Annotated in this window: 57 protein-coding genes and 1 pseudogene (2 of these 58 running past the window's edge); 32 read left to right on the forward strand and 26 right to left on the reverse strand. The window is 70.4% G+C overall.

Annotated elements, in window-relative coordinates; translation table 11 throughout:
- Positions 1 to 635 carry the 5' portion of a zinc-binding dehydrogenase gene (locus tag ACWC2B_RS14525; RefSeq protein WP_450716797.1) on the reverse strand. Its footprint begins 331 nt before the window's first position, so only the first 635 of its 966 coding nucleotides appear in the window; its start codon is at positions 633 to 635; its stop codon lies off the left edge, out of view.
- A gap of 207 nt (positions 636 to 842) precedes the next feature.
- Positions 843 to 2051, reverse strand: coding sequence for an NAD(P)-dependent malic enzyme (locus tag ACWC2B_RS14530; RefSeq protein ID WP_114041486.1), 1209 nt, complete (start codon positions 2049 to 2051; stop codon positions 843 to 845).
- 617 nt (positions 2052 to 2668) lie between these two features.
- Between ACWC2B_RS14530 and ACWC2B_RS14535 the strand changes: the two genes are divergently transcribed.
- The 3 genes from ACWC2B_RS14535 to ACWC2B_RS14545 are packed head-to-tail and all read left to right on the forward strand — an operon-like array spanning position 2669 to position 5368.
- A complete protein-coding gene (locus ACWC2B_RS14535; protein ID WP_450716798.1) occupies positions 2669 to 3631 on the forward strand; it encodes an ABC transporter substrate-binding protein in 963 nt (320 codons plus the stop codon).
- Between the two features lie 29 nt (positions 3632 to 3660).
- Entirely contained in the window at positions 3661 to 4596 is a 936-nt protein-coding gene (locus tag ACWC2B_RS14540; protein WP_344378351.1) for an amino acid ABC transporter permease, read from the forward strand.
- Positions 4597 to 4600: 4 nt separating this feature from the next.
- The gene (locus ACWC2B_RS14545) at positions 4601 to 5368 is read left to right on the forward strand and encodes an amino acid ABC transporter ATP-binding protein (RefSeq protein WP_450716799.1); all 768 of its coding nucleotides are present in this window, start codon (positions 4601 to 4603) and stop codon (positions 5366 to 5368) included.
- A 58-nt stretch (positions 5369 to 5426) separates the two neighbouring features.
- Here the strand turns inward: ACWC2B_RS14545 and ACWC2B_RS14550 are convergent, their stop codons facing one another.
- Positions 5427 to 6116, reverse strand: a complete 690-nt coding sequence (locus tag ACWC2B_RS14550; protein WP_450716983.1) for a class I SAM-dependent methyltransferase — start codon at positions 6114 to 6116, stop codon at positions 5427 to 5429.
- Positions 6117 to 6301: 185 nt separating this feature from the next.
- Between ACWC2B_RS14550 and ACWC2B_RS14555 the strand changes: the two genes are divergently transcribed.
- A complete protein-coding gene (locus tag ACWC2B_RS14555) occupies positions 6302 to 6916 on the forward strand; it encodes a CGNR zinc finger domain-containing protein (RefSeq protein WP_450716800.1) in 615 nt (204 codons plus the stop codon).
- On the opposite strand, the gene sodX is transcribed toward ACWC2B_RS14555, so the two are convergent.
- The gene (gene sodX, locus ACWC2B_RS14560) at positions 6835 to 7260 is read right to left on the reverse strand and encodes a nickel-type superoxide dismutase maturation protease (protein WP_450716801.1); all 426 of its coding nucleotides are present in this window, start codon (positions 7258 to 7260) and stop codon (positions 6835 to 6837) included. The genes ACWC2B_RS14555 and sodX overlap by 82 nt on opposite strands.
- Before the next feature lie 175 nt (positions 7261 to 7435).
- Here sodX and sodN point away from each other — a divergent pair, with 175 nt between their 5' ends.
- Positions 7436 to 7831 carry a superoxide dismutase, Ni gene (gene sodN, locus ACWC2B_RS14565; protein ID WP_053730656.1) on the forward strand — a complete coding sequence of 132 codons (396 nt, stop codon included), beginning with the start codon at positions 7436 to 7438 and terminating at the stop codon, positions 7829 to 7831.
- A 249-nt stretch (positions 7832 to 8080) separates the two neighbouring features.
- Here the strand turns inward: sodN and ACWC2B_RS14570 are convergent, their stop codons facing one another.
- A complete protein-coding gene (locus tag ACWC2B_RS14570; RefSeq protein WP_450716802.1) occupies positions 8081 to 8656 on the reverse strand; it encodes a CGNR zinc finger domain-containing protein in 576 nt (191 codons plus the stop codon).
- Between the two features lie 103 nt (positions 8657 to 8759).
- On the opposite strand from ACWC2B_RS14570, the gene ACWC2B_RS14575 reads away from it, so the two are divergent.
- The 4 genes from ACWC2B_RS14575 (at position 8760) to ACWC2B_RS14590 (ending at position 11626) form a co-directional block, all read left to right on the forward strand.
- Positions 8760 to 9932 carry an epoxide hydrolase family protein gene (locus tag ACWC2B_RS14575; RefSeq protein WP_450716803.1) on the forward strand — a complete coding sequence of 391 codons (1173 nt, stop codon included), beginning with the start codon at positions 8760 to 8762 and terminating at the stop codon, positions 9930 to 9932.
- A 201-nt stretch (positions 9933 to 10133) separates the two neighbouring features.
- On the forward strand, positions 10134 to 10706 hold the full coding sequence (gene cpt / locus ACWC2B_RS14580; RefSeq protein WP_450716984.1) for a chloramphenicol phosphotransferase CPT: 573 nt from the start codon (positions 10134 to 10136) through the stop codon (positions 10704 to 10706).
- A 106-nt stretch (positions 10707 to 10812) separates the two neighbouring features.
- Positions 10813 to 11205: a nuclear transport factor 2 family protein gene (locus tag ACWC2B_RS14585; RefSeq protein ID WP_450716804.1), complete on the forward strand. Its 393-nt coding sequence runs from the start codon at positions 10813 to 10815 to the stop codon at positions 11203 to 11205.
- 10 nt (positions 11206 to 11215) lie between these two features.
- A complete protein-coding gene (locus ACWC2B_RS14590) occupies positions 11216 to 11626 on the forward strand; it encodes a glyoxalase/bleomycin resistance/extradiol dioxygenase family protein (protein WP_450716805.1) in 411 nt (136 codons plus the stop codon).
- Between the two features lie 96 nt (positions 11627 to 11722).
- Here the strand turns inward: ACWC2B_RS14590 and ACWC2B_RS14595 are convergent, their stop codons facing one another.
- The 4 genes from ACWC2B_RS14595 to ACWC2B_RS14610 all read right to left on the reverse strand — a co-directional run bounded on the left by ACWC2B_RS14595 (position 11723) and on the right by ACWC2B_RS14610 (position 14349).
- Positions 11723 to 12079, reverse strand: coding sequence for a GntR family transcriptional regulator (locus ACWC2B_RS14595; RefSeq protein ID WP_450716806.1), 357 nt, complete (start codon positions 12077 to 12079; stop codon positions 11723 to 11725).
- A complete protein-coding gene (locus tag ACWC2B_RS14600; protein WP_450716807.1) occupies positions 12079 to 13047 on the reverse strand; it encodes a DUF1648 domain-containing protein in 969 nt (322 codons plus the stop codon). The genes ACWC2B_RS14595 and ACWC2B_RS14600 overlap by 1 nt, the downstream gene beginning before the upstream one ends.
- Before the next feature lie 216 nt (positions 13048 to 13263).
- A complete protein-coding gene (locus ACWC2B_RS14605; protein ID WP_450716808.1) occupies positions 13264 to 13710 on the reverse strand; it encodes a DUF6304 family protein in 447 nt (148 codons plus the stop codon).
- Positions 13711 to 13767: 57 nt separating this feature from the next.
- Positions 13768 to 14349 carry a dihydrofolate reductase family protein gene (locus ACWC2B_RS14610; protein ID WP_450716809.1) on the reverse strand — a complete coding sequence of 194 codons (582 nt, stop codon included), beginning with the start codon at positions 14347 to 14349 and terminating at the stop codon, positions 13768 to 13770.
- Between the two features lie 110 nt (positions 14350 to 14459).
- Here ACWC2B_RS14610 and ACWC2B_RS14615 point away from each other — a divergent pair.
- Positions 14460 to 15008, forward strand: a pseudogene (locus ACWC2B_RS14615) (TetR/AcrR family transcriptional regulator); the annotation flags it as partial.
- A gap of 163 nt (positions 15009 to 15171) precedes the next feature.
- Here the strand turns inward: ACWC2B_RS14615 and ACWC2B_RS14620 are convergent.
- The 4 genes from ACWC2B_RS14620 to ACWC2B_RS14635 all read right to left on the reverse strand — a co-directional run bounded on the left by ACWC2B_RS14620 (position 15172) and on the right by ACWC2B_RS14635 (position 19623).
- The gene (locus ACWC2B_RS14620) at positions 15172 to 15771 is read right to left on the reverse strand and encodes a GNAT family N-acetyltransferase (protein WP_450716985.1); all 600 of its coding nucleotides are present in this window, start codon (positions 15769 to 15771) and stop codon (positions 15172 to 15174) included.
- 29 nt (positions 15772 to 15800) lie between these two features.
- On the reverse strand, positions 15801 to 17024 hold the full coding sequence (locus tag ACWC2B_RS14625) for an MFS transporter (protein WP_450716810.1): 1224 nt from the start codon (positions 17022 to 17024) through the stop codon (positions 15801 to 15803).
- Positions 17025 to 17116: 92 nt separating this feature from the next.
- Positions 17117 to 18148 (reverse strand): family 2 encapsulin nanocompartment cargo protein polyprenyl transferase, encoded by a 1032-nt coding sequence (locus ACWC2B_RS14630; protein ID WP_450716811.1) that lies wholly within the window; start codon positions 18146 to 18148, stop codon positions 17117 to 17119.
- A 77-nt stretch (positions 18149 to 18225) separates the two neighbouring features.
- Positions 18226 to 19623, reverse strand: a complete 1398-nt coding sequence (locus ACWC2B_RS14635; RefSeq protein WP_450716812.1) for a family 2B encapsulin nanocompartment shell protein — start codon at positions 19621 to 19623, stop codon at positions 18226 to 18228.
- Positions 19624 to 19873: 250 nt separating this feature from the next.
- Here ACWC2B_RS14635 and ACWC2B_RS14640 point away from each other — a divergent pair, with 250 nt between their 5' ends.
- The 4 genes from ACWC2B_RS14640 (at position 19874) to ACWC2B_RS14655 (ending at position 23332) form a co-directional block, all read left to right on the forward strand.
- Positions 19874 to 20317, forward strand: coding sequence for an RrF2 family transcriptional regulator (locus ACWC2B_RS14640; protein ID WP_450716813.1), 444 nt, complete (start codon positions 19874 to 19876; stop codon positions 20315 to 20317).
- Positions 20318 to 20423: 106 nt separating this feature from the next.
- Positions 20424 to 21662: a globin domain-containing protein gene (locus ACWC2B_RS14645; RefSeq protein ID WP_450716814.1), complete on the forward strand. Its 1239-nt coding sequence runs from the start codon at positions 20424 to 20426 to the stop codon at positions 21660 to 21662.
- A gap of 121 nt (positions 21663 to 21783) precedes the next feature.
- A complete protein-coding gene (locus ACWC2B_RS14650; protein ID WP_450716815.1) occupies positions 21784 to 22374 on the forward strand; it encodes an N-acetylmuramoyl-L-alanine amidase in 591 nt (196 codons plus the stop codon).
- A 76-nt stretch (positions 22375 to 22450) separates the two neighbouring features.
- A complete protein-coding gene (locus tag ACWC2B_RS14655) occupies positions 22451 to 23332 on the forward strand; it encodes a 1-aminocyclopropane-1-carboxylate deaminase/D-cysteine desulfhydrase (protein WP_450716816.1) in 882 nt (293 codons plus the stop codon).
- 87 nt (positions 23333 to 23419) lie between these two features.
- Here ACWC2B_RS14655 and ACWC2B_RS14660 read toward each other — a convergent pair whose 3' ends face one another.
- Entirely contained in the window at positions 23420 to 25018 is a 1599-nt protein-coding gene (locus ACWC2B_RS14660) for a Na+/H+ antiporter (protein WP_450716817.1), read from the reverse strand.
- Between the two features lie 57 nt (positions 25019 to 25075).
- Between ACWC2B_RS14660 and ACWC2B_RS14665 the strand changes: the two genes are divergently transcribed.
- The 3 genes from ACWC2B_RS14665 (at position 25076) to ACWC2B_RS14675 (ending at position 26986) form a co-directional block, all read left to right on the forward strand.
- Complete coding sequence (locus ACWC2B_RS14665) at positions 25076 to 25336, forward strand: UBP-type zinc finger domain-containing protein (RefSeq protein ID WP_053729846.1); 261 nt, start codon at positions 25076 to 25078, stop codon at positions 25334 to 25336.
- Between the two features lie 289 nt (positions 25337 to 25625).
- Complete coding sequence (locus tag ACWC2B_RS14670; RefSeq protein ID WP_053729847.1) at positions 25626 to 26039, forward strand: ATP-binding protein; 414 nt, start codon at positions 25626 to 25628, stop codon at positions 26037 to 26039.
- Positions 26036 to 26986 carry an RNA polymerase sigma factor SigF gene (locus ACWC2B_RS14675; RefSeq protein ID WP_450716818.1) on the forward strand — a complete coding sequence of 317 codons (951 nt, stop codon included), beginning with the start codon at positions 26036 to 26038 and terminating at the stop codon, positions 26984 to 26986. The genes ACWC2B_RS14670 and ACWC2B_RS14675 overlap by 4 nt, the downstream gene beginning before the upstream one ends.
- A gap of 38 nt (positions 26987 to 27024) precedes the next feature.
- Here ACWC2B_RS14675 and ACWC2B_RS14680 read toward each other — a convergent pair whose 3' ends face one another.
- A complete protein-coding gene (locus ACWC2B_RS14680; RefSeq protein ID WP_450716819.1) occupies positions 27025 to 27459 on the reverse strand; it encodes a hypothetical protein in 435 nt (144 codons plus the stop codon).
- A gap of 94 nt (positions 27460 to 27553) precedes the next feature.
- Here ACWC2B_RS14680 and ACWC2B_RS14685 point away from each other — a divergent pair, with 94 nt between their 5' ends.
- Positions 27554 to 28519, forward strand: a complete 966-nt coding sequence (locus ACWC2B_RS14685; protein WP_450716820.1) for a diacylglycerol/lipid kinase family protein — start codon at positions 27554 to 27556, stop codon at positions 28517 to 28519.
- 318 nt (positions 28520 to 28837) lie between these two features.
- A complete protein-coding gene (locus tag ACWC2B_RS14690) occupies positions 28838 to 29095 on the forward strand; it encodes a WhiB family transcriptional regulator (protein ID WP_004937597.1) in 258 nt (85 codons plus the stop codon).
- Positions 29096 to 29254: 159 nt separating this feature from the next.
- Here the strand turns inward: ACWC2B_RS14690 and ACWC2B_RS14695 are convergent, their stop codons facing one another.
- On the reverse strand, positions 29255 to 30721 hold the full coding sequence (locus tag ACWC2B_RS14695) for a sensor histidine kinase (RefSeq protein WP_450716986.1): 1467 nt from the start codon (positions 30719 to 30721) through the stop codon (positions 29255 to 29257).
- 288 nt (positions 30722 to 31009) lie between these two features.
- Entirely contained in the window at positions 31010 to 31237 is a 228-nt protein-coding gene (locus tag ACWC2B_RS14700) for a hypothetical protein (protein ID WP_450716997.1), read from the reverse strand.
- A 167-nt stretch (positions 31238 to 31404) separates the two neighbouring features.
- Between ACWC2B_RS14700 and nagB the strand changes: the two genes are divergently transcribed.
- Positions 31405 to 32190 (forward strand): glucosamine-6-phosphate deaminase, encoded by a 786-nt coding sequence (nagB, locus tag ACWC2B_RS14705; RefSeq protein ID WP_450716821.1) that lies wholly within the window; start codon positions 31405 to 31407, stop codon positions 32188 to 32190.
- A 436-nt stretch (positions 32191 to 32626) separates the two neighbouring features.
- Here the strand turns inward: nagB and ACWC2B_RS14710 are convergent, their stop codons facing one another.
- The 9 genes from ACWC2B_RS14710 to ACWC2B_RS14750 form a co-directional block, all read right to left on the reverse strand.
- Positions 32627 to 33796, reverse strand: a complete 1170-nt coding sequence (locus ACWC2B_RS14710) for an MFS transporter (RefSeq protein ID WP_450716822.1) — start codon at positions 33794 to 33796, stop codon at positions 32627 to 32629.
- A 6-nt stretch (positions 33797 to 33802) separates the two neighbouring features.
- Entirely contained in the window at positions 33803 to 34321 is a 519-nt protein-coding gene (locus ACWC2B_RS14715) for a GNAT family N-acetyltransferase (protein ID WP_450716823.1), read from the reverse strand.
- Entirely contained in the window at positions 34322 to 35494 is a 1173-nt protein-coding gene (locus ACWC2B_RS14720; protein WP_450716824.1) for a type III PLP-dependent enzyme, read from the reverse strand.
- A complete protein-coding gene (locus ACWC2B_RS14725; RefSeq protein ID WP_450716825.1) occupies positions 35487 to 36806 on the reverse strand; it encodes a DUF6271 family protein in 1320 nt (439 codons plus the stop codon). Before ACWC2B_RS14725 ends, ACWC2B_RS14720 begins: the two co-directional genes overlap by 8 nt.
- Positions 36788 to 37858, reverse strand: a complete 1071-nt coding sequence (locus tag ACWC2B_RS14730; protein ID WP_450716826.1) for a phytanoyl-CoA dioxygenase family protein — start codon at positions 37856 to 37858, stop codon at positions 36788 to 36790. The genes ACWC2B_RS14725 and ACWC2B_RS14730 overlap by 19 nt, the downstream gene beginning before the upstream one ends.
- Positions 37859 to 38647: 789 nt before the next feature.
- A complete protein-coding gene (locus tag ACWC2B_RS14735; RefSeq protein ID WP_450716827.1) occupies positions 38648 to 40165 on the reverse strand; it encodes a glycoside hydrolase family 3 protein in 1518 nt (505 codons plus the stop codon).
- Positions 40166 to 40174: 9 nt separating this feature from the next.
- Entirely contained in the window at positions 40175 to 41029 is an 855-nt protein-coding gene (locus tag ACWC2B_RS14740; protein ID WP_450716828.1) for a carbohydrate ABC transporter permease, read from the reverse strand.
- Between the two features lie 2 nt (positions 41030 to 41031).
- Entirely contained in the window at positions 41032 to 42030 is a 999-nt protein-coding gene (locus ACWC2B_RS14745; RefSeq protein ID WP_450716829.1) for a carbohydrate ABC transporter permease, read from the reverse strand.
- 75 nt (positions 42031 to 42105) lie between these two features.
- On the reverse strand, positions 42106 to 43386 hold the full coding sequence (locus ACWC2B_RS14750; RefSeq protein WP_450716830.1) for an extracellular solute-binding protein: 1281 nt from the start codon (positions 43384 to 43386) through the stop codon (positions 42106 to 42108).
- Positions 43387 to 43867: 481 nt separating this feature from the next.
- On the opposite strand from ACWC2B_RS14750, the gene ACWC2B_RS14755 reads away from it, so the two are divergent.
- The 12 genes from ACWC2B_RS14755 to ACWC2B_RS14810 form a co-directional block, all read left to right on the forward strand.
- Positions 43868 to 44632, forward strand: coding sequence for a GntR family transcriptional regulator (locus tag ACWC2B_RS14755; RefSeq protein WP_450716987.1), 765 nt, complete (start codon positions 43868 to 43870; stop codon positions 44630 to 44632).
- 301 nt (positions 44633 to 44933) lie between these two features.
- A complete protein-coding gene (locus tag ACWC2B_RS14760) occupies positions 44934 to 45116 on the forward strand; it encodes a hypothetical protein (RefSeq protein ID WP_450716831.1) in 183 nt (60 codons plus the stop codon).
- A gap of 75 nt (positions 45117 to 45191) precedes the next feature.
- Entirely contained in the window at positions 45192 to 45401 is a 210-nt protein-coding gene (locus ACWC2B_RS14765; protein WP_450716832.1) for a hypothetical protein, read from the forward strand.
- A 63-nt stretch (positions 45402 to 45464) separates the two neighbouring features.
- Positions 45465 to 46484, forward strand: coding sequence for a glycosyltransferase family 2 protein (locus ACWC2B_RS14770; RefSeq protein ID WP_450716833.1), 1020 nt, complete (start codon positions 45465 to 45467; stop codon positions 46482 to 46484).
- A 79-nt stretch (positions 46485 to 46563) separates the two neighbouring features.
- Positions 46564 to 47523, forward strand: a complete 960-nt coding sequence (locus ACWC2B_RS14775) for a UbiA prenyltransferase family protein (protein WP_450716834.1) — start codon at positions 46564 to 46566, stop codon at positions 47521 to 47523.
- Complete coding sequence (locus ACWC2B_RS14780) at positions 47520 to 48470, forward strand: lysylphosphatidylglycerol synthase domain-containing protein (protein ID WP_450716835.1); 951 nt, start codon at positions 47520 to 47522, stop codon at positions 48468 to 48470. Before ACWC2B_RS14775 ends, ACWC2B_RS14780 begins: the two co-directional genes overlap by 4 nt.
- A gap of 29 nt (positions 48471 to 48499) precedes the next feature.
- On the forward strand, positions 48500 to 49930 hold the full coding sequence (locus tag ACWC2B_RS14785) for an aspartate aminotransferase family protein (protein ID WP_450716836.1): 1431 nt from the start codon (positions 48500 to 48502) through the stop codon (positions 49928 to 49930).
- Entirely contained in the window at positions 49924 to 50970 is a 1047-nt protein-coding gene (locus ACWC2B_RS14790; RefSeq protein ID WP_450716837.1) for an NAD-dependent epimerase/dehydratase family protein, read from the forward strand. Before ACWC2B_RS14785 ends, ACWC2B_RS14790 begins: the two co-directional genes overlap by 7 nt.
- A gap of 21 nt (positions 50971 to 50991) precedes the next feature.
- A complete protein-coding gene (locus ACWC2B_RS14795) occupies positions 50992 to 52062 on the forward strand; it encodes a glycosyltransferase family 2 protein (protein ID WP_450716838.1) in 1071 nt (356 codons plus the stop codon).
- The gene (locus ACWC2B_RS14800; RefSeq protein WP_450716839.1) at positions 52055 to 53209 is read left to right on the forward strand and encodes an endonuclease/exonuclease/phosphatase family protein; all 1155 of its coding nucleotides are present in this window, start codon (positions 52055 to 52057) and stop codon (positions 53207 to 53209) included. The genes ACWC2B_RS14795 and ACWC2B_RS14800 overlap by 8 nt, the downstream gene beginning before the upstream one ends.
- Positions 53210 to 53217: 8 nt before the next feature.
- Complete coding sequence (locus ACWC2B_RS14805) at positions 53218 to 54225, forward strand: endonuclease/exonuclease/phosphatase family protein (protein ID WP_450716840.1); 1008 nt, start codon at positions 53218 to 53220, stop codon at positions 54223 to 54225.
- Positions 54225 to 55094, forward strand: partial view of an aldo/keto reductase gene (locus ACWC2B_RS14810; protein ID WP_450716841.1) — the 5' portion only. The gene runs 111 nt beyond the window's last position; 870 of the gene's 981 nt are visible here — the first part of the coding sequence; it begins with the start codon at positions 54225 to 54227; the stop codon falls past the right edge of the window. The genes ACWC2B_RS14805 and ACWC2B_RS14810 overlap by 1 nt, the downstream gene beginning before the upstream one ends.

The following is a 55094-nucleotide window of genomic DNA, read 5'->3' on the forward strand; positions in this document are numbered from 1 at the left end:
CGCTGCGGCAGCCGCGCACCGGGTTCGTACGCCTCGACGGCGCCCAGTTCCACGGCCCGCCTGCGCTTGGCCTCGTCGCGGCTGGTGGCGAAGACCCGCAGGCCGGCCGCCTTGCCGAGCACGATCGCGGCGGTGGCGACGCCGCCTCCCGCACCCTGCACCAGGACCGAATCCCCAGGCCGCACCCCGGCGTTGGTGAACAGCATCCGGTACGCCGTCAGCCAGGCGGTCGGCATGCAGGCCGCCTCCGCGAAGCTCAGTTCCTTCGGCTTCGGCAGTACGTTCCAGGTGGGGACGGCGACCTGCTCGGCGAAGGTGCCCTGGTACTTCTCGGTGAGGATCGAGCGGCCCTCGGTGGGGCCGACGCCGTGGCCGGTCTGGCCGATCACCGAGTGCAGGACGACCTCGTTGCCGTCCTGGTCGACCCCGGCCGCGTCGCAGCCGAGGATCATCGGCAGCTTGTCCTCGGTGAGTCCGACCCCGCGCAGCGACCAGACGTCGTGGTGGTTGAGGGAGGCGGCCCGTACGTCGACGAGCGTCCAGCCGGGGCGTACCTCGGGGGCCGGCCGCTCCCCCAACTCAAGGCCGCTGAGCGGCTGGTCACGGTCGATGCGGGCGGCGTAGGCGGCGAACATGGCCCTGACCCTAGAGCGCGCGGCCCGGCCGCCGGAACCTCCCACGGCTGTGACGCCTCGCACGCCGGGAAGGGCGACGAAAAAGCCGTGCCGGGCTCCCCCGAAGGAGAGCCCGGCACGGCTCGCGCAAGAACGGATCCCGGTACGGCTCGCGTACGAACGGATCCCGGTACGGCTCGCGTACGAACGGATCCCGGACCGGACGGACTACCGGCGCGCCACGCCCTCGGCGCGGGCGGCCGCCGCCACCGCCGCCGTGACGGCCGGGGCGACCCGCTCGTCGAACGGGGACGGGATGACGTAGTCGGCGGCGAGCTGGTCGCCCACGACGTCGGCCAGCGCGTTCGCCGCGGCGATCTTCATGCCCTCGGTGATCCGGGAGGCCCGGACCTGGAGGGCGCCCGCGAAGATGCCGGGGAAGGCGAGGACGTTGTTGATCTGGTTCGGGTAGTCCGAGCGGCCGGTGGCCACGACCGACGCGTACTTGTGCGCGATGTCGGGGTGCACCTCGGGGTTCGGGTTGGCCATCGCGAAGACGAAGGCGCCCGGCGCCATGGAGGCGACCGCGGGCTCGGGGACCGTACCGCCGGAGACGCCGATGAAGACGTCGGCGCCGGCCAGCGCGGTCTCCAGGGAGCCGGTCAGGCCCGCCTTGTTGGTGAGCTCGGCGAGCTCGCGCTTGACGTCCGTCAGGTCGGTCCGGTCGCTGCTGACGATGCCCTTGCGGTCCGCGACCGCCACATCGCCGAGGCCCGCTTCGAGGAGGAACTTGGCGATGGCGACACCGGCCGCACCGGCCCCGGAGATCACCGCGCGCAGGTCGCCGAGGGTGCGTCCGGTGAGCTTCGCGGCGTTGCGCAGGGCGGCCAGGGTGACGACGGCCGTGCCGTGCTGGTCGTCGTGGAAGACCGGGATGTCCAGGGCCTCCTGCAGCCGGCGCTCGATCTCGAAGCAGCGCGGGGCGGAGATGTCCTCCAGGTTCACCCCACCGAAGGACGGGGCCAGCCGGACGACGGTCTCGATGATCTCGTCCGTGTCGGTGGTCGCGAGCGCGATCGGAACCGCGTCGACGCCGCCGAACTGCTTGAAGAGGATCGCCTTGCCCTCCATCACGGGGAGGGAGGCCTCCGGACCGATGTCACCGAGCCCGAGCACCGCCGTACCGTCCGTCACGACGGCGACCACCTGAGACTTCCAGGTGTAGTCGTGGACCAGCTCCGGGTTCTCCGCGATCGCGCTGCACACCTTGGCGACGCCCGGCGTGTACGCGAGGGACAGGTCGTCCTTGTCACGGATCGGCACGGTGGCCTGGACGGCCATCTTGCCGCCCCGGTGGAGCGCGAAGGCCGGGTCGAAGGGCTCGTCAGAACCCTCCGTGCTGCTGTCGCTGCGAGGATTGACGATCTCCGCTGCCATTGTGTTTACCCCTTAAGTCTTCATCAGTTGAGGGTGGCCACTCCTTGTTGAGGAGGGGTGGGCGGACCCGCGTACGTGCCCCACGGAGGGCGGTTGGCCCGCCTCGCGGGGAGGAGGTACGTACGCGCGGGCGCGCCGCACACGCGCCCTGAGCCCCGGATGAGGGGTGTAAGGATCCTTCTTACCGGACATTGACGTCCGCCGACGAGTCCATATTGGCCCAGCGTCGACGCCCGGTCGCAAGCGGTCTCCGTACCGTGACACGACTCTTGGTGTGATGTCACGACAAGTCGTGTACGCGGCCTGAAACATGTCCACAACGCGAGATGAACCGGAGATTCTCCGGTCCCCGCGGACACTTCCCGCACATGGTCCGGCCCGGTGGGCCTTGGTGTTCCGGCTTGTTGGGGTTCGGGGGGTGACCCGTTATCCGATTTTGACATGGCTGCGACCCTGATTTCCGGGGTCCGAATGGCAAGATGCGACTTCACACGCGGTTCACACCGCGGTCGCGACACCCGAGGATGCGTGCACGACCACCGCCCAGGACCTGTGCGTCGTCGTTTCGTACGCACTCCATGGCCACTCCACTCAACATCTGCCGGAGGAACCCGACCATGACCGCAAGCAACACCCGCCGTACGACCGCCTCCAAGTCCCGGATTGCCGCGGTCGGCGCGATCGCGGTCGCGGGCGCCCTGCTGGTCACCGGCTGCGGTGACCAGACGAAGAAGGGCTCGGCCCCCGAGTCCTCTGGCGGGGCCTCGAAGTCCGCGCCCCTCTTCTCCAAGCTGCCCGCGAACATCCAGAAGGCCGGCGTCATCAAGGTCGGGACCGACGCCACCTACGCCCCCATGGAGTTCAAGCAGGGCGAGAAGATCGTCGGCATCGACCCCGACATCGCCGACGCCCTCGGCAAGCAGCTCGGCGTGAAGTTCGAGTTCACCAGCGGCACCTTCGACACCCTGCTCGGCGCGCTGCCGACCGGCCGCTACGACGCGGTCATGTCCTCGGTGAGCGACACCAAGGCCCGCCAGCAGGGCCTTGACAAGGACGGCAAGAAGACCGGTACGGGCGTCGACTTCGTCGACTACTACACGGCCAGCACCGGCATCCTGGTCAAGAAGGGCAACCCGGAGGGCATCAAGTCCACCGACGACCTGTGCGGCAAGAAGATCGCCGTGCAGCGCGGTACGACGTACGAGCAGGCCGCCAAGGACCTCGCCGCCAAGTGCGAGAAGGACGGCAAGGGCAAGCTCGACTTCGAGCCCTACGCCACCGACGCCGAGGCGCAGACCCGCGTCAAGGCCGGCGGCGCGGTGGCGGACCTCAACGACTCCCCCGTCGCCGCGTACATCGCGAAGACCGCGGGCGGCGGCGCCGACTTCGAGGCGGTCGCCAACAAGTCGGACGCGGGCCCCTTCGGCATCGCGGTGGACAAGAAGAACACGCAGCTGCGTGACGCCCTCTCGGCCGCGCTGGACGCGATCATCGCGGACGGCACGTACAAGACGGCGATCGACAAGTGGGGCGGCGCGCAGGGCGCCGTCACCAAGGCAGCCATCAACGGCGGCTCCTGACCCCCGCGCACCACTGAAGGGCAGTCGCTGTGACTGACAAGCTCGACAAGACCCCCTCCGGTCCGGCGGACGCCGCCCCGGAGCAGGTCCCGCCGGACATCATCCGTGCCATCCCCGTACGCCACTACGGCCGCTGGATCAGCGCCGTGGTCGTCGTCGCCGTGCTCGGCGCGCTCGGGTACGCGTTCGCCCAGGGCAATGTGCGCTGGGCCACCGTCACGGACAAGCTGTTCGACTCCAGCATCCTGACCGGCCTGTGGCACACCGTGCTCATCAGCGTCGTCTCCATGGCCGTGGGCCTGGCGCTCGGTGTGCTGTTCGCCGTGATGCGGCTCTCGAAGAACCCGGTGACCAGTTCGGTCGCCTGGCTGTACATCTGGTTCTTCCGGGGCACCCCGGTCTACGTACAGCTCCTGATCTGGTTCAACCTGGCGCTGATCTTCCCGATCCTGAACCTCGGGTTCTACAAGGACTACATGACCGCGGTCATGACTCCGTTCCTCGCCGCCCTGCTCGGCCTCGGCCTGAACGAGGGCGCGTACATGGCGGAGATCGTCCGGGCCGGCATCCAGTCGGTGGACGAGGGCCAGACCGAGGCCTCGCACGCGCTCGGCATGACCCAGATGCAGACCATGCGCCGCGTCGTACTCCCCCAGTCGATGCGGGTGATCATCCCGCCGACGGGCAACGAGTTCATCAACATGCTCAAGACCTCGTCGCTCGTCGTCGCCGTCCAGTACCAGGACCTGCTGCGCAGTGCCCAGGACGTCGCCGCGACCTCGTTCGCGGTGATGGAGATGCTCTTCGTCGCCTCGATCTGGTACCTGGCTCTGACCAGCGTGTTCAGCGTCGGCCAGTACTACCTGGAGCGCCGTTTCGCACGCGGTTCGCTGCGCGCCCTGCCGCCCACGCCGCTGGAGCGCATCAAGTCGAACCTGCTCTCCCTCTCCAACTGGCGGCGGTGATCCCATGACTGCACAACCGATGGTCAAGGCGGAGGGCGTCCACAAGTCGTTCGGCCCCGCCCACATCCTCAAGGGCATCGACCTGGAGGTGGCCGAGGGTGAGGTGTTCTGCCTGATCGGCCCGTCCGGCTCCGGCAAGTCGACGTTCCTGCGGTGCATCAACCACCTGGAACAGATCAACGCCGGGCGCCTTTACGTCGACGGCGAGCTGGTCGGCTACCGCCAGAAGGGCGACAAGCTGTACGAGCTGAAGGACAGCGAAGTCGCCCTGAAGCGCCGGGACATCGGCATGGTCTTCCAGCGCTTCAACCTGTTCCCGCACATGACGGCCGTCGAGAACGTCATGGAGGCGCCGGTCCAGGTCAAGCGGGAGTCGAAGGCGGTGGCCCGCGAGCGGGCCCTGAAGCTGCTCGACCGGGTCGGCCTCGCCGACAAGGCGGGCAACTACCCCTCGCAGCTCTCCGGCGGCCAGCAGCAGCGCGTGGCGATCGCCCGCGCGCTCGCGATGGAGCCGAAGCTGATGCTCTTCGACGAGCCGACCTCCGCGCTCGACCCCGAGCTGGTGGGCGACGTCCTGGACGTCATGCGCGGCCTCGCCGAGGACGGCATGACGATGATCGTGGTCACCCACGAGATGGGCTTCGCCCGTGAGGTCGGCGACTCGCTGGTCTTCATGGACGACGGCGTGGTGGTCGAAGCGGGCAACCCGCGCGATGTTCTGACGAACCCTCAGCACGACCGGACGAAGTCGTTCCTGTCGAAGGTGCTGTAACGCGACACAACGGAAGGGGGGTTATGGGCCTGCGCCCATAACCCCCCTTCCGCGTCCGCTACTTGAGGGCGAGGAGCAGCGTGTCCGAGGGGGAGGCCCATACGGGGCGGGCCTCGGCGAAGCCGGTGGCGCGCAGGGTTTCGGCGTGCCAGGCGGCCGAGGGCATGTCGCCGTCGGCGTGCTCGCCGTAGATCTCGTACCGCTTCGCGGTCGGCCCGGCCAGGACCGGGTCCTGGGCGGCCAGCGCCCACCAGTCGGCCCAGTCGAGGGCGCCGGCGGCCTTGGCGCGGCCCATCTGGGCGTGCCGCCGGGCGCGTTCGGCGGCGTTGATGCGCGGGGTGGCGGGGTCGATCATGTGGTCGGCGTTCATGAAGACACCGCCGTCGCGGACGAGCCCGGCGACCTGCCCGTAGAGCGCGGCGAGCGGCTCGCTGTGCAGCCAGTGGAGGGCGGTCGCGGTGAGCACGGCATCGTAGGAGTCGTACGGCAGCAGCTCGACCCATCCCGGATCCTTGAGGTCGGCGGTCACGAAGGTGACGCGCGCGTCCCCGGCGAAGGTGCCCTCGGCGATGGCGAGGAGCGCGGGGTCGAGATCCACCCCCGTGCTGATCGCGTCCGGGAACCTCTTGAGGAGCCGGTCCGTAATACTCCCCGTACCGCACGCGAGGTCGAGCACGCGCGGCGCGGGACCGACGCAGGCCTCGACCATGTCGAGCATGACCCGGAAGCGCTCCTCGCGGTCCGGCATGTACCACTCCTGCTGCCGGTCCCAGCTGTCCTGCCAGCCTCGCCAGTTGGTGCCCGTACCGGCCCCAGTGACAGTCTCCGACACCGCGATCCCTCCTAGGAAGCCACTCTGTAATACCCTCGAAGGGTATCCAGCCGTTACCTGTGAACACTCCAGACCATAGACCGCCGCCGTAAGGACTACAAGTGGAACTGGCCTATTACTCGGACTACGCCGTGCGCCTGGTCAACACCGAGGAGCCGGCCCGCAACAAGGACTCGCTGACTTCGGTGGACGCGGTCCGCGAACTGTTCGGCGGGAACCAGTCGGCGGCCCGCCGGGCGACGGACGCGGACGTGACGCGCTTCCGTTCGGTACGGGCCCGGCTGCGGGCGGTCTTCGAGGCGGCGGACGCGGGCGAGGAGGTCCAGGCGGTGGACCTCCTCAACTCGCTGCTCCTGGAGTTCCCCGTGAGCCCGCAGGTGTCGGGCCACGAGCACCGGGACGAGGACGGCCGCCCCCTGTGGCACATGCACCTCGCCGACCACCCGTCCAACGCGACGGCGGGCTACGCGGCGATCGCCTCCATGGGCCTGGCCTTCCACCTCACGGAGTACGGGGTCGACCGGCTCGGCCTGTGCCAGGCTGCGCCGTGCCGCAACGCCTACCTGGACACCTCGACCAACCGCTCGCGCCGCTACTGCTCGGACCGCTGCGCGACCCGGGCGAACGTGGCCGCCTACCGGGCCCGCAAACGCCTGGAGACCGAGCGGTCGGAGAGCACCGGCCTGACCGACGAGACGACCCAGGACACCAAGTAGCCGAGGGTGCGCCGACGCCCGGCCGTCATCGGCCGGTAGCGCCCGCGCACCCGGCCGAGTACGAGCTCGACGGGCACTGCGCCGAAGGCCCGGCTGTCCACCACCTCGTCGTCGGCGTTGTCGCCGAGCACCCACCAGCCGCTCTCGCGCAGCTCCATGAGCCGCTTGACGATGAGCAGATCCTGCTGCAAGGGGTGCCGCAGCACGGCCACGTCCCCGGCCCTCAACTCGGCCCCGTAGTGCACGAGCAGCTGATCCCCGTGCAGCAACGTGGGAACCATCGAGGTCCCCAGGACCTCGGCGATCCCCAACGGCACCCTCGGCTCCCGCCCCTCATCCGTCATACGTCACCCACCTCCAGGCCACCGGCACCCCGCCGCCACTCCCACGGTACGTTCCGCCACGAGTCCCATGGTGACCCTGGACTTTTGACCTAAGCCCACGGGGGCACCCGCGAAATCCCGTCTCTCACCGAGTAATGTCCCACCTGAGAAGACGATCACGAGGAAGGACAGCTCAATGCTTTCCCGCCTGTTTGCCCCCAAGGTGAAGGTCAGCGCGCACTGCGACCTGCCCTGCGGTGTGTACGACCCGGCCCAGGCCCGCATCGAGGCGGAGTCGGTCAAGGCCGTACAGGAGAAGTTCCAGGCCAACGAGGACGCGCACTTCCGTGCCCGTGCCGTGGTCATCAAGGAACAGCGCGCGGAGCTCGCCAAGCACCACGTTTCGGTGCTGTGGAGCGACTACTTCAAGCCGCCGCACTTCGAGAAGTACCCGGAGCTGCACCAGCTGGTCAACGACACCCTGAAGGCCCTCTCGGCCGCCAAGGCGTCGACCGACCCGGCGACCGGCCAGAAGGCGCTCGACCTCATCGCCGAGATCGACCGCATCTTCTGGGAGACGAAGAAGGCCTGACCTTTGGTCAGGCCTTCTGCCCCGCGATCTCGCGGGGCGCGTCGGCCCCCTTGCCCGCACCCGGCCAGCAGGCCGCCGAGACCGGCGCCCTGACGGTCCGGGTGCGGTCTTGTTTCCCCCCGGCCAGAGGTGCGCGTGGGTCCGCAGGTGATAAACCCCGGACGCCCGGCCGAGAACGAGCCGAACCCGCTTGGCGCTTGCTCCGCCCGCGATGAGGGCGGGGCGCACTTGGATGGACCGAGGTAACGATCACTCCGCTGATCTGAGGTTTTTGCGCTGGTTGGCATGGAAGCGCGCCTTCTTCTGACGATTCCCGCACGTGTTCATGTCACACCACTTGCGGGTGCGACTTTGACTGGTGTCGAAGAACGCGGCTCGGCAGGTTGGTGATGCGCACAAGGCCAATTTTCCGTCTCGTTCGCCCGCGATGACGCTGATCGCGTCGGCGGCGATCACACTGAGGGCATCTTCCACGCAGGAAGCCGAGCTGAGCCGCCATCGCCGCTTTCCCTCGGGCGTCAGGATGGCCGCGGCCCGACCCTGAGCGCTGCAGTCATTGATGACTTGGACAGCGGAGGCAGGGAGAGCGTCCTGGATCGCGACCGCTGTCGCGGCGGCGTGAATCGACTCCCTCAGTTCCCGGGCGAGGTCGAGCTGGGCAGTGGTGCAGGAGTCCACGGCGAGGCCGTTCACCGCCAGCCAGTCGATGAGCCGGTGGGGCGTGGGAATGCGCTCCACGGCGTCACCATGACGCTCCGACAGAGTCCCCGTGAAGCTGGTCGCCAGCACATTACCGAGGCGGAAGTCAGGGTACTCAAGACGCATGGAACCACCTTAGCTGGTTGCGTGCCGACATAGCTGCCTGCTAGAACCGTCCAAGCCGGTTCGCTATGGATCGTAGCCGGTTCCGTGACGGCCAGGAGGTCTCATGCCCCGTCTCACCAGCGACGTACAAGCATTTGAAGCCCACGCAACCGACGCCGAACTCGACGACCTGCGCGCGCGACTGGCCGCGGCGCGACTCCCGGAGGCAGAGACGGTCCATCGCGCCGCGCTCGGCCCTCGCCGATGGGACCAGGGCGTACCTCGCGCCGACCTCGTCGATGTCGTGAACTACTGGCGCACCGGGTACAACTGGCGGTCGTTCGAAGAACGCCTCAACCGGATCGGCCAGTTCCGCACGATCATTGATGATTTGGGAATCCACTTCCTGCACCGTCGATCCGCGCGTGCGGATGCCACTCCTCTGATCTTGACGCACGGCTGGCCGGGCAGCATTGCCGAGTTCATCGACGTAGTGGACGAGTTGGCGGATCCGAAAAATCCAGATGCGCCGGCGTTCCACGTCGTGGTCCCGTCGCTGCCAGGCTTTGGCTACAGCGACAAGCCGACCACCATCGGGTGGGGAACCGAAAAGATCGCGGCCGCATGGGTGAAACTGATGGAAAGGCTCGGCTACAGCAAGTTCGCAGCCCACGGTGGTGACTGGGGAGGTGTGATCACCACAATCCTCGCCGGCAGGTTCCCGGCGCACGTTCTCGGTATCCACACAACGCTCGCGCAGGCACCACCCGGGTTGACAACGGACGGGCTGACGGCGGCCGAGCGCAAATGGGCCGAGGAAACCCGCGATTTCTGGCGCCAGCGCGCGGCGTACGCGAAGCAGCAGGCGACCCGACCGCAGACCATCGGCTACTCGCTCGTCGACTCACCGGTCGGGCTTCTTGCCTGGATTCTTGACAAGTTCGCCGAGTGGTCCGATACCGAAGACAGCCCGTTCGAGGCGATTTCCATAGACCGTGTTCTTGACGACGTCACCCTGTATTGGCTGACGCGGACCGGCGCATCGGCGGCCCGCATTTACTACGAAAGCCACAACTCGCTCGATCCCGAACTTCGGGTCGACGTCCCGTCAGCAATCAGCATGTATCCCCGCGACATCGAGAAGTGTCCGCGCCCATGGGCACAGGAGCGGTACCGACAGATCGTCCGATGGAGGTCGCCAGAAACCGGGGGACATTTCCCGTCCCTTGAGGTTCCCGAGTATTTCGTCAAAGATTTGCAAGAAGGCCTCGCGGCGGTGCTGGCCGCTCATCGGTGAACGCGGCGCCCGGTCCCCCCGTGCTCAGGACAACCCTGGCAGGAGGCGTGTCCGCTTTCCGACGGAGGCCGTCAGAGCATCCAGCTCTCGCGGGCGTGTGCCCATCGTGACGATGACAACTCCGATGCGGGGCCTCGGCGTTGCGGGCCGGGTTCAAATCCGTTGGCCCCGGAAAGGCCGGCCGCTTAGCTTGGCGCTGTGATGGATCAGAGCGACATCCCTTCGTGTCAGGTGATCGTGCTCAACGGCGGGTCCAGTTCCGGGAAGTCCGGGATCGCCCGGTGTCTGCAGGCCGTGCTGCCCGGGGCTTGGCTGGCTTTCGGGGTCGATTCGGTCGACGCGGCCATGCCCGCCTCGCTCCGCCACGGCGAGGGCGGGAGCGGGGGCGGGCTCGGCGTCGGGGCCGATGGCACGGTGACCGTGGGCCCCGAGTACCGGCGGCTCTCGGACGCCTGGCGGCACGGGGTCGCCGCCATGGTGCGGGCCGGCGCCCGGGTCATTCTCGACGAGGTGTTGCTCGACGGCGCCGACGGGCAGAAGCGCTGGCTCCACGCCCTCGACGGGCTCGACGTGCTCTGGGTCGCGGTCCGCTGCGACCCCGACACCGCGGCCGGGCGCGAGATCGCCCGCGGCGACCGCGTCCCCGGCATGGCCCGCGTCCAGGCCGACTCCGTACACCTCGGAGTGCGGTACGACGTCGAGGTCGACTCGGCGGGCACCGAGTCCATGGCCTGCGCCCTGCTGATCGCCGAGCAGCACGCCCTCCGGGGCTGAGAGCCTGTGTGCGGACCCGGATCAGGCAGACGGCCGCGGACTCGGGCGGACGGGGTCCAGGTACAGGCTCTGAGCCCCAGGTCCGGCCTCGGCGATACTCGACGGCATGGGCAGCCTCGATCTCGCCGCCGCCGCGCGGCGATTCGTCACCACATGGCAAGCCGGCTGGGCCCGGCACGACGTCGACGCCATCCTGGAGCTGTACGCCGACGACGTCGTCCACACCTCCATGCCGTTCCGGCCGCCGCACCGGGGCCGGCAGGAACTCGCCGCCTATCTGCGCTGGTCGTTCGAGGGGGAACGGGTCCAGGAGGTGCGGTTCGGCGAACCCCTGGTGGGCCAGGACGGGCTCGCGGTCGCCGAGTTCCGGGTGCTGGCCTTCGAGGGCGAGGCTCCGGTCACCCTCGCGGGCTGCGTGTTCGTACGCTTCGACGCGAACGGGCTCGCGGTCGAGACGCGTGACTACTGGCACACCGCGGAAGGTCATCTTCCGGGTTAGGTTCGAGGGCATGGAACCTCTGGAGCCTCCGTACCCCCGGCTTCTCGTCGACCGTTACGAACCCTCGTTCCGCTTCTACGACGCCGTGCTGCCCGGGCTCACCGGCTGCACCCTCGCACGCGGCAACTCCTCGTCCGGCTACGCCAGTTGGGACGCGGCCGGCGGCCGGACCGCGCTCGCCCTGTTCACCCGGGCCGCGATGGTCTCCGCGCTCGGCGAGGACCGGGTCCCTCGCGGGGGCGGGTCGCTCGTCATCCACGTGGCCTCGCGAGAGGCCCTCGACTCCGCGGTCTCGCTCTGCGCGGAGGCGGGGGGCGTCATCGCGGCCCCGGCGCGCGACCTGCCCGAGTGGGGGCCGGGGCTGCGGGCCGCGCACGTCCTTGATCCGGACGGGAATCTGGTCGAGATCCAGACGTACTGAGCGCCCCGCGGGGCCCTCTTCGAGCGGAGTCGAGAACTTGGGGTGCCGCAACCCCGCACCCTCCAGCACCCCGCACCCCTCAGCACCCCGCGGGGCTCACGCCAGCCCCCGCCTCACCAACCCCACAACCTCTTCCTCCGTAAGGCCCAACTCCCTTGCCTGGTCGACCAGTTCCCGCACCCTCAGCATCAGGGAAGCCCGGTCCCGCGCGGACGCGTCGCCCACGACCACCGCACCCCGGCCCCGCCGGAGTTCGATCAGGCCCTCCTCCCTCAGGCGCTGGTAACCCCTCAGCACCGTATGGAGGTTGACGCCCAGGGAGTCCGCCAGGGAGCGGGCCGCCGGGAGGCGTTCGCCCGGGGTCACCTTGCCGTCGGCGATCGCCCGGCGCACCGACGCCGCGATCTGGTCACCCAGCGGCTGCGGCGACGCCGGGTCCACACGGAACAGCATCAGCGCTTCGCCCCCTCACGGTCGGCCAGTGTGTTGAGCAGCGCGGCGGCCGTCGCCGAGTCGTCCACGGTCACCGCGAACTCGCGGCCCCCCACCCGCCGCACGACGAGCGCCTCGCCCGAGCGCAGCATCAGACCCGTCTTGCCCGGACGCACCCGATAGCCCCAGCCCCCGTACTCCGAAAGGATTTTGACCTCGCGGCTGATCGCCCGGTCGACATCGGACAGCGGCACCCGGATCCGCGGCCAGGGCAGTACGGTCGGCCGCGCGGTCAGGCCGTGCCGGTCGACGGTGACGTACGGGCAGGAGAAGGCGAGACACAGCAGTGCGCCGCCGAGCACGATGATCGCGTGGGGCGTTCCGCCGACGTACAGCAGGGCGATCCCCGTGAGGGCCAGCGCCACCCCCATCGCGAGCATGACCCGTGAGGGCGCCCGGCGCAGCCAGCCCGCCGACTCGCCCTCGGCGAGGTCGAGCCGCTCCGCCTCGCCGGGGCCGGGCGACGGCATGGGGGCGGGCATCGACACGGTCAGCAGGAGCAGCCAGCCGATCCCCGCCGCGAGCGCGCCGCAGCCCGCCCCGATGGCGAGCTGCCACGGGGGCATCCGCACCTGCCCGGGGTCGGTCGCGTCGGCGTTGGCGACCAGTACGGCGACCATCAGGTAGCCGAGCAGCCCGGCGGTCGCGTACCCGGCTCCGATCATCCACCGCAGCCCGCGCACGGCCGGGTCCCCGGTCCGCGCCACGACGGTCCACAGGGCGGCGAGCCCGACATGCGTCACGAGGACGAAGAGCAGGTACGAGGTGTGGCTCTGGGTGTCGTCGGAGCTGCCGCCCGCGGTGAAGTGGCTGGCCAGCCGGTCGGGCAGCCGGTCACGAAGGAGCACGAACGCCGTCAGGTCGACGGCCAGGGCGAGCAGGAACGGCAGAACGGCTATGGCCACCAAGCGGTACCGGACACGATTCATCGAAGCCTCCTTGTTTGCATAGTAGTAGAACAATGCGAGCCAAGAAAGGAAGGAAGGACCCAAGGACGAGGGCAGGTCGGGTTCGGTTCGGTTCCGGGGGCAGGGCTCCCGACGCAGAGCGGCCGCCCCGCATCGGGGAGCCCCGAGGACTCCCCGATGCGCAGCGGCCGCGGGAGGAACAGCAGAGGAAGGCGAAGAGGGGGAGGAGGGAGAGGGTCAGATCGCGTCTAGGGGGGACCGCTGGAGGCTTGAGCCGGACGGGAGTTGGCGCCGGATGTCGTCGAGCACGGAGCCGAAGTCGAGCTCGGCCCGCCCGCTGGCGTACACCGCTCCCCCGAAGTGCAGGGCGACCCCGAGGTCGGGCTCCGGCGGTTTCAGGGAGAGCAGGCAGCTGAGGGTGGCCTGCTGGACGGCGCCGTCGTCCGAGGCGACGGGCACGGGCATGTCCCATTCGAGTACGAAGTCACGGAGGTTCCCGTCGTCGAGCGCGAAGGTGCCGCTCTCCGTCGGTATCCCCGGTACCGGGCCGAGCGAGTCAAAGCTCGCTCCGGCGAAATCGACCCCCCTGATCCGGGTCCGCAGTTGCGTCCCGTCAGTGGTGATCGTCAGCGCTTCGGATCCTAGGCGGTCCCGGTACCAACCCGCCCATGACTGTGGTGTCATGGGCGGAGATTAGCGGCGCACCCTGCTGTTCGTCACAGGGGGTGACCGAAATGAGCGTTACCGCTTCCTTGTGTACTTCGAGACGACCGCACCATTGTCGAACGCTCGCGAGTCGGCCAACTCGAACTGGCGCGGGCCGAATTCACCCGACACGACCCGGATTCCGTCGCCCGCGAGCACCGGGTAGGTCTTGATCACCAGTTCGTCGATCTCGTCCGCCAGCTGACCGGCGAGATTTCCGCCGCCGCACAGCCAGATGCCGAGGCCGTCCTGCCGCTTGAGCTCGCGCACCTTGGCCACCGGGTCGCCCGCCACCAACTCGACGGCGGGGTGCGGGGATTCGGCGAGGCTGCGCGAGAAGACGTACGTCTTGAGGTGGGCGTACGGGTCGGGCATGCCCTCCTTGAGGCCCGGCTCGTAGGACGCCCGGCCCATCAGGACGGTGTCGTAGTGGGTGTTCTCGGCGTCGTCGCAGCCGAAGTGCCGCCGCCCTGCGGTGGCCAGCGTCTCCGGCCACTCCGTCTTCAGGTAGTCGAGGTACGCCGGGGACAGTTGGTCCATCAGGAACTGGATCTCGTGATCGGGACCCGCGATGAAGCCGTCGAGGGACATGCCGATGAAATACGAGAGCTTGCGCAAACTGACCTCTTGAGGCTCGGGGGTGTGGCCCTTCCATACCGACCACGACAGCTATAGTGCTTCAGGTGTAGTGGTTGCGCAACCCCCTTATTTTCCACAGGAGTTCCGGCATGGTGAGAAACCCCGAACGCAGAACCGCTCTCGTCGACGCGGCGATCGAAGTGCTCGCGCGGGAAGGAGCGCGCGGGCTGACGTTTCGCGCCGTGGACGCGGAGGCGGGCGTGCCCGCGGGCACCTCGTCCAACTACTTCGCCAGCAGGGACGACCTGTTCACCCAGGCCGGCCGGCACATCCACATACGCATGACACCCTCCCCGCACGCGGTCGCCGAGGCGATGCGCCCGGAGCCCTCGCGCGAGCTGTACGCCTCGCTGATGCACTGGCTGGTGCGGCGGATGACCGCCGAGCGCACCGGCTACCTGGCCATGCTGGAGCTGCGCCTCGAAGCCACCCGGCGGCCCGCGCTGCGGACGGAGCTGACCCGGGCTATCCGCGCCGACCTGGAGGCCAACATCCAGTTCCACGTGGACTCCGGGATGCCCGGCGACCCCGACACCGTCCGCCTGCTCCACCTCGCGATGAGCGGGCTGCTCGTCGAGCTCTTCACGCTGCCGGGGGTGTTCGCCGACGAGGACGACGTACGGAATGAGGCCGCTGTGCGGGATGAAGGCGCTGCGCGCGGTGACGGCGACCTCCGGGACGAACAGGGCGGCCGCGAGCGCGAGTTGGCCGAGCAGGAGGCATCCCGGCTCGTCGACCTCATCGTCTCCCGCATCGTGCCGGGCTGAGAGCCTGTGTCTGAACCGCCTCGACGCGCCGGCCTCAGGCCTTCGGCTCGCGCCACATCGGGTACATCAGCGGGCCGTCCGGCAGCCGCACCGGGTCGCCGAGCGGGGCGAAGCCGAGGCGCCGGTAGAGACGGGGGCTTCGCTCGCTGCTCGCCTCCAGGTAGGCGGGCAGGCCCTCCCGGTCGCACCGCTCCAGTACGGAAGTGATCAGCTCGGCGCCCAGGCCCTCGCCCTGCCTGTCCGGGGCCACCCCGACCATCCAGAGGTAGGCGTGGGCGCGGCCGTGCGGATGGATGGCGGCCGTCAGGTGCGCGATCTGCTCGACCCGCTCGTTCTCGGGGTCGACGAAGGCCCGCAGCCGCGCGGGCCCGTCGTCGCCGCCCTCCGGTTCCCGCCGCTCGGCCGGGACGTCGATCCACAGCGCGACCGCCGAGCCGTCCTCGGTGATGTCCACATGTCCCTCGGTGAGGGAGAGCTGGAAGAACGCCTCCATCAGCAGGTGGTGCACCTCGCGCCGCCGCGCCTCGTCGGGCAGCACCCAGCTGCTCACCGGGTCGTTCAGGAACGCCGCGTCGAGGATGCGTACCGCCGCCACCGCGTCGCTCTGCTCGGCCCGCCTGGTCCGTACGCCCATCTCCACCGCTCCCGAGTCGTCCGACCGTCTCAACCGACCGCCACCATCGTAGAGTTGGACCGCTCGGCCCAGCGGACCGCGGGCCCGAGCGCGAGGCCGGCGCCGAGGAACAGGGCGCCGAGCAGCAGCCAGCCGGGCACGCCCCAGTCGACGACGAGCGCGGTGAGCAGCAGCGGGCCGAGCATCCTGGCCAGCGGCACGCCCATGCCGAAGAAGCCCTGGTACTGGCCCTGTTGGTCGGCCGGTGCGAGGTCGAAGCCGATCTGCCAGGCGCCGGCGGACTGCATCATCTCGCCCGCCACCTGGAGCCCGCCCGCGACGAGGAGCACGACCACGGCGACCCAGGCGGAAGTCCCGGCGGCGCTGAGCGCGAACACCGCGCAGGAGGCGAGCATCAGCACCCCGCCGCGCGCCACGGTCCGCCGGGCGCTGGGCAGATCGCGGACGGCGGAGGCGGTACGGACCTGGAAGAGCATCACCGCACCGGTGTTGAGCACGAGCAGCGCGGACACCAGCCATCCCGGGGCGTCGGTGCGGGTGACGGTCCACAGCGGGATGGCGAGGCTGATCAGCGGCATCCGCAGCAGGAGCAGGGTGTTGAGGAGGGTGACCACGGCGTAGGGGTGGTCGCGCAGCACGGCGAACCGCGGCCCCGCGCCGGGCGCGACGGCCTTGGGCGGCACCTGGGGCAGCCGGAGCAGGGCGAGTGCGCAGAGCAGGAAGGCCGCCGCGTCCAGGGCGAACACGGCGAGGTAGGCGGTGCGGGTGCCGTAGTGCAGGGCGACCCCGCCGAACGCGGCTCCGATGGCAAGCCCGGCGTTCAGCGTGGACTGGAGGTGCGCGAGGACATGGGTGCGCTCCCGGCGGGCGACGAGTGCGGCGAGGAGTGCCTGGCGGGCGGCGGAGAGCCCGGTCTGCGCGGTCGCGTAGCAGCAGGCGGCCAGCACGAAGGGGAGGAAGCCGCGAACGAACAGGAAGGCCGCGACCGAGGCCCCCGTGGCGGCGGCGAGCAGGACGGCGACGCCGCGCGGGCCGCGCCGGTCGGCGAGCTGTCCGAGCGGCACCCCGGCGAGCGCGCCGATCGCCCAGGCGAGGGTCAGGCCGAGGCCTATGCGGGTGGCCGGGAGGCCGACTATGCGGCTGAAGTACAGGGCCGAGGTGACCAGGAAGGCCCCGTCGCCGATGGAGTTGACGAGCTGGGCGGCGGCGAGGCCGCGGGCGGGGCCTGCGGGCGGCAGGAGGCGGGGCGTCATGTGCCCATCAAATCAAGCTGAGTGGCCCAGCGCTCGGGCCATTTGGCCGCTCATTGACTGGGCCACTCCGGCCATCCGGACCGCCCGGCGGATCAGCGGGTGCGGCGGGTCACGAACTCGGCCAGGGCGAGGAGTTCGCCCGCCGCGGTGAGGTCGGGGACGGCACGCGAGAGGTGGTCGACGGCGCGGGCCATCCGGTCGGCGGCATGGATCTGGGCCCAGTCGCGGCCGCCCGCCAGGTCGACCGCCTCGGCGGCCCTGCGGACCGCGGCGGCCCCCATCGGGGCCCGGTACAGCTCGGCCAACTCGGCCGCCGCCGGGGTGCCCGAGCCCAGCGCGGCGACGACGGGCAGCGACTTCTTGTGCGCGGCGAGGTCGGCGCCGGCGGGTTTGCCGGTGCGCCCGGGGTCGCCCCAGATGCCGATCAGGTCGTCGATGAGCTGGAAGGCGAGCCCGGCCTCGCGGCCGAACGCGTCCATGGCGGCGACCTCCTCCTCGCCCGCACCCGCGTACAGCGCGCCCAGTGCGCAGGCGCAGCCGAGCAGCGCCCCGGTCTTGGCCATCGCCATGGCGAGGCACTCGTCGAGCGAGACGTCCTGCGGGCCCCGCTGCTCGAAGGCGCAGTCGGCCTGCTGGCCCGCGCACAGTTCGATGACGCAGGCCGCCAGCCGGGCGGAGGCGGCCGAGGCCGCGGGGTGGCCGTCGTCGGCGATCAGGCGCAGGGCGAGGGCGAGCAGAGCGTCGCCGACGATGATGGCGTCCGGGGTGCCGAAGACGGTCCAGGCGGTGGGGCGGTGGCGCCGCGTCGCGTCCTCGTCGATGACGTCGTCGTGGAGCAGCGTGAAGTTGTGGACGAGTTCGACGGCGGCCGCTGCCCGCACCGCCGCTTGTGTGCGGCCGCCGAGCGCGGTGGCGGCGGCGAGGACGAGCGCGGGACGGATCGCCTTGCCCCCTTGGCCGCCGGCCGGTGTGCCGTCCGCCTGCTCCCAGCCGAAGTGGTACATCGCGACCCGCCGCATGGAGCCGGGCAACGACTCGACGGTGGAGCGCAGTTGGGGGTTGACGACGGTACGGGTCCGCTCAAGCAGCTCGACGGCCTCGCGGCCCTCCATGGCTTCCGGCATTGCCAACTAGGGTTCCCTTTCTAGGAGTTGACGGCGGCGCCGGGCACGCCCGAAGGAGGCGCGCCCGGACCGGAAGCTCACCGCCAGCGGCTGACCTCGACGTTCTCCAGGACGCCGAGCGCGTCGGGCACCAGGATCGCGGCCGAGTAGTACGCCGTGACCAGGTAGGAGATGATCGCCTGCTCGTCGATGCCCATGAAGCGGACCGACAGGCTCGGCTCGATCTCGTCCGGGATGCCGGCCTGCTGGAGTCCGATGACGCCCTGCTCGGCCTCTCCGGTACGCATGCAGATGATCGAGGTCGTACGGGCCTCGCTCACCGGGATCTTGTTGCACGGGAAGATCGGCACCCCGCGCCAGGCCGGTACGTGGTGGCCCGCGACCTCCACGGACTCCGGCACCAGGCCGCGCTTGTTGCACTCGCGCCCGAAGGCGGCGATCGCGCGCGGGTGGGCGAGGAAGAGTTTGCTGCCGCGCCGCCGGGAGAGCAGCTCGTCCATGTCGTCGGGGCTGGGCACTCCGTCGTGCGGCTGGAGGCGCTGGCCGTAGTCGCAGTTGGTCAGGAGGCCGAACTCCCGGTTGTTGACGAGCTCGTGCTCCTGGCGCTCGCGCAGCGCCTCGACCGTGAGCCGCAACTGCTGCTCGGTCTGGTTCATCGGCTGGTTGTACAGGTCGGCGACGCGGCTGTGGACCTTCAACACGGTCTGGGCGACGGAGAGTTCGTACTCGCGGGGCGAGCCCTCGTAGTCGACGTACGTGTGCGGAATGACCGCTTCGCCGACGTGGCCCGCGGAGAGGTCGATCGCCGCTTCGCCGTAGTTGTTGGTGTGCTGGTCGGGCTGCGCCGAGGCCGTCGCGAGGTGGGCGTGCAGCGACTCGGAGCGCTCCGCGAGGTTGAGCACGTCGGCCCGGCTCAGGATCAGGGCGGTGCACCCGGTGGTGGCGCGGTAGGTGCACTCCCAGACGGAGTCGCCGGAGACCAGCGCCTGCTCGCCGAAGTGTGCCCCGTCGGCGAGGAAGCCGAGCTCCGTCTCGTCGCCGTAGGGACCGGTGCCGATCTTCTCGACGCGGCCGTGCGCGAGCAGGAACACCCGGTCGGTGATGTCGCCCGCCGTGGCGATGACCTCGCCCGCCGCGAACTCGCGCTGCTCGCAGCGGTTGGCCAGCTCGGTGAGGGCGGCCTCGTCCTCGTAGCCCCGCAGCGCGGGCAGCTCGCCCAGCTCGGCGGGGATGACGTCGACCCGCTCACCGGTCTGGACGAAGGTGATCCGCCCGTCCCCCACGGAGTAGCTGAGCCGTCGGTTGACCCGGTATGTACCGCCCTGCACCTGGACCCATGGCAGCATCCGCAGCAGCCAACGGGAGGTGATCTCCTGCATCTGCGGCACGGACTTGGTGGTGGTCGCCAAGTTCCGCGCGGCGGCTGTGCCGAGACTCTGCTGGGCGCGGTTCTCGGGACCTGCCTCGACCGACATGTGACTCCTTCTGAGCTCTTACGATCTTGAAGCTGGACTGCCCTGAGAACACTTCCAGCACGGAGAGTCCCCGCGCCATTACTCAAATGAGTGGGACTAGAACACCAGCAGGCCGGGCAGCCGCCGCGAAGCGCTCGAACACTCCCCGCACGCCCCCCGCTTCCGGCACCGCGAATACACCGGCCGATAACCGGCACATCGACGAACCTTTAATTTGCACGCATGATGCAAGTTAATTTACGGTGCCCCCATGCGGCTGACGAGATTCACCGACCTGGCGCTGCGGGTGCTGATGCGGCTCGCTGTCATCGAGAACGCGGACGACCAGGCCCCGCCCACCACGCGGGAGGTGGCGGACGCGATGCGCATCCCGTACACGCACACCGCGAAGGTCGTCGCCCGCCTCCAGCACCTCGGCCTTGTCGAAGCGCGGCGCGGGAGGGGCGGCGGGCTCGCGCTCAGCCCGGCGGGCCATCTCGCTTCCGTGGGCGGCCTGGTGCGCGAGCTGGAAGGGCCGGGTGACGTCGTGGAGTGCGAGGGGTCGGCGCCGTGCCCGCTGGCCGCGGCCTGCCGGCTGCGGCGGGCGCTGCACCGCGCGCAGGAGGCGTTCTACGACTCCCTCGACGAGCTCACCGTCGACGACCTCGTGGCCTCACCGACCGGTCCGCTCCTGATCGGCCTCACCAGCCGCTGACGCTCCGTCAGCCACCTGTCGGCCATCCCGTACACCCTCAGCCACCCGCCGGTCACCCGTACGCCCTTAAATGCGAATCTCACATACCAATTAAAGGAGCCCGTCGATGCTGTCCGCGAAGTCGACCGTGACCGTACGCGCCACCCTCCCCGCCGTCGGAGCGGCCATCGGAACCATCACCGAGCGCTTCTACGAGCGGCTCTTCGCCGCCCACCCCGAGCTGCTGCGCGATCTCTTCAACCGGGGCAACCAGGCCGCCGGCCTCCAGAAGCAGGCGCTCGCCGGCTCCATAGCCGCGTTCGCGACCCACCTGGTCCATCACCCCGAGGACCGCCCGGACGTGATGCTGAACCGCATCGCCCACAAGCACGCCTCGCTGGGCGTCACCGCCGACCAGTACGAGATCGTCCACCGGCACCTCTTCGCCGCGATCGCCGAGGTGCTCGGCGAGGCCGTGACCCCGGAGGTCGCCGCGGCCTGGGACGAGGTGTACTGGCTGATGGCGAACGCCCTGATCGCCATCGAGACCCGGCTGTACGAGGAGCAGGGCGTACTCGCCGGGGACGTCTGGCGCGAGTGGACCGTGGCGGGCCGCACCGAGGAGACCGCCGACTGTGCCACCTTCCGGCTGCGCCCCGCCGACGGCGCGCCCGCCCCCGCCTTCAAGGCCGGCCAGTACGTCTCGGTCCAGGTCGAACTCGCCGACGGCGCACGCCAGATACGCCAGTACAGCCTGATCTCGGCGCCCGGCAGCGAGTTCCGCTCGATCACCGTCAAGCGCGTCCAGGGCGACCCGGACGGCGAGGTTTCCGGCCACCTGCACGCCCACGTCCGCGAAGGCGACCGGCTGCGCGTCTCGGCCCCGTACGGCGATCTCGTCCTCGACGCGGGCCCTGACGCGGGTTCCGACGCGAGCCTTGGTGCGGGTCCTGATTCGGGCGGTGCCCCGCTGCTGCTCGCGTCCGCGGGCATCGGCTGCACGCCGATGCTGGCCATGCTGGAGCAGCTCGTGGCGGCCGGGCACCGCGCCCCGGTGACCGTGGTGCACGCCGACCGCTCGCCCGCCGAGCACCCGCTGCGCGACGACCACGCGGCGCTCACCGCCAAACTCCCGGACGCCGCGGCCCACTTCTGGTACGAGACCCCGGCGCCCGGCCACCCGGCCGACCGCACGGGCCTGGTCGACCTGACGACGCTCCCGGTCCCGTCCGGCACCCGCGCCTACCTCTGCGGCCCGCTCCCATTCATGCGCGCGGTGCGCACCCAGTTGCTCGCCAAGGGGGTACCGGCGGCCGACATCCACTACGAGGTGTTCGGGCCGGACCTGTGGCTGGCGCAGGACTGACGGCCCCCGGTCGGCGGGTGTCCGGATCGGCTCGCTCAACGATCCGAACAGATCGCCCCATACCGGGAGTTGGGGTACAAGCGGTACGACACATTCCGTACCGCTCGGGAAGGAGGCGGCCATGGCCCCTCCCCTGTCCGCAGACCAATTCCTCGCCGCCCTGCGCAACGAGGGCCTCACCGTCGTCGAGGTCGACGGATGGCGCACCCACAACCGGGCCGGCCACGGCGGCTGGGGTCCGATCAACGGCGTCGTCATCCACCACACCGCGACCAGCGGCGCCGACGCCACGGTCCGCCTCTGCTACGACGGCTACGAGGCCCTGCCGGGCCCGCTCTGCCACGGCGTGATCACCAAGGACGGCACGGTGCACCTCGTCGGCAACGGCCGCGCCAACCACGCGGGCGCGGGCGACAGCGACGTGCTGCGCGCCGTGATCGCCGAGAAACGGCTGCCGCCGCCGGTGAAGAACGACACCGACGGGAACACGCACTTCTACGGTTTCGAATGCGAAAACCTGGGAGATGGCGTGGACCCGTGGCCCGAGGCCCAGCTCGCCGCCGTCGAGAGGGCGGCCGCGGCGGTGTGCCGCTTCTACGGCTGGACCGAGCGGTCCGTCATCGGCCACAAGGAGTGGCAGGTCGGCAAGGTGGACCCGCGCGGCTTCACCATGGACTGGCTGCGGGAGCGGGTGCACGAGCGCCTGAAGTGACGCGCGAGGCGCCAGGTGATGCGCCATGTGATCTGCCGGGATGTGCCACCGGCGGTGATCACATGACAATGGGAGCATGACCCCCGAAGCGCTCGCCCCCCGCCTCCCCTCTCCTCTGGAGGAGGCCTCGGACGAGCGCTTCGCACGTCACGGCGTACGGCTGCTCCTCAAGCGGGACGACGTGATCCACCCGGATCTGGTCGGCAACAAATGGCGCAAGCTCGTGCTGAACCTGCGGGCCGCCGCCGGCCGGCCCGTCCTCACCTTCGGCGGCGCCTACTCCAATCACCTCCGTGCGACGGCCGCCGCCGGGCGGCTGCTCGGCTTCCCCACGATCGGCGTCGTACGGGGCGACGAACTGGCCGGCCGCCCGCTCAACCCGTCCCTGGCACAGTGCGCGGCGGACGGCATGCGGCTGCACTTCGTGGACCGCTCGACCTACCGCCGCAAGTCCTCGCCCGACGTCCTCGCGGGCCTGCTGGAGTCGCTCTGCTCCGATGCGTACGTCGTACCCGAGGGCGGCAGCAACTCCCTCGCGGTGCGGGGCTGTACGGCGCTCGGCGAGGAGCTGCGCGGGCTTGCGGACGTGGTGGGCGTGGCCTGCGGCACGGGCGGCACCCTTGCGGGCCTGGCGGCGGGCCTCGCCCCGGGCCAGCGGGCGCTCGGGGTGCCGGTCCTCAAGGGCGGCTTCCTCGACGCGGAGATACGCGCTCTCCAGCACGCCGCGTTCGGGGAGGCGCGGGGCGCCTGGACCCTGGACGACCGCTTCCACTTCGGCGGCTACGCCCGCGTCCCGGCCGAACTGGACGCCTTCGCGCGGGACTTCGAGCAGCGGCACGGGGTGGGGGTGGAGCGGGTGTACGTGGCGAAGCTGCTGTACGCGCTGCTGAGGCTGACGGAGGAGGGGGCGTTCGAGCGAGGTTCGAGGGTGACGGCGGTGATCACGGGCCGGCCTTGAATCCAGCACCAACCCTGCCAGGGGCGCTGGGAACCGCGCGACCAGCCACCCACGGTCCCCAGCCGAACGAACTCCCCCGGAGGCGACCTATCCCTCCCCCTCTCGATACGCCGCCGCCTCCTCCAGGTCCAGCCTCCGCAGCAACGTCCGCATCATCTCGTCGTCGATCCGGCGATCGTCCCGCAGGGACACGAAGACCTGGCGCTCCGCGTCGATCATGGCCCGGGACAGCCGCCGGTACGTGTCGTCCGCCGACTCCCCCGTCGCCTCGTTCACCGCCCCGAGCCGCTCCCACACCGCGTTGCGCCGCCGCTCAAGGACCGTCCGCAGCCGGTCGGCCAGCGGCGGCGGCAACGCGTTCCGCGCGTCGGTGAGGAGCTCGTCGAGGCGGGCTTCGGCGGCTCGCGAGGCCTCGCTCTGGGCCTGCGCCTCGGCCAGCGTCTCGGCCCGCGCGTCCCGCCCGGGCAGCTTGAGCAGCCGGATCAGCGGCGGCAGCGTGAGCCCCTGCACCACCAGCGTGCCGATGACCGTCGTGAACGTGAGGAACAGCACCAGGTTGCGGGCCGGGAAGGCCCGCCCGTCCTCCATCGTCAGCGGGATCGAGAACGCGATGGCCAGCGAGACCACGCCCCGCATTCCCGCCCACCCCACGATCGCCGGTGCCGTCCAGTCGACCTCCGGCTCGCGGCGCCGGATCTTCTCGGACAGCGCGCGCGGCAGGAACGTGGCCGGGAAGACCCAGACGAAGCGGGCCGCCACCACCAGGGCGAACACCCCCACCGCGTACCAGACCGCCTCGCCGACCCCGTACTCCCCAAGTCCCTTGAGCACCACCGGCATTTGCAGTCCGATCAGCGCGAACACCGCCGATTCGAGGACGAAGGCGACCATCTTCCAGACCGCCTCCTCCTGGAGCCGCGTCGCGAAGTCCACCTGCCAGGAGTGGTGGCCGAGATAGAGGGCGACGACCACGACCGCCAGTACGCCCGACGCCCCTACCTGCTCCGCCGCCGCGTACGCCACGAACGGGATGAGCAGCGACAACGTGTTCTGGAGCAGCGCCTCGTGGAGATGGCGGCGCAGCCAGTGGATCGGCAGCATCAGGACGAGCCCCACTCCGATCCCGCCGATCGAGGCGAGCGCGAACTCCTTGAGCCCGCCACCCCAGGTCGCACCGGCCCCGACGGCCGCGGCGAGGGCCACCTTGTACGCGGTGATCGCGGTCGCATCGTTCACCAGGGACTCGCCCTGGAGGATGGTGGTGATGCGGTTGGGGAGCCGTAGGCGGCGGGCGATCGACGTCGCCGCCACCGCGTCCGGCGGCGCGATCACCGCGCCGAGCACCAGCGCCGCGGTGAGCGGCAGGTCGGGCACGAGGAGATACGCGAGGTAGCCGACCACCACCGTCGCGAACAGCGTGTAACCGACGGAAAGCAGCGCCACCGGCCGCAGGTTGGCGCGCAGATCGAGGTACGAGCTCTCCAGCGCGGCCGTGTGCAGCAGCGGGGGCAGCACCAGCGGCAGCACGATGTGCGGGTCGAGGGTGTAGTCCGGGACGCCCGGCACGTACGCCCCGATCAGTCCCACCGCCACCAGGAGCAGCGGCGCGGGCACCGGCGTCCTGCGGGCGGCCCCCGCCACGGCGGCGCTCGCCGCGATCAGCGCCACCAGCGGCAATGCATCCATCACAACCGTCCCGTCCCCGCTCACCCGCGCCGCGTTCTGCGTCGTAACCTGGCCATCATGAGCGAGTGCCCGCACGTTGCAGAACTGCCGCGCCCCGAGCCGGCCCCGCTGAGCGACACCTGCCCGGAGTGTCTGAAGGACGGCACCCACCCCGTACAGCTGCGCCTGTGTCTGGTCTGCGGGCACGTGGGGTGCTGCGACTCCTCGCCCCACCAGCACGCGACGGGCCACTTCAAGGAGACCGGGCACGCGGTGATGCGGACCTTCGAGCCGGGCGAGAGCTGGCGCTGGTGTTTCGTGGACGGCCTGCTGGTGTGAGAGTGGCACCCGGGGCCCTTCGTTCAGGGCGTGCGGAAAGGTTCGAAGCCCTCGGCGCCTGGGTACGTCAACCCGGTCTCGGTTCACAGCAATTGGGCACCGCAAACCTCTAGCCACTGTCCGTACTCATAGGCTTACCATGAGTGACAGCCGTCGGGAGAGCTTCCGGCGACAGGGCACCATGGATCGCGATAGCGTCGCCAGTCCAGGTACGGACCCCGTACCCACGGCCCCGGGACCTCCCCCCTCCCCGGGCCTCGAAAGAGCTTGTGCCACCTTGGAGGTGAGGGTGTCCCAGATCGCAGGCGAGCCCGGGAATCAGGACTTCGTGGAAGTCCGGCTGCCGGCTGCGGGTGCCTATCTGTCGGTGCTGCGTACGGCCACGGCCGGACTCGCGGCACGTTTGGACTTCACCCTCGACGAGATCGAGGACCTGCGCATCGCGGTCGACGAGGCCTGCGCGATCCTGCTTCAGCAGGCCGTTCCAGGTTCCGTACTGAGCTGCGTGTTCCGCCTCGTCGACGACTCGCTGGAGGTCACCGTCTCGGCGCCGACCACCGACGGCCGGGCCCCGGAGCGCGACACCTTCGCGTGGACGGTGCTCTCCGCCCTGGCCGGCAAGGTCGACTCCTCGGTGGCCGAGGACCGTACGGTCTCCATCAGCCTGTACAAACAGCGCGGCGCGGGACCCGGACCGGCGTGAGCGGGGAGGGTCCGGTGCGGGACGAAAGGCGCATCCCCGAAGCCGTGCGCTCCGGGGGCATCCCGGAGCAGCAGGCCCGGCCGCACCCGGTGGACAGCCCTGTGGATGGCCCAGATGGCGTTTTGTACGCGGCGGAGCAGGCAGAGCGGGCGGCCCTTATGAGCGAGCACATCGAGCACAGGCAGCACGATCCACACGATCGCAGCGGGGCGCGGGCGATGTTCATCGAGCTGCGCAAGCTGCCCGACGGATCCCCGGAGAAGTCCGAGCTGCGCAATCAGCTGGTACGGATGCACCTGCCGCTGGTCGAGCACCTGGCGCGGCGCTTCCGCAATCGTGGCGAGCCCCTCGACGACCTGACCCAGGTCGCCACGATCGGTCTGATCAAGTCGGTGGACCGGTTCGACCCCGAGCGGGGCGTGGAGTTCTCGACGTACGCGACGCCCACCGTCGTCGGCGAGATCAAGCGGCACTTCCGAGACAAGGGCTGGGCGGTGCGGGTGCCGCGCCGGCTCCAGGAGCTGCGGCTCGCGCTCACCACGGCGACGGCGGAACTGTCCCAGCAGCACGGCCGCTCGCCGACGGTGCACGAACTGGCCGAGCGGCTCGGCATTTCGGAGGAGGAGGTGCTGGAGGGCCTGGAGTCGGCCAACGCCTATTCCACGCTGTCCCTCGACGTGCCGGACACCGACGACGAGTCCCCGGCGGTGGCGGACACCCTGGGTGCGGAGGACGAGGCGCTCGAAGGCGTCGAGTACCGGGAGTCCCTCAAGCCGCTCCTTGAGGACCTTCCACCGCGGGAGAAGCGGATCCTGCTGCTTCGCTTCTTCGGCAACATGACCCAGTCGCAGATCGCGCAGGAGGTCGGCATCTCGCAGATGCACGTCTCGCGCCTGCTGGCCCGGACGCTGGCCCAGCTCCGCGAGAAGCTGCTCGTCGAGGAGTAGCCGGGGTCCGGGGGCGCCGCCTCCGGACCCCTTGCCGTTTACGCGTCCCGCATGGGCCCGCGAATCCCGAGCGCCTTGGTCGTGGCCGGGTTCACCAGGAGGACGAGACCGGTGATGGCCACCGCGGCGAGAGCGATGCCCGCCGGGATCCACGGGGCGCCGTCGGAGTTCAGGAACATCCAGGCGACCGGCAGCGCCATGATCTGGGTGATCATCGCGGGGCCCCTGCTCCAGCTGCGGCGGCGCAGCAGGCCGCGGGCCGCGATGAGCGGGATCAGGCCGAGGACCACCAGGGTCAGGCCGCCCGTTTCGGCCTGGGTGGGCCGGTCGGGCTTGCCGGTCAGGCCCATCACGAGCATGTAGAGGCCACCGGCGACCAGGGCGAGGCCTTCCAGCGCGGACAGCGCCGCCGCGGCGGTCAGCCGGCCGGGGCGCGGTTCCGCGGCGGCTTCGGGGGTCTGCTCAGTACTCACCCGGCCAGGGTAGCCCGCGCGAGGGGTCCGACCCCGGGCCGGGCGGCCCGGCCCAAGTACGCCCCGATACCACCCGGTAGGTAGTCTGGCGCCCATGCGTGCACTTCTCGTGGTCAATCCGGCGGCTACCACCACCAGTGCGCGTACGCGTGACGTCCTCATTCATGCCCTCGCCAGCGAGATGAAGCTGGAGGCGGTGACCACCGAGTACCGCGGGCACGCCAGGGACCTGGGGCGGCGGGCGGCCGAGAGCAGCGACATCGACCTCGTGGTGGCGCTCGGCGGCGACGGCACCGTGAACGAGGTCGTGAACGGGCTGCTGCACAACGGGCCGAGCCCCGAGCTCCCCGAATTCGCGGTGGTTCCCGGCGGTTCGACGAATGTGTTCGCGCGGGCGCTCGGCCTGCCCAATGACGCTGTGGAGTCGACCGGTGTCATTCTCGACGCGCTGCGCGAGAACCGGCACCGGACGGTGAGCCTGGGTCTCGCCTCCGGGGTGCCGGGCAGCGTCGACGAGGGCGTTCCGGAACGCTGGTTCACTTTCTGTGCCGGGTTCGGATTCGACGCGGGTGTCGTCGGCCGGGTCGAACAGCAGAGGGAGCGCGGAAAGCGCTCGACGCACGCGCTCTATTTGCGCCAGGTGGCGCGCCAGTTCTTCGGCGAGCCCCACCGCAGACACGGCCAGATCACGCTGGAGCAGCCCGGCGCCGAGCCCGTCGAGGACCTGGTCCTGTCCATAGTCTGCAACACCTCCCCCTACACCTACCTGGGCAATCGTCCGCTGTACTCGTCCCCCGAGGCCTCCTTCGAAGCGGGCCTCGACGTGCTCGCGCTCACCAAGATGACCGCGCCCTCGGCGACCCGCTACGCGACCCAGCTGCTCACTTCGACCCCTGACCGGGGTCCACACGGCAAGCACGCCGTATCACTGCACGACCTGACGGACTTCACCTTGCATTCCAAGGCCCCGCTCCCCTTCCAGATGGACGGCGACCACCTGGGCCTGCGTACTAGCGTCGCGTTCACAGGCGTACGCCATGCACTGCGTGTGATTGTGTGAGTGGAAGGGCCCAAAGTCCTTTCACTCGAACGTTTAGGCTGGCATCCACCCCATGGAAGTACGACTGTGACCCAGTCGACACCGAGGAATCCAAAAAAACTTTCCTGAAGGGGTTGTATCCGCCGCCGAGGTTTGCGAATCTCTACATGGCGATCGGGACGGCCCGCAACACCAGCCTCCACTGAAAGCCAGAACCCCTCCTCAAACCAGGACCACAACCAGTCCAACTGGAAGATGGCCCTTCCCTTGTTGAGGGATTCGTGAAAGCGTTCACATTCACAAGCCCCCCTGCACGTAACACCAAGAGAGGTAGCAGCCATGGACTGGCGTCACAACGCCGTTTGTCGTGAGGAAGACCCCGAGCTGTTCTTCCCCATCGGCAACACCGGTCCTGCGCTGCTGCAGATCGAGGAAGCCAAGGCCGTCTGCCGCCGCTGCCCCGTCATGGAGCAGTGCCTGCAGTGGGCGCTTGAGTCCGGCCAGGACTCCGGCGTCTGGGGTGGCCTCAGCGAGGACGAGCGCCGCGCGATGAAGCGCCGTGCCGCTCGCAACCGGGCGCGCAACGCGACCGCCTGAGCCCCCACTTCCTGCCTTAGCCCCGCGCGGCGCGTACAGAGCGTACGCACTCACCGCCCCCCGAGCCGCAGCGCGCAGCAGTAACCCACAGCATTCGAGCCCCGAACCGCACTTCACGGTTCGGGGCTCGCTGCTGTGCGCGGGCACCTGCTACTTCTGCTACTTCTCGGCGCCCACCGGGATGTCGAGGACGACCTTGGTGCCGCGCTCCGGGGCCGGCACCATGTCGAAGCTGCCGCCCAACTCGCCCTCCACCAGGGTCCGTACGATCTGCAGGCCCAGGTTTCCGGTGCGCTGGGGGTCGAAGCCCTCGGGCAGGCCCCGGCCGTCGTCCCGCACCGTGATCAGCAGGCGGGACTCCTCGCGGGTGCCGCCGCGCAGCGCCGCGACCTCCACCGAGCCCGACTCGCCCGGCGCGAACGCGTGCTCAAGGGCGTTCTGCAGCACCTCGGTCAGGACCATGGACAGCGGGGTGGCGACCTCGGCGTCGAGTATCCCGAAGCGGCCGGTGCGGCGGCAGTTGACCCCGCCGGGCGAGATCTCGGCGACCATGGCGAGCACCCGGTCGGCGATCTCGTCGAACTCGACGCGCTCGTCCAGGTTCTGCGACAGCGTCTCGTGCACGATCGCGATCGAACCGACGCGCCGGACCGCCTCGTTGAGCGCCTCGCGGCCCTGGTCGGAGTCCATCCGGCGGGCCTGGAGCCTGAGCAGCGCCGCGACCGTCTGGAGGTTGTTCTTCACCCGGTGGTGGATCTCCCGGATGGTGGCGTCCTTGGTGATCAACTCCCGCTCACGGCGGCGCAGTTCGGTCACATCGCGCAGCAGCACCAGCGAGCCGATGCGCGTCCCCTTCGGCTTGAGCGGGATGGCGCGCAGCTGGATCACCCCGCCGTTGCCCTCGACCTCGGCCTCTCTGGGGGCATAGCCGCTGGCGAGCTTGACGATGGCCTCGTCCACCGGGCCGCGCGCGGGCGCGAGGTCGGCGGTCAGCTGGCCCAGGTGCTGGCCGACGAGGTCGGAGGCGAGCCCGAGCCGGTGGTACGCGGAGAGCGCGTTCGGCGAGGCGTACTGGACGATGCCGTCCGCGTCCAGCCTGATCAGACCGTCACCGGCGCGCGGGGACGCGTCCATGTCGACCTGCTGACCGGGGAAGGGGAAGGACCCGGCGGCGATCATCTGGGCGAGGTCGGACGCGGACTGGAGGTAGGTGAGTTCGAGCCGCGAGGGTGTACGCACAGTGAGCAGGTTCGTGTTCCGGGCGATCACACCCAGGACACGGCCTTCACGGCGTACGGGAATGGACTCGACCCGGACCGGGACCTCCTCGCGCCACTCGGGGTCGCCCTCGCGCACGATGCGGCCCTCGTCAAGGGCGGCGTCGAGCAGCGGGCGCCGGCCGCGCGGGACCAGGTGGCCGACCATGTCGTCCTGGTAGGAGGTGGGGCCGGTGTTGGGCCGCATCTGCGCGACCGACACATAGCGCGTGCCGTCCAGAGTGGGGACCCAGAGCACCAGGTCGGCGAAGGACAGGTCGGAGAGCAGCTGCCACTCCGAGACCAGCAGATGGAGCCACTCAAGGTCGGACTCACTCAGAGCGGTGTGCTGGCGTACGAGGTCGTTCATGGAGGGCACGCTGTTGAGCGTACCCGCGGTCACTGACAAGAAATGACTGCGGGCCGCGGCGCCTGGACGGGACCCTCAGCCCGTCCGGGCACCGCAGCCCGGTTGCCGGCCGACGGGTGTGCGGTCCCCCTCGGCCTTCAAGGGAGGTCACGGCGCGGTCAGGGCAGAGAGCGCCGGGGCCTCGGTTCCGCCCTCCTGTGCGGGGTGGGCGGAAGTTCAGTGTGTTTTATTGTGGACTAGACCATTCTGCCATGTCCATCCATGCGCACGGCACAATTTTCCGCACCATCACGACATCCGCAACCTCAACGGCGCTCCGGGGGGCCAGGCCGGTATGGCCGCCTCGGCGACGGCTTCGAGCTCGGCGCGGGTGGCGCCGTCGCGGGCCTGCTGGGACATGCCCTGGAATACGGGCCAGTGGCTGGACGCGACCGGCGGATCGCTCCAGCAGGGGTCGACGCGTCCCGGCCGGCTCGCCGGACGCCATCCGGCCCTGCCGCTCGCTCGAAGAGACATGCGGCCGCGACATGTTCCATGCCTCCGAATGGCCGCCTCCGTATGCGTTCCGGCAACCCATTCGGTCGACCATGGGGGGCGGGCGAGACCTCCGGCCGGAGGGCCCTTCCCTCTGCTAGATTGGTCTATACCACGCCCGTTTCACGTCTCCAGATCGGCAGGCCCTCGTGGAAGTTGTCATCGTCCCGGACGCCAAGGCAGGCGGCGAGCTCATCGCGGAGTCGATCGCCGCCCTGTGGCGCCGCAAGCCCGACGCACTGCTCGGCGTGGCCACCGGCTCGACCCCGATCCCGATCTACGACGCGCTGACCGCGAAGGTCGCCGTCGGTCACGTGGACGTCTCACGGGCCCGCGTCTGCCAGCTCGACGAGTACGTCGGACTGCCCGCCGGGCACCCCGAGTCCTACCGCGCCACCGTCATCCGCCAGGTCGTCGAGCCGCTCGGGCTCGGCCCGGACTCCTTCATCGGCCCGGACGGTTCGGCCGAGGACGTACAGGCCGCGTGCGAGGCGTACGACCTGGCGCTGGCCTCCGCCGGCGGAGTGGACCTCCAGATCCTGGGCATCGGCACCGACGGGCACATCGGCTTCAACGAGCCCTGCTCCTCGCTCGCCTCGCGCACCCGGATCAAGACGCTGACCGAGCAGACCCGGGTCGACAACGCGCGCTTCTTCGACGACGACATCGACCAGGTGCCGCACCACGTGATCACCCAGGGCATCGGCACCATCCTGGAGGCTCGCCACCTGGTGCTGCTCGCCACCGGCGAGGGCAAGGCCGAGGCCGTCGCGCAGACCGTCGAGGGTCCGGTCGCCGCGGTCGTGCCGGCCTCGGCGCTCCAGCTCCACCAGCACGCGACGGTCGTCGTGGACGAGGCCGCGGCCTCCAAGCTGAAGCTGGCCCCGTACTTCCGGCACACCTTCGCCAACAAGCCGGTGTGGCAGGGGCTTTAGAGCCTGTGTCTAAACCCCGTCCGGATCAGGCCGGGGCGTCTGGTGCGTGCGATCGCAAGGCGCCGGAAGGTCCTCGATGGGGGTACCCCCTGGTCTTCAAGACCTTGGGGGAGGAGCTACTAGGGCGTTTCGGCAACGCGGCATGGGGGTCCCCCTGGCCCTTAAGGCCTTGGGGGAGTGCGTGCCAGGCGCCACGGGCCCGGGCGGGGTTTAGACACAGGCTCTTAGCTCCGCCGGGGGCGCGGATTTCCAGGTGCGGGCCAGCGCCGGCCGGCCGCGCCCACGCGGCGGAGCCGCACAATGTCACAGCCCCGCGCCCCTTCAGCGCGCTGAGCAGCTCGGCGCCGGCTGCTCGGAACTCCCTAGGGGCGCGGGGAACTGCGCGACCAGCCGGCCACGGTCCGCGGACGACAAGACACGCGCGGGAGCGCAAGGGCTACGCGTCCGCCAGGGCCGGGAAGCGGATCCGGGTGCTGCACACGGACACCACCAGGGCTGAGACGGCCACCGCGCCCATCCCCCACACCAGACTCGTGCCGTTGGCTATGAAGCCGATCATCGCCGGGCCGGCGAGGAGGCCCGTCGTGCCCATGGCTGCGACGAGCGCCAGGGCGTCCGAACCCTGGCGGGCGGCCGCGACGTACACGCACGGCGTCACCGCCGCGATGCCGAGCCCTACGCAGGCGAACCCGAGCAGCGCCGGGATCACGCCTCCGGTGAGCAGGGCGACGGCGAGGCCCGCGCCCGCCAGTGCGCTGCCGACCCGGACGATGCGGTCGTCGCCCCACTTCGTGCGCCAGCCGTCGGCGAAGAGGCGGGCGAGGACCATCATCACCGAGACGACGGCGATGCCCAGCGGAGCGAGCTCCGCCGCCGCGCCCGCGCTGTCCTTCAGATAGAGCGCCGACCAGTCGTTCATCGCCCCCTCGGTCACGGTGCCGAAGGCCATCGCGAGGCCCATCCAGATCGTCACGCGGGTGGGGAGAGTCAGCCCACGGCGCCGCTTTCCGGAGGACTCCGGCACGTCCACCGGCTTCTGATCATCCGTCAGCAAGCCGGTGCGGGCGGCCAGTACCAGCACCACCAACAGCGCCGTAGCCGTGCCGAAGTGGGCCGACAGGGCCGAGGACAGCGACGTGACGCCGGACGCCAGCAGCGCGGCGAACAGCGAACCGGCGCTGAACGTCGCGTGCATCCTGGCCATCGTCGTCCGCTGGTACTTGACCTCCAGAGCGGCCGCCTGCGCGTTCATCGCCACGTTCAGACAGCCGACCGCCACCCCGTCGAAGAACACGATCAGTAGCGTGACCGGGTAGTTCGGCGTGACCGACAGGGCAAGTAGGACCACGCCCAGGCCCAGTGCCGAGAGGACGGCGAGTCGCCGCGAGCCGAGGCGCTTCGTCAGGATCGCCACGAGCGGGAAGGAGACCGCCGCGCCCGCCCCGCACACCATCAGCAGAAGGCCGAGTTCCGCCTCGGTCAGGTCGAGCCTCGTCTTCAGGGCGGGAATCCGCGAGACCCAGGTGGCGTACTGGAAACCGAGGCAGCAGAACAGTGCCGCGATGGAAACTTGTGATCGGCGGTATTCGTCGGAGGCGCGAAACATGCGCATTCAGCCTACTTCCATGGACATGTACACCGCGTTCGCGCCGTAGCTCGCCGGCAGTTCGACCTCGGGGTGGGCGCGGTAGCCCAGCCGGGCCCAGAGGACGTGGGCGCCTCTGACGGCCACCATGGAGATCCGCTCGTACCCCAACTCCCTTGCCGTGGCGAGGAGATGGGTGAGGAGCCGGGGGCCCAGGCTTCGGCCGCGCAGGCGCTCGGCTATGACGAGGTCGTGCGCGTGCAGGTTGCGGGAGGGGTGGTCCGCATCCTCCGCGCGGCTGAGGTCGGGGCTGGTGAAGGGGGGATAGGGCAGGGCGAGGAGGTAGCCGCCGACCCGTCCCTCGTGCTCAAGGACGAAGCAAGTCCCGGAGGAGTAGCGGGACTTGAGTGCCTCTCGCCCCTCCGACAGGCCGTCCCGCGCATACGCTCCCGCTTCCAGGGCCACGATCGCGTCCCAGTCGCGCTCGGCCAGCGGGCGGATGCGGACGTCGATCTCCGACACGGGGTCGGTTTCCAACAGGGGCATCTACTTCGAACCTCCGATGCAGGTGTACGGCAGCGGATCGAAGCCGTTGAAGCCCTGGGTCGTGTAGCCGACGGCGTACGCGCCGCAGGAGTGGACCCAGACCGGGTCGCCGGACGCCGCCTCGGCGGGGACCTGGACGCGGCCGCCCTCGTAGTCGTAGGCGTCGTCGCTGTCGCAGGTGGGGCCCGCGATCACGGCCGGGACGTACCGGCCGCCCGGGTGGCCGGGGAACTCCAGGCGGTACTGCAACTCGTCCATCTCGTACAGGCCGTTGAACTTTCCGCAGCTCAGGTACAGCCAGTTCTGGCGCTCGCCGTCCCGCTGGCGCCGGGCCGAGAGCCGGGACACGCGGGCCCGGATGGCGCCGTGGTCGGCGACCAGGTGGCGGCCGGGCTCCATGAGGAACTCAAGGGGTGACGCCGACTCCTCGCGCAGGCGCTGCATGCCTTCGCGCAGGACGGCGAAGATCTTGTCCAGTGGCGGGTCCAGGGGGCGGCCCTGCTTGTCGAGGCAGCCGAGGGCGGGCAGGCCACCGCCCAGGTTGATCGTGTCGAGCTTGATGCCGCGCCCGCCCAGGACCTTCACCAGGTCGGCGAGCTCATCGAGCGCGCTCTGCCAGGCATCGGACGTCATCTGCTGCGAGCCGACGTGCACGGACAGGCCCGACGGGGTCAGGCCCGCGTCCCGTGCCGCTTCCAGGACGCGTACGGCGTCGTCGGACGAGCAGCCGAACTTCTGGCTGAGGCCCCACAGCGCGCCGTCGCCGCTGGTGGCGAGACGGCAGAACACCCCTGACCCCGGGGCGAGTCGGGCGATCGCGGCGACGTCCTCGACGCTGTCGGTGGCGAAGTCGCGTATGCCCATGCGGTAGGCGTCGGCGATGTTCTCGTCCGACTTGATCGTGTTGCCGTAGTGGATCCGGTCGAGCGGCACGCCCGTCCTGATGGCCTGCTCGATCTCGCGCGGGCTGGCCGCGTCGAAGCCCGCGCCGTTGCGGGCGAGGCAGTCGAGCACCTCGTCCACCGGGCACGCCTTCATCGCGAACCTGACCTGGACTCCGGGCAGTTCACGCAGCAGTGCCGCGTACTGCGCCTCGATTCCGTCGAGGTCGAAGAAGATCCGGTCGTCGATGGCGTCGGCCAGGGCGGCCCGAATTGCCGTGCTCTCACGCATCGTCGACACCCCGGACCGGAGCCTCAGCCCTGCTCGCCGCCACCAGCGGGCCCCACGCCTCGATGAGCAGCGCGAAGTCCTCGATGTCGGCCTGCGCCTCGTCGAGCAGGCGCTCGCGCAGCGGCACCAGGAAGTCGGCGAACTCGGCGTATTTGCCGCCCAGTTGGCGGTAGCAGCGGTCGAGTACCTCCAGCCTGCGGACGTTCTCGGCCCGGTCCGCGCCCGCGCTCCGCCCGGCCAGCTCGGCGATCGTGGCGGCGCGTACGTGATGGTTCTCGTCGAGCAGCGCTCCGCGCGCCTGCTCCATCGCCGTGTAGATGGGGTAGAGGTAGAGCATCGACAGGAGGAACTTGGTGAACCGCAGCTGGTAGGCGGTGAATCCCGGGCCGGTCCGCCGCTCGGGCGTGTAGTAGTTCACGATGTTCCGGTTGTGCACCACGCCGGGCAGCGTCGCGTCGCGGACCAGGTGCAGCAGGAAGTAGTCGCTGCCTATGGTGCTGGTCGCGGGCGGCAGCGGCACACTCTCGTAGACCTCGCGGTCGAGGCCGATGTTGCACATGTCGACCCGCCAGATGTCGGGGGCGCCCAGCGTCGACTCGTCGTGCGTGAAGGGCTCGGTGCCGGCTCCGACGAACGAGTCCTCGACCAGCTTCCGCCGCTCCTCGGGCGGGGTGTCGGCCTCGGCCCACAGCCCGACCACCTCGTAGTAGAGCTCGGGGTCGAGGTCGCGTATCTCGCCGATGTCCACCGACAGCTCGCCCACGAACGAACTGCCCACCATCGCGACCGGCTTGTGGATGTCCGCCGGGTCGAGCCGGGTCCGCGTGACGTCCCCAACGGCGTCCACCGCGCGCTTCCCGAGCGAGAGCAGCTCGTGGTGGATGGGGAAGACGGGCTCGCCGTCCAGGATCTGGTAGCTGCTGTCGGAGTCCCTGCGGTGTACGGAGCCGCAGCCGAGCGCGCTCGCGACGAGGAACGCCCGGTTGGTGCAGGCGCCGTACGACACCTCTGAAGGCAGCATGAGGTCGAGCATCAGGTCGGGCTTGGCGACGCCGGACCGCCGGATGACCCGCTGGAGGAAGTCCCGCTGCCGCGCCTCGTCGAGGTGGTGCACCACGACGTGGGCGACAGGGGCCAACTTCCATACCGCATCGGCATGTTCGGCACGGGTCGGCCCGTCGGATGAGTCCAGGATCAGCAGGTGGACCTCGACGTCGAAGTGTTCGGCGGCGTACGCGGCCTCCTCGTGCACCGCCGCGATGGTGGCCGCGCAGGCCCGGTTGGTGGGCAGCGTCAGGCAGATGCGTCGCACGTGGGCTCCTCGGTCGGGGTTGCGGGCCCGGTGGTGCCCCAGGATTCAAGGCCGAGCAACTTGGCGCCCAGGTCGGTGAGTTCGGCGGTGGGGTACCGGAGGGACTCGTGCCTGCGCGCGTCGCCGACCAGCGTCTTGTTCCAGTCCGGGGTGCTGAGGCTGCGCCAGGACTCGACGCGGGACTTGCGCACCTCGTGGTCCGACTCCAGGGCGGGCATCATCGAGAGGTACTGGACCGCGCGGACACCGTTGTCAGAGGTGTTGCGAGCCACGCCGTGCGCGAGCAACCCGTTCCAGATCAGCAGGTCACCGGCTTCGAGCGCGGGCCGGACGACGGGGAATTCGGCGCGGTCGGTGTTCGGCCGGATGGGGTCGCGGTCGGCGGGCTGCGCGACCTTCCACTCCTCGAAGCGGCGGAACAGCTCGGGCGAGCACTGGAAGCCGCCGTGGTCGTCCTGGGTGTCGTTGAGCGCGATGATCCCCTGGACGCGCTGCGGCAGCACGCCGAGCGTGGTGTCGACGTCCCAGTGCAGTTCGATGTCGAAGCCCTTGTCGGTGGGCTCGATGTGCGCGCGGTCGCGGTCCTTGATGTTGGGCGGGTTCAGGTTGAGCCGGTCGAGGGTGACCCAGAGCTCCTCGCAGTCCCACACGTCGGCGAACGCGTCGTACACCCGCCGCGTCTGGCGGCTGTCCCACAGGAGCTGGTGGTGGTAGGCCTCGACGAACCCGTAGACGTGCAGGTGCTGTTCGAGCTCGGAGGCGAACTCGCGGTCCTCCGCGTACCAGGTCTCGGGCCGCTCGGGGTCCAGTCCCTGGAAGTCCCAGGTGAAGTCGAGGAGGCGCTTGGCGGCCGCGGCCGGGATCGCCTCCTTCACTATGACGTAGCCGTACGTCTGCCAGAACGCGAAGTCGTCCTCGGAGAGGACGCGCAGCGGGCGCGACTTCTTGATGTCCCGCAGCGGGGTGCGGGCCAGGTAGGTCTCGCCGCCGTCGGAGCTGAAGTAGGGGACGTCGGAGGCGGCTCGGTAGAGATATCGGTCGGGTGCCGACATGCGATCACTCCAGGGTGCGGATGGGTTGAGTGGCTGAGGGGATCCCCTGGGCACGGGGACATGGCCCGGGCGCGGGCGTCCTGGTGGGCGGGGATCGGCAGGGTGCGGCGGCCGGAGCGGTGCGCGCGGCCGGCCCGGGGAGTTCACGGTCGGCGGCGCAGAGCTGCGGCTGATGAGGTTCGGCATACGGTCGTGCTCGCGTCCGGCTTGCACCTTGCGGCCGTCCGGGGCCGGGGATGTGCGGGGTGCCGGGCGATGCGGGACCCTCGGCGTGGTCCTTGCGCCGACCGGTTCACAGTCGGGCATTGCGAGGGCAAACAGGCGCGTGGCAACCGGACTTGGCAAGCTCGGCGCGTCCTCGCGCCGGCCGGTCACCCGGTGGAGAGCGTACGTCTCCACGTAGACAGGGCCGGGGTTGCCACCTCCTTGCGCTCGGTGCCGCTCATGGGACGGGGGCACCTACACCGATCTTGCGTACCTCCAAGGTGGACTAGACCAACTTCCGGTGTCAACCCCCAAGTTGGGGCGGTGGCGGAGCCCAAAATGGACGGGTTCACGCACCGGACACGGGGAGGATACGTACTGTCAAGTAGACGCCCCCACAACCGAGTTGGCGGCTGCGTGAAGGCGGGACCGGAACGTTCCGGTCCGGCGGCCCCGTACAAGTCGGCCCTCGCGGACACCAAAAGTCGGCCCCATCGTACATGCGGCCTCAGGCATGCCCGCACATGCAAACGTGGCGGGTGACGGTCCGCCGACCGTCACCCGCCACGTGGTTCGTGGGCTGTGTCAGAGCCCTGCGACTGCCTCCGCCGCCGCGCGCCCGCACACCCGTGCCGCGCCGTGCGTGGCGACGTGCAGCGCGCCGCGCGGGGCCGCCCGCGGCACGCCCATCTCGACCACGACCGTGTCCGGGCGGGCCACGAGGAGGGCGTCGAGGGCCGCCGCCATCCAGGGGTGGCGGTGCTCGTCGCGTACGACGGCGACGATGCGGCGCTCCCCCGCGGCCGCCAGCACGTCGGCGGCCGCGCTGTCCGTGCCGTAGGTGCCGCTCTCGGTGCCGGGCAGCAGGGCGGCGAGCTCGCCGCCGATGCTCCAGGGGGTCTCGCTGCTCACCGCGATGTTCATGACGGGCGTGAAGGTGGCCACGTACGGGGCCGCGGTCAGCGGGCGCCACGACGGCCGGGCGGTGATCCGGGCGGCCCGGCGCGCGGCCACCAGACCGATGCCGCTGCCGGTGCCGGGCGCGGTCCCCTCCTGCACCGCCGCGCCCGGCGCCGCCACATCCCCCCTGGCCTCTTGGGTCCACGCCGCCAGCGCACGTACCCGTGCGGCGGCGTCGGCCAGGCGTTCCTCGGCAAGCTCGCCGTCCCGTACCGCCTTGACCAGCGCGTCGCGCAGCCGCAGTACGGTGCCCTCGTCGGCCAGGCCGCCGCCGACGCACAGGGCGTCGGCGCCCGCCGCGATCGCGAGGACGGAGCCTCGTTCGATGCCGACCGTTCCGGCGATGGCCTGCATCTCCACCGCGTCCGAGACGATCAGCCCGTCGTAGCCGAGCTCCTCGCGCAGCAGTCCGGTGAGGATGCGCGGGCTGAGCGTGGCGGGACGTGCGGGGTCGAGCGCGGGAAGAAGGATATGCGCACTCATGACCGACTTGGAACCCGCCGCGATCGCGGCGCGGAAAGGCACCAGCTCACGCTGGTGCAGTGTGTCGAGATCCACATCGATGCGGGGCATCGCGTGGTGCGAATCGACGTTGGTGTCGCCGTGGCCGGGGAAGTGCTTGGTGCAGGCGGCGACCCCGGCGGCCTGGAGGCCCTCGACATAGGCGGCGGTGTGCCGGGCCACCAGGGCGGTGTCGGCACCGAAGGCCCGTACGCCGATGATCGGGTTGTCCGGGTTGGAGTTCACGTCGGCGGACGGCGCCCAGTTCAGGTTCACACCGCACTCCGCGAGCCGGCGGCCCAGCTCGCGGGCGACCTCGCGGGTCAGGTCCACGTCGTCGACCGCGCCGAGCGCGAGGTTGCCGGGGAAGGACGAGCCGGTGCGGACCTCGATGCGGGTGACGTCACCGCCCTCCTCATCGATGGCCACCAGGAGGTCGTCCCGCTCGGCCCTCAACCGAGCGGTCAGCGCCGCCACTTGGGGCGCGTCCACGATGTTGCGGCCGAAGAGGCCGACGGAGGCGAGGCCTTCGCCGATGCGGCGAAGCAGCCAGTCCGGCGCGCTGGTGCCGGTGAACCCGGGCTGGAGGACGGCGAGGGCGTCGCGGGTCAGCGTGTCGGAACCCGTGGTCATAGTCGTCATGGGGCGGGGTTATCCCTTCACTGCGCCGGCCGTCAGACCCGCGGCCATCTTGCGCTGGACGAGGAGGAAGAGAATCACGATGGGCACGGCCATCATGGTCGATCCGGCCATCATCGGGGCGTACTCGGTGCCGTGCTGGGTGGTGAAGTTGGACAGCCACACCGTGGCCGTCTGGTGGTTCTGGCTCATCAGCATGAGGGCGTAGAGGTACTCGTTCCACGCCTGGATGAAACCGTAGACCGAGGTCGCCACCATGCCGGGCGCGAGCAGCGGGAAGACCACGCGGATGAAGGCGCCGGTGCGGCTGCAGCCGTCGACCATGGCCGCCTCCTCCAGCTCCTTGGGGACGTTGACGATGAACCCGCGCAGCGTCCACACCGTGAAGGGGAGGATGAAGGTCAGGTACGTGATGATCAGGCCCGAGAGCTTGTCGTACTGACCGAGGTCGTTGAGCAGCAGGAACACCGGGATGATCATGGCGACGAGCGGCACCATCTGGACCGCGAGGATGCCGACGATGACGATCTTGCGGCCACGGAAGGCGAACCGGGAGATGGCGAGGGCGGCGAGCAGGCCGACCGCGATGCCGATCAGGACGACGACGACCGAAACGGTCAGGGAGCGGCCGATCGAACCCCAGAAGTCGCCGATCTGGAGCGCCCGCTTGAAGTTGTCCAGCGTGAAGTCGGTCGGGAACAGGTGCGGATCGGGGTCGATCGCGTCCTTGGCCGGCTTGAACGCGGTGTTCAGCATCCAGTAGACCGGGAAGCCCGCGGTGACGAAGACCAGCAGGCCGAGCAGGTTCCAGCCGAGCTTGGTCTTCTTGCGGCCGGCGCGGCCCGGGGCAACGGTTGAGGCAGCCATCGTTACTCCACCTCTCCGATCTTGAGCATCTGACGCATGTACACCGCGATCACACCGAGCAGCAGGATCACCGTGAGCAGGGCGATCGCGGAGCCCTGGGAGTAGTCGTTGACCACGAAGGCCTTCTCGTACGAGTACGTGGTGAGCAGTTGGAACTCGGCCTCGGGGTGGCCGCCGCGCATCACGAAGACCTGCGGGAAGACGCCCATGTCCCAGATGACCGACAGCGTCGCGAGCATCACGATGATGGGCTTGAGGATCGGCAGGGTGACGTGCCGGAACACGCCCCAGGAGCCGGCGCCGTCGAGCCGGGCGGCCTCTTCGAGTTCCTTGGGGACCTGGGTGAGGCCGGCGCTGAGGGTGATGACGACGAACGGCACCGCGCCCCAGACCACGAGCAGCATGATGACGGCGAGGCCCTGGGTGCCGTCGGCGAACCAGTTGTGGCCGTGCATCTCGACGCCGGGCAGCTGGCTGAGCAGCCAGTTGAGGACACCGAAGTCGGAGTCGAACATCCACTTGAAGACGGTGATCGCGACGACGATGGGCATGCCCCAACTCGCCACCAGGGCGATGTTGACGAGCGTCTTGACCCAGCCCGAGACCCGCTGGAGCAGCAGGGCGATCAGCATGCCGATGACCATGGTCAGGACGACCGCGGTGGCGGCGAACAGGGCGGTGCGTACGACGACGCGCCAGAACTCGGCGTCACCGAGGACGTTGCTGAAGTTGTCGAAGCCGACCGACTCGGCGGCCTGGAAGCCCCACAGCTGCGGCTGCCCGAACTTCTGGAAGGACAGGGTGACGAGCCGTACCAGCGGATAGCCGAGGACGAGCGCGAGGACGAGCAGACAGGGCGCGAGCAGTGCCCAGGGCACCGCCGCTCCCCCGCCCGTGCCGCGCTTCTTCCCCGGCTTGCCGGGTTGACCGGATCCAGCACCCGGTAGTGGGTCGCGCCGCGCCGGCGGCACCTTGGCGGTGGTTGTCTCTGCGGCACTCATCGCGCGCTCCTGGTGATCCCTCTCTGGAACTGGCCGGGCAGGGCCCCGTCGTGGTGACGGGGCCCTGCCCCAAGGTCACTTGTTGTTGATGACCTTGTCGATCGCGGCGTCCGCTTCCTTAGCGGCGGCCTCGACCGTCTGCTTGCCGGTGCCGATGTTCTGCAGCATGGTCTGCAGGACCTGGGCCTTCTCGACCTGGCCCCAGCCCGGCGCCATCGGGACGAACCAGCTGGACTCGGCCGCGGTGGCCGCCACGGCCGTCTTCGGGTCCGACTTCAGCGGTGCGAGGTCCGTCTTGTTGTTGGGCAGGTTGCTCTTGCCGATCAGGCCCTTCTGGCCCTGGGTGCCGGTGAACGCGTTGATCCACTCGGTGGCGAGGCCCTGGGCCTTGGACTTGACCGGGACCGCGAGGTCCGAGCCGCCGAGGAAGACCGGCATGGCCTTGCCGGACGGGGCCGGCATGACGAAGCTCTCGATCTTGTCGGCGAGCTTGCCGACCTTGTCGTTCTCCGGCAGGGCGGCGTTGGCGCCCTCCCAGGCCGGGCTGAAGACGAGGGCGGACTTGCCCTGGCCGTAGACGATGGGGCGGTCCGCCTCGTCCTTGGTCTTGTCGCCCTTCATGTACTTGTCGACGACGCTCTTGAACTCGGTGAGGCCCTTGACGGACTCCGGCGAGGACAGGTTGGCCTTGAACTTGTCGCCGTCCTGCTTGGCGATGGAGCCGCCGGCGTCGTACACGAAGGACATGGCCGCGTACCAGTCACGGGTGGGCTGGTACCAGGCGCTGAACTTGTCGCCCTGCTTCGCCTGGATCTTGTCCAGGTCGGCGGTCAGCTCGGTGTACGTCTTCGGGGTCGCGGTGATGCCCGTGTCCGCGGCGACGTCCTTGCGCCAGGTGGCCGTGCGGCCACCGGCGTAGTAGGGGACGCCGTAGGTCTTGCCGTTGTACGTGACCGACGCCTTGAGGCCGTCGAGCCAGGCGGCGGAGTTGTCGAACTTGGACGGGTCGACCTCGGCGAAGGCGCCCTTGACCGAGTAGGCGAGCATCTCGGTGTTGCCCATCTCGACCACGTCCGGCGCCTTGTCGGTGGCGAGGACGGCGTCCAGCTTGGCGTTCTTGTCCGGCCAGCCGTAGTACTCGTGGTTGATCTTCAGTCCGGGGTGCTTGGCGACGATCGCGTCGTCGGCCGCCTTCACCAGCTCGGGCCAGTTCTTCTGCGCGTCGACCGTCAGCCAGACGGTGAGCTCCTTGGCGTCGCCCCCCGCTGCGCCGTCCTTCTTGTCACTGCCGCCGCACGCCGCGGCGCCGATCATGATGCCCGCGACGCCGATCGCCGCGATGAGCTTGCGCTTCACGCCACTCTCCTCAGGGATGACTGACCCCGTTGCCTTCTTCGTGGCCCCGCCCACCGCGATGCGGCATACGACGAGTACTGCCCGTGGGGCTGGGTTCTGGTCTTTAATGGTTTAGACCAGTACCGGGAGCTTGGCCTAGACCTTTAGGGGTGTCAAGGGTCGATAAGAACGCCGAGACCGTCCGTTATCGGACCGACACCTCACCGTTCGGGACACTCCCCAACTCCGCCCCCGGCGGCCCGATCCGACCCCCGCCGGGCTGCCGCCGGAGCGCCGGCTGGGCTTTAATGGTTTAGACCAACTTGCACACTTCCCCGCACGTCCGCCGCGCGGCGGTGTATAAGAAGGGCTTGTCGATCGCGTTACCGGACCGACACCCTGACGGAGGGCGACGACCCGTGACCGGTCCGTGCCACCATGTGAGCCGCGACAGACGGAGGAGCCGGTGACGGCAGCAGCGCAGCACTCGGGAAGGCAGGCCATGGCCACCGACGGGAGCGGGAGCGAGACGGAGGCGGGCGCCGGCACCCGCACCGCTCGCGTGCCCAAGTACTACCGCCTCAAGCGCCACTTGCTGGAGATGACGGAGACCCTGCCGCCCGGCACCCCGGTGCCGCCCGAGCGCACCCTCGCCGCCGAGTTCGACACCTCCCGCACCACCGTGCGCCAGGCCCTGCAGGAACTGGTCGTCGAGGGCCGTCTGGAGCGCATCCAGGGCAAGGGCACATTCGTCGCCAAGCCCAAGGTGTCCCAGCCGCTCCAACTCTCCTCGTACACGGAGGACATGCGCGCCCAGGGCCTGGAGCCGACCTCCCAGCTCCTCGACATCGGCTACGTCACCGCCGACGACACCCTCGCCGGGCTGCTCGACATCACCGCGGGCGGGCGTGTGCTGCGCATCGAGCGGCTGCGCCTGGCGAGCGGCGAGCCGATGGCCATCGAGACCACCCACCTGTCCGCCAAGCGCTTCCCCGCGCTGCGCCGCTCGCTGGTCAAGTACACCTCCCTCTACACCGCGCTCGCCGAGGTGTACGGGGTGCACCTCGCGGAGGCCGAGGAGACCATCGAGACGTCGCTGGCCACCCCGCGCGAGGCCGGCCTGCTCGGCACCGACGTGGGCCTGCCCATGCTGATGCTGTCGCGGCACTCCCTCGACGGCCAGGGCGAGCCCGTGGAGTGGGTGCGCTCGGTGTACCGGGGCGACCGGTACAAGTTCGTGGCCCGCCTCAAGCGTCCGGCCGACTGAGCGCCGCCCGAACACCGCACAGAACCGGCCACGCCCCGCTCACGGGGCGTGGCCGTCGCGCGTTCGGGACGCTCCTGTCCAACTCCAGGCGGACTCAGGCACCTTGTGACTGGCAGCTTGGTGCCCGCCCGGAGGAAATCCCTGCTGAGCCCGGTGTCCGGGACGCCGGGCGGGGCCGGGCGGGGTGGCACCGTCCTGCCGCGCGCTAGTGGCCACCCCTTTTTCGGTGACACCCGGGCCCCCGTCGGCCAGTCTTGAACTCGCCAAAGGAAATCCCGCTCCTGACGTAAAGGTGGTTCTCATGCGTGCCAGGTTCCGTTCGGTCGGCGCTCTTCTTCTTCCCGTCGCCGCCACGGTCGCATTCGTACTGACCGCACAGGGAAATGCCGACGCGCCGACCCGTCAGATCGCGGATTCCGTCACCCCCGCGGCCGTCACCACCGTGCCGTCCGGTGACCCTGGCGACGGATTCTCCTGGGGCTGACCCATCTATCTCGTCGGCATCTCGATGACCGCCCGGGCCGGGGACCGTGCCGAACCCCCGACGCGGAGCCAGGTGATGGAGACGCTCCAGCGCGTCGACGAGACCTGTGTCCACGCGGGGCCCGCCCGTGCGCTGGTCATCGGGCAGTCGATCCGGCTGGCCCTCTACCTGCACGGCCTCGACGAGACCGAGGCCGTGGCCCGGGCCCTCGACATCTGCGGGCGACTGCTCGCCGCGTCGCCGGAGTTCGCCCGCTTCCACATCACGGACTTCAGGCTCCTCTGACCGCCACAATTCCGGCCGCCGCTTTCCCGGCACCCCATTCAGCACTGCAGAAACGGAATCGTCATGCCCAGGGCCCGCCCGAGCGTGTCCGTCATCATCCCCAATTTCAATTACGAGAAGACGTTGCGGGCCTGTCTTGAATCGGTGTTCGCACAGACCTGCGCACCGCTCGACGTCATTGTCGTGGACGACGCGAGTACTGACCGTTCACGGGACATCGCCCGTGAATTCCCGTGTGTTCTCATCGCGAGTCCGCACAACAGGGGCGTGTCCGCGGCACGCAACCTCGGCGCCGCCGCCGCCCGTGGCGAGATCCTGTTCTTCCTCGACTCCGACACCGCGCTGGCCCCGGACGCCGTGGCGAACGCCGTCGACGAGCTCGTGGCCGACCCCGGCCTCGGCTGTGTGCACGGCGTGCTGGATCCCGAGCCCCTCTTCGACGACGGCCCCGTGGAGCGCTACCACGCCCTGCACGCCCACTTCTGGCGGCGCCGCGGCGCCGGTGAGGTGCGGACGGCGTTCTTCGCGCTCGGCGCCATCTGGAAGCACGTCTTCGAGGAGATCGGCCCGTTCGACGAGAACCTCCGCGACTCCGAGGACGTCGAGTACAGCGGGCGGCTCGTCGAGCGCCACCGCATCCGCATGTCGCGGGCGGTGACCGGCCGGCACGACGACGTCGACCGGCTGCTTCCGATGCTGCGCGAGCAGTACCGGCGCTCCCAGCTCCTGGTCGCGGCCGTGGGCCAGCTGCGGGCGGGCGGGCTCAGCGCCAACCGGCCGCTCGGCGTGCTCGCCGCGGCCCTCGCCCCACCCGCCCTGCTGCTCGGTCTCCTGTCGCCGTGGCTGCTGCTCGTGCCGGCCCTGTGCGTCCTCGTCTTCGCCTGCGCCGACCCGGGGCTCAGCCGCTTCGTGCTGCGCGCCAAGGGGCCCGGCTTCCTCCTGTGGTTCACCGGCGTCCACTTCGTGCTGCACCTCGCGCTGGTGCTCGGCGCGGCACGCGGTGTCGTGCGCTGGCTCACCGAACCGGACTTCGGGCCCACCGTCCGCCGTCGCGCCCCGGTGCCCGCCGCCGGCCGGAGGTGACGCCCGGGGCCCCGCACGCCTCCTCTCCTCCCCATCCGGTGTCCCCCGCCACCGCCCCGTCAGCAACTGGAGCCTGTCCATGGCCACTTACGGCCCCACGCTCGCCCAGCAGCCGGCCCGCACCCAGCAGGCCCGGCCCCCCAGCCTCCTCCGTGATCTCACTTCCCTCGTCCGCCCGGGCCAGTGGTCCAAGAACCTGGTGGTGGTGCCGTTCGGGCTGCTCGGCGCCCAACGCCCGGCCGGGCAGCTGATCGGCGGCGCGGCCGCGGCCGTCGTCGCCTTCACGCTGGCCTCCGCGCTCGTGTACCTGGTGAACGACATCAGCGACCGCGACCGGGACCGCAGCCACCCGCAGAAGCGCAATCGGCCCATCGCCGCGGGCCGGGTGGGGGTGGGCACCGCCGTGCTGCTCGCCGCCGCGCTCGCCGTCCTGCTCGGCGCGGCCGTCACGTGCTGCGCGCTGCTCGGCGTCACCCCGGCCGTGGCCTGGTGGCCGGTCCTCGCCTACCTCGGCCTCAACGTGGCGTACAGCAGAGGCCTCAAGCACGTGCCGCTGCTCGACGTCTTCATCGTCGCGCTCGGCTTCGTCCTCAGGCTCGTGCAGGGGGCGCTCGCCGCCTCCTCGCCCGTGCCGGACTGGCTGGCGCTGTGCGTGTTCTCGCTGTGCCTGATGCTGATCCTCGGCAAGCGGCGGCATGAGATGACCGTGGGCGGCGTCCTGCACCGCCCGGCCCTGCGCGGCTACACCGTCGGCTTCTTGGACCAACTCCTCGTGTTCGCGGCCGTGTTGAGCGCGATCAGCTATGTACTTCAGGTACAGGACAGTGCCGTGTTCGGCTCGCACGGGACCGCCGTCGCGATGCTCACCGCCCCGTTCGCGCTGTTCGGCCTGGCCCGCTACCTCCAGCTGATCACGGTCGACTCCGGCGGCGGCAATCCGTCCCGGGCCCTGTTCAGGGACCGCGTGACCGTGTTCAACGCGCTGGCGTGGTCCTGCCTGGTCGGCGGCTCCGTGCTGGTCGTCCACACCGCGTCATGACGGCCGCCGACCTCGCCCCGGCCGCGCCGCGCGGCCTCGTGCGCCGGGCCGTGCCCGTCCTGTTCCCGCTCGCCGTCGCCACCGGCATCGGCTTCGCCCTGCACGACCGGATCGGCGATCTGGCCGATCTGGTGGTGCGGCCGGGTGCCGTGCCCTATCTGCTCGGCGCGCTCGCCGCCAACGCGGGTGCCGTGCTCCTTTCCATGGTCACCTGGCGCACCCTGCTCGGTGATCTCGGCCCGAAGGTGCCGGGCGCCGCCGCCACCCGGATCTTCTTCACCTCCTTCCTCAGCAAGTACCTGCCGGGGGCGGTGTGGGGCGTACTCGCCCAGGTGCGGATGGGCCGCGCGGTGGGCGTGCCCGGGCCCGTGATGGTGGCCGTCTTCCTGCTCAATCTGATGGCGGCGGTCCTCACCGGGCTCACCATCGGCCCGGTCGCGGCGCCCTGGACACTGGGCGGCGACGCCTGGTGGCTGCTGCTTCCGGTCGCGGTCACGGTGGCCTGTGCCGTACGGCCCGGCCTCATCAACTCCCTTGCCGCGCTCGGCGCCAGGCTCACCCGCCGCCCCGCGCCGACCGCCACCGCGAGCGACGGCGGGATGCGCCGGGCGATGGCCTCGGCCGCCGCGTCCTGGGCGGTGTCCGGGCTGCACCTGTGGGCGCTCGCCGTGATGCTGGGCGCGCCCGCGGCCAGGGCACTCCCGGTGTGTGTGGGCGGCTTCGCCCTCGCCACCGCCGCCGCGAGCCTGGTGGTCTTCCTGCCGGACGGCTGGGGTGCCCGCGAGGCCGTCCTGATGCTCGCGCTCTCCGCCGTGCTGCCCTGGCAGGCCGCCGCCGCGGCGGCCGTCGCGAGCCGGGTGGTCTGCACCCTGAGCGAGGTCCTGGTCGGCGGGGCCGCGCTGCTCGTGACCCGGGTCTCCGGCAGGCCCGCCGCAGCCGCTTCCTGACCGTCCGTCTCCCACGAAGAGGGATCCCCATGCCACAGCTGTACTCCGTCGACGACTGCGAGTCGCTGACCACCAAGCAGGTCCACGGCCTCTACAAGGACCACGTCAACCGCAGCCAGGTCTCGCTCATGACCTCCTTCGGCTTCGGCCAGGAGCTCGTCGAGCGCGCCGAGGGCGCCTACATCCTCCAGCGCGACGGCCGCCGCGTCCTGGACTTCACCGGCGGGGTCGGCGTGCTCAACCACGGCCACAACCACCCCCGCATCCTGGAGGCCCGCCGGCGCTTCCAGGCGGAGCACCGGATGGAGGTCCACAAGACCTACTTCTCGCCCTACATCGCGGCACTCGGACACAACCTCGCCGAGCTGCTTCCGGGCGATCTGAACATGTCGTTCTTCCCCAACTCCGGCGCGGAGGCGGTCGAGGGCGCGGTCAAGCTGGCGTACAAGTACCACGGCGGGCGGCGCTCGCGGGTGCTGCGGGCCGACATCAGCTTCCACGGCAAGCTGCTGGGCTCGGGCAGCCTGACCGGGCAGAACCAGTCCACCTTCCAGTTCCCCGGCATCCCCGGCGTCGGCGTCTTCCCGTACGGGGACCTGGCGGCCGTCGAGCGCGAGGTCGCGAAGTCCCGTACCGCCAAGGGGGATTCGGACGTCTACTGCATCCTGATCGAGCCGCTGAGCGCCTCCACCATGAACGTCTGCTCGGAGGAGTTCCTGCGCGGGCTGCGGGAGCTGTGCACCCGCGAGGACATCGTGCTGCTCTTCGACGAGATCTACACGGGCTGGGGCAAGACCGGCAGCCTCTTCTACTTCATGCGCTACGAGGGCCTGGTCCCCGACATCCTCACCACCTCCAAGTCGTTCGGCGGCGGCAAGTCCTCCATCTCGGCGTTCATCGCCCGGGAGCCGGTCTTCCGCAAGGCCTACGACAACCTCACCGACGCGCTGCTCCAGTCGACCAGCACCACCTATTACGGGTTCGGCGAGGAGGCGATCACCGCCATTGAGGCGGTCAACATCGCGGTGGAGGACGACTATCCGGCCCGGGCCCGCGCCATCGAGCGCATCCTCGGTCCCGGCCTTGAGCGCATCGCCAAGGAGCACCCGGACGTGGTGTCCGAGGTGCGCGGCGCCGGCGCGCTGCACGGGGTGTTCCTGCACAAGGGCCCCAAGATCCTGGAGCTCGCGACCAAGCTGGTGCCGGGCGCGATGACCAAGGATCCGCGCTTTCGCACCAAGCTCATCACCTCCTCGGTGGTCAACGCCCTCTACCGCGACCACGGCATCTACGCCTACTACACCCTCAACGGCGACAACCCGCTGATGGCGGCCCCCTCGCTGATCACCGAGGACCACGAGGTCGAGTACTTCCTCGACTCCCTCGACGCGACCCTCGCGCAGGGCCTGCCGCGTCTGCTCACCCGTTTCGTCAAGGAGAAGGTGTCGTCGCTGTGGTAGCCAGGACAGTCGTGACCGGCGGTGCCGGGATGCTCGGTTCGACCCTCGTGGAGCGGCTGCTCGCCGACGGGCACGAGGTGCACTGCGTGGACCTCAGGGCGCCGCGCACCCGCCATGAACGCCTCACCCACACCGTCTCGGACGTCCGCGACGCGGTGGCGATGAAGCGGGCGACGGACGGGGCGGACGTGGTCGTGCACTGCGCGGCGGCGCTGCCCAGCTACCCGGCCGACCAGATCCGCTCGGTGATCGTCGGCGGTACGGAGTCGGTGCTGGGCGCGGCCGAGGCCAACGCGGTGCCGCGCTTCGTGCACATATCGTCGACCGCCGTGTACGGGCTGCCCAAGGTGGTGCCCACGCCCGAGGAGTATCCGCGCGAGCCCGTCGACACCTACAGCGCCGCCAAGGCGGAGGCCGAGGAGGTGGCCGAGCGGTTCCGGGGCCGGGAGATGTGCCTGCCGGTCCTGCGGCCCAAGACCTTCCTGGGCCCGGGCCGCATGGGACTGTTCGCGATGCTCTTCGAATGGGCCGAGGAGGGGCGGCACTTCCCCGTGCTCGGCAGGGGCGACGTCCGTATCCAGATGTTCGACGTGGACGACCTGGTGGACGCGGTCGTCACCGCGATGGAGGCACCGGCCGAGCGCGCGGACGGCACGTTCAACCTGGGCGCCACCGAGTTCGGCACCATCCGCGAGGACTTCCAGGCGGTCCTGGACGCGGCCGGGCACGGCAGACGGGTCCGCTCGCTGCCCGCGAGGCCGGCCCTCGCCGCGCTCAGCGCCCTCCAGCGCACCGGTCTCTCGCCGGTCTACGGCCGCCTGCTGCACAAGCTGCTCGACGACTCGTACGTGAGCACCGACCGGGCCCGCGAGCAGCTCGGGTTCCGTCCGCGCCACTCCAACCAGGACGCGATCCTGCGCACCTACGCCTGGTGGCGCGAGCACCGGCGGACCGCGAGCGCCACCGCCAAGGGGCAGGGCGTCACCAGTGTCGAACCGTGGCGGCAGGGGGCCCTCTCCCTCGCCAAGGTGCTGTTCTAAGAGATCCGAGGAGTAAACACCGTGCCCAGCGACCAGCAGCCCTTGGTCTCCGTGATCATCCCCAACTACAACTACGGCCGCTCGATCGGCCTGTGCGTGGAGGCCGCCCAGAACCAGACGTACCCCCAGACCGAGATCATCGTCATCGACGACTGCAGCACCGACGACTCCGCCGCGACCGCCGCCGCCCTCGGGGCCCGGGTGGTGAGCACCGGCACCAACAGCGGGGTCGCGGTGGCCCGCAACCTCGGGGCCGAGCTGGCCCGCGGCGAGGTGCTCGTCTTCCTCGACTCCGACGTGGCGATGCACCCCGACGCGATCGAGCGCTCGGTGGCGCTGCTCGCCGAGGGCGCCGACGGCGCCAAGTACGGCGCGGTGTGCGGGACTTACGAACCCGAGCCGCTGATCAGGGACAGCCTGATCGAGGAGTACCGCTCGCTCCAGCAGTACTACCTGCTGCTGAAGTCCGAGGGTGTCATCGACACCGTGCACACCGCGATCCTGGCGATGCCGCGCGCGGTCTTCGACGAGGTCGGCCCGTTCAACCCGCTGCTTCGCCACACCGAGGACCAGGACTACGGCCGGCGGATCTCCGAGCGGTACAAGGTGCTCAGCTCGGTGGAGGTGCGCGGGCGCCACGACCACGACGACACGGTGCGGATCGTCCTGGACAAGGTGTTCAGCCGGGCCCGTCTCGCCGTGCCGCTGATCCTGAGCCGCCGCGCCCTCCAGGGCGGCTTCGTGACGGGACCCCGCGCGGGCGCGAGCCTCGCGGCCCCGCTCTCGGTGGCGGCCCTGGCCGCGCCCCTGCTGTGGGGCCCGGTGTGGTTCCTTCTCCCGGCGGCCCTGTTCGTCCTGTCGGTCCTCGGCGACCTCGACATGTACCGGGTGGTCCGCAGACACCGGGGGAGGTTGTTCCTCGGGTACTTCGTGGCCGTCAACTTCCTGGTGAACCTGACCGTGTTCGCGGCGATCGGGGTGGCGGGCGTGCAGTGGCTGTGCTCGTCCCGCTTCCGGCACCTCTACGATCCGCGGCCGCGCCCCTCGCAGAGCGCGGCGCTCGGCCCGGCGGTGGGAGCGCGGGGTGTCTGACCTGCGGACCGCGCCCGCCGAAGCCCCGGCAGGACCGGCGCCGGACGTGCCTGCGACGCGGGGCGTCCGGCGCCGGGCGGGGCGCCTGGTGTGCTGGTCGGCGCTCGCCTGGCTGGTGTGTCTCACGGTGGAGCGGGTCGTCGGCGGACGCTACTGGTTCGGTGAACTGGCCGGCGCGGTACCGCCGTTCGCCTTCGTCGTGCTCCCGCTGGCGCTCGCCGCGCTGATCCCGCTGGCGCGCGGCGCCGACCGGTGGCGCACGGGGGCGGCGGTCGTCCTGGCCCTCGTCCTGGGCGCGGGGCAGTCGGGGATCAACTTCGGGGCGCTGTGGTCACGGGACCACGCGGCGGGCCCGGACTCGGTGCGCGTCGTCGCCTGGAACACCAACTCGTGGAACCAACTCCTGGGCACCCAGGACCACTTCTACGCGTTCCTCAAGGCGAAGAAGGCGGATGTCTATCTGCTGCACGAGTACCAGCACGTGACGCCCGACCGCAAGGGCCGCGAGCCCATCGACGATCTGGCGCGGCTGCGCGAGGAGTTCCCCGGGTACGAGATCACCACCGACGGCGAGCTGGTCACGCTCTCCCGCTTCCCGGTCGTCGCCCGGCCCGCGGTCGGCCCGGCCCGCGCCCTGGCGCCGGACGCCGGCTGGAGCACCCGCTACCGACAGGCCAAGGTGCTGCGCACCGACCTGCTGGTCAAGGGGCGGACGGTGTCGTTCTACAACCTCCACATGCCGGTCTGGAACAGCATGACGGACGGCCCGCTCTCGGGGGCCTTCTACTCCCACATGCGGCAGAGCTTCGGCCCCCGGCAGGCCCAGTACGCGGGGCTCGAACAGGACGTGGCCGACAACCCCAACCCGGTCGTCGTGGCGGGGGACTTCAACACCACGGCGGCCATGTCCGAGCTCGACGGGATGCGCTCGCGGCTCGACGACGCGATGGGTGCGAACGACGACCTCTACCCGACGAGCTGGGAGGAGGGCGGCTGGAAGCCGTTCTGGCGCACCGACTGGGCGTTCACCGGTCATGGCGCGACGGCGGACGAGTACCGCTTCGACTCCCCCGAGAAGCTGTCCGACCACGCGGTGCAGGACCTCTGGGTGAGCGTCCCGCCGGCGCCGCGCGCCGGGGAGGGGTGAGGCCGGCCGTGTCCCCCGCCACCCTCGCCACCCTCTGCGCGCTCGGCTGGGGCGCCTTCCTCGGCGCGCATCTCGCCCTGAACGGCCGCTGGTGGCCCTGGCTCGCCGTGTCCCTGCTGCCGCCCCCGCTCTTCGCCGCCGTGCCGCTCGCGCTGCTCGTGGCGTCGGCGGTCACGGGCAGCGGGCCAGGCGCGGTGCTCGCGGCCTGCTGTCTGCTCGCGGGCGGGTCGCAGAGCGGCATCAACTACCGTTCGCTGAGGCGCGGTTCGGGAACGGCCGAGGCGGGCACCGGAATCCGGGTGGTGTCGTGGAACACCCAACACTGGAACCAGGGCCGCGAACCCGACCGGTTCTACGCCTTCCTGCACACCCTGCCCGCCGATGTCTATCTCCTCCAGGAATATCTGAACGGGTTCGAGGGCGGCGAGGTCTGGGACATCGACGACGAGGAGCGGCTGCGCCGCGAGTTCCCCGCACACCACCTGGCCATCGACAACAACTCGGTGACCCTGTCCCGGTTCCCGCTCGCCGCTCCCCCGGTGCCGGTCGGCGCCTGTTCGCTGCGGGTCGACCTGCGCACCCCCGGCGGTGTCCTGTCGACGTACAACGTGCACATCCCGGTCCAGCTCACGGTGATGAACCCGCTCGGGGCGGCGTTCTTCCGGGACATGCGGCGGCGCCATCTGGCGCGGCTGCGCGAGTACGACGCGCTCGTCGCCGACCTGCTCGCCAACCCCCATCCGTTCCTGGTCTCCGGGGACTTCAACACCAGCGCGGCCATCGGCGACATCCGCCGGATGCCGAGGGCCGCGCGCGACGCCATCGGCGCCAACCGTTCGCTGTTCCCGGCGAGTTGGCACGCCCGGTGGAGGCTGCGGCTGTGGCGCATCGACTGGGTCTTCACCAGCGCCGCGGTCCGTGCCGAGCAGTACGCGTTCCGCGACCCGGGCGGTCTCTCCGACCACCTGGCGCAGGACGTCACCGTCACCACCACCATCGAGGAGTCGAACCACTGATGCGATACCGACAGCTGGGCGGCGAGGACGGCCTGCGGGTGAGCACCCTGTGCCTGGGCACGCTCCCCTTCGGCACCCGGATCGACGAGGCGACCGCGTTCGCCGTCCTCGACCGGTTCTACGAGGCGGGCGGCACCTTCCTGGACACCGCGAACACGTACGCCTTCTGGGAGCCGGGTGCGACCGGCGCGGAGAGCGAGCTGGTCATCGGCAAGTGGCTGAGCAGCCGGGGCGTACGGGACGAGATGGTGATCGCCACGAAGGTCGGCGCGCTGCCCGAGCCGCTGGACGCGCCCTGGCCGGAGGCCGCCGAGGGCCTGTCCGCGCCGGTCCTGCGGCGGCAGGTGGAGGCCAGCCTGCGCAATCTGGGCACGGACCGGATCGACCTCTACTACGCGCACATCGACGACCGGAAGACCCCGGTCGAGGAGACGATGGGCGCCTTCGCCGAACTCGCCGACGCCGGCAAGATCTCCCTGCCGGGATGCAGCAACTTCGCGGCCTGGCGGGTGGAGGAGTCGCGCGGCGGGGCCGAGCGCGCGGGCGGCCCCGCGTACGCGGCGGTGCAGCAGCGCTACACCTACCTCCAGCCGCGCCCCGGCGCCGAGTTCGGTGTGAACCCGCACGCCTCCGAGGAGCTCCTCGACTATCTGGCCACCCGCCCCGAGCTGACCTTCGTCGCCTACACCACCCAGCTGACGGGGGCGTACAACAATCCGGCGAAGGAGATCCCCGAGCAGTACCGGCACGCCGGTTCGACGCGGCGACTCGCGGTGCTCGGCGAGGTCGCCGAGGAGCTCGGGGTCGCTCCCGGCCAGGTCGTGCTCGCCTGGGCGCTCGGCGGTGAGCTGCCCGTCCTGCCGGTGGTC

This window comes from Streptomyces sp. NPDC001415, from assembly GCF_053597395.1.

Bases quoted from the DNA above. Each gene is read 5' to 3' on its own strand.
- ACWC2B_RS14530 (WP_114041486.1), bottom strand. From the start codon at position 2,051: ATGGCAGCGGAGATCGTCAATCCTCGCAGCGACAGCAGCACGGAGGGT.
- ACWC2B_RS14535 (WP_450716798.1), top strand. From the start codon at position 2,669: ATGACCGCAAGCAACACCCGCCGTACGACCGCCTCCAAGTCCCGGATT.
- ACWC2B_RS14545 (WP_450716799.1), top strand. From the start codon at position 4,601: ATGACTGCACAACCGATGGTCAAGGCGGAGGGCGTCCACAAGTCGTTC.
- ACWC2B_RS14550 (WP_450716983.1), bottom strand. From the start codon at position 6,116: ATGCCGGACCGCGAGGAGCGCTTCCGGGTCATGCTCGACATGGTCGAG.
- sodX (WP_450716801.1), bottom strand. From the start codon at position 7,260: ATGACGGATGAGGGGCGGGAGCCGAGGGTGCCGTTGGGGATCGCCGAG.
- sodN (WP_053730656.1), top strand. From the start codon at position 7,436: ATGCTTTCCCGCCTGTTTGCCCCCAAGGTGAAGGTCAGCGCGCACTGC.
- ACWC2B_RS14570 (WP_450716802.1), bottom strand. From the start codon at position 8,656: ATGCGTCTTGAGTACCCTGACTTCCGCCTCGGTAATGTGCTGGCGACC.
- ACWC2B_RS14575 (WP_450716803.1), top strand. From the start codon at position 8,760: ATGCCCCGTCTCACCAGCGACGTACAAGCATTTGAAGCCCACGCAACC.
- cpt (WP_450716984.1), top strand. From the start codon at position 10,134: ATGGATCAGAGCGACATCCCTTCGTGTCAGGTGATCGTGCTCAACGGC.
- ACWC2B_RS14585 (WP_450716804.1), top strand. From the start codon at position 10,813: ATGGGCAGCCTCGATCTCGCCGCCGCCGCGCGGCGATTCGTCACCACA.
- ACWC2B_RS14590 (WP_450716805.1), top strand. From the start codon at position 11,216: ATGGAACCTCTGGAGCCTCCGTACCCCCGGCTTCTCGTCGACCGTTAC.
- ACWC2B_RS14595 (WP_450716806.1), bottom strand. From the start codon at position 12,079: ATGCTGTTCCGTGTGGACCCGGCGTCGCCGCAGCCGCTGGGTGACCAG.
- ACWC2B_RS14600 (WP_450716807.1), bottom strand. From the start codon at position 13,047: ATGAATCGTGTCCGGTACCGCTTGGTGGCCATAGCCGTTCTGCCGTTC.
- ACWC2B_RS14605 (WP_450716808.1), bottom strand. From the start codon at position 13,710: ATGACACCACAGTCATGGGCGGGTTGGTACCGGGACCGCCTAGGATCC.
- ACWC2B_RS14620 (WP_450716985.1), bottom strand. From the start codon at position 15,771: ATGGGCGTACGGACCAGGCGGGCCGAGCAGAGCGACGCGGTGGCGGCG.
- ACWC2B_RS14625 (WP_450716810.1), bottom strand. From the start codon at position 17,024: ATGACGCCCCGCCTCCTGCCGCCCGCAGGCCCCGCCCGCGGCCTCGCC.
- ACWC2B_RS14630 (WP_450716811.1), bottom strand. From the start codon at position 18,148: ATGCCGGAAGCCATGGAGGGCCGCGAGGCCGTCGAGCTGCTTGAGCGG.
- ACWC2B_RS14635 (WP_450716812.1), bottom strand. From the start codon at position 19,623: ATGTCGGTCGAGGCAGGTCCCGAGAACCGCGCCCAGCAGAGTCTCGGC.
- ACWC2B_RS14640 (WP_450716813.1), top strand. From the start codon at position 19,874: ATGCGGCTGACGAGATTCACCGACCTGGCGCTGCGGGTGCTGATGCGG.
- ACWC2B_RS14645 (WP_450716814.1), top strand. From the start codon at position 20,424: ATGCTGTCCGCGAAGTCGACCGTGACCGTACGCGCCACCCTCCCCGCC.
- ACWC2B_RS14650 (WP_450716815.1), top strand. From the start codon at position 21,784: ATGGCCCCTCCCCTGTCCGCAGACCAATTCCTCGCCGCCCTGCGCAAC.
- ACWC2B_RS14655 (WP_450716816.1), top strand. From the start codon at position 22,451: ATGACCCCCGAAGCGCTCGCCCCCCGCCTCCCCTCTCCTCTGGAGGAG.
- ACWC2B_RS14660 (WP_450716817.1), bottom strand. From the start codon at position 25,018: ATGGATGCATTGCCGCTGGTGGCGCTGATCGCGGCGAGCGCCGCCGTG.
- ACWC2B_RS14665 (WP_053729846.1), top strand. From the start codon at position 25,076: ATGAGCGAGTGCCCGCACGTTGCAGAACTGCCGCGCCCCGAGCCGGCC.
- ACWC2B_RS14685 (WP_450716820.1), top strand. From the start codon at position 27,554: ATGCGTGCACTTCTCGTGGTCAATCCGGCGGCTACCACCACCAGTGCG.
- ACWC2B_RS14690 (WP_004937597.1), top strand. From the start codon at position 28,838: ATGGACTGGCGTCACAACGCCGTTTGTCGTGAGGAAGACCCCGAGCTG.
- ACWC2B_RS14695 (WP_450716986.1), bottom strand. From the start codon at position 30,721: ATGAACGACCTCGTACGCCAGCACACCGCTCTGAGTGAGTCCGACCTT.
- ACWC2B_RS14700 (WP_450716997.1), bottom strand. From the start codon at position 31,237: ATGTCTCTTCGAGCGAGCGGCAGGGCCGGATGGCGTCCGGCGAGCCGG.
- ACWC2B_RS14710 (WP_450716822.1), bottom strand. From the start codon at position 33,796: ATGTTTCGCGCCTCCGACGAATACCGCCGATCACAAGTTTCCATCGCG.
- ACWC2B_RS14715 (WP_450716823.1), bottom strand. From the start codon at position 34,321: ATGCCCCTGTTGGAAACCGACCCCGTGTCGGAGATCGACGTCCGCATC.
- ACWC2B_RS14720 (WP_450716824.1), bottom strand. From the start codon at position 35,494: ATGCGTGAGAGCACGGCAATTCGGGCCGCCCTGGCCGACGCCATCGAC.
- ACWC2B_RS14730 (WP_450716826.1), bottom strand. From the start codon at position 37,858: ATGTCGGCACCCGACCGATATCTCTACCGAGCCGCCTCCGACGTCCCC.
- ACWC2B_RS14735 (WP_450716827.1), bottom strand. From the start codon at position 40,165: ATGACGACTATGACCACGGGTTCCGACACGCTGACCCGCGACGCCCTC.
- ACWC2B_RS14740 (WP_450716828.1), bottom strand. From the start codon at position 41,029: ATGGCTGCCTCAACCGTTGCCCCGGGCCGCGCCGGCCGCAAGAAGACC.
- ACWC2B_RS14745 (WP_450716829.1), bottom strand. From the start codon at position 42,030: ATGAGTGCCGCAGAGACAACCACCGCCAAGGTGCCGCCGGCGCGGCGC.
- ACWC2B_RS14755 (WP_450716987.1), top strand. From the start codon at position 43,868: ATGGCCACCGACGGGAGCGGGAGCGAGACGGAGGCGGGCGCCGGCACC.
- ACWC2B_RS14760 (WP_450716831.1), top strand. From the start codon at position 44,934: ATGCGTGCCAGGTTCCGTTCGGTCGGCGCTCTTCTTCTTCCCGTCGCC.
- ACWC2B_RS14765 (WP_450716832.1), top strand. From the start codon at position 45,192: ATGGAGACGCTCCAGCGCGTCGACGAGACCTGTGTCCACGCGGGGCCC.
- ACWC2B_RS14770 (WP_450716833.1), top strand. From the start codon at position 45,465: ATGCCCAGGGCCCGCCCGAGCGTGTCCGTCATCATCCCCAATTTCAAT.
- ACWC2B_RS14775 (WP_450716834.1), top strand. From the start codon at position 46,564: ATGGCCACTTACGGCCCCACGCTCGCCCAGCAGCCGGCCCGCACCCAG.
- ACWC2B_RS14780 (WP_450716835.1), top strand. From the start codon at position 47,520: ATGACGGCCGCCGACCTCGCCCCGGCCGCGCCGCGCGGCCTCGTGCGC.
- ACWC2B_RS14785 (WP_450716836.1), top strand. From the start codon at position 48,500: ATGCCACAGCTGTACTCCGTCGACGACTGCGAGTCGCTGACCACCAAG.